The sequence below is a fragment of the Planctomycetia bacterium genome, from assembly GCA_021413845.1.
Lineage (GTDB): Bacteria > Planctomycetota > Planctomycetia > Pirellulales > PNKZ01 > PNKZ01.
Window position 1 is genome coordinate 57,672 of the sequence record JAIOPP010000100.1, and the last position, 57,671, is coordinate 115,342.

The 57,671-nt window shown below is 60.5% G+C and carries 42 protein-coding genes (2 of these 42 cut by a window edge); 18 read left to right on the forward strand and 24 right to left on the reverse strand.

Translation table 11 applies throughout. The features are described from left to right. On the reverse strand, window positions 1–2,915 hold the 5' portion of the coding sequence (locus tag K8U03_18850; GenBank protein ID MCE9606948.1) for a DEAD/DEAH box helicase. Its footprint begins 1,648 nt before the window's first position; 2,915 of the gene's 4,563 nt are visible here — the first part of the coding sequence; its start codon is at window positions 2,913–2,915; the stop codon falls past the left edge of the window. Window positions 2,916–3,259: 344 nt separating this feature from the next. On the opposite strand from K8U03_18850, the gene K8U03_18855 reads away from it, so the two are divergent. Further along, a complete protein-coding gene (locus tag K8U03_18855) occupies window positions 3,260–3,598 on the forward strand; it encodes a small basic protein (GenBank protein MCE9606949.1) in 339 nt (112 codons plus the stop codon). A gap of 171 nt (window positions 3,599–3,769) precedes the next feature. Further along, window positions 3,770–5,044, forward strand: a complete 1,275-nt coding sequence (gene larA / locus K8U03_18860; GenBank protein ID MCE9606950.1) for a nickel-dependent lactate racemase — start codon at window positions 3,770–3,772, stop codon at window positions 5,042–5,044. Window positions 5,045–5,066: 22 nt separating this feature from the next. On the opposite strand, the gene K8U03_18865 is transcribed toward larA, so the two are convergent. Beyond that, the gene (locus K8U03_18865; GenBank protein ID MCE9606951.1) at window positions 5,067–5,552 is read right to left on the reverse strand and encodes a GNAT family N-acetyltransferase; all 486 of its coding nucleotides are present in this window, start codon (window positions 5,550–5,552) and stop codon (window positions 5,067–5,069) included. A gap of 131 nt (window positions 5,553–5,683) precedes the next feature. Next, window positions 5,684–6,892 (reverse strand): hypothetical protein, encoded by a 1,209-nt coding sequence (locus tag K8U03_18870; GenBank protein ID MCE9606952.1) that lies wholly within the window; start codon window positions 6,890–6,892, stop codon window positions 5,684–5,686. A gap of 447 nt (window positions 6,893–7,339) precedes the next feature. Here K8U03_18870 and K8U03_18875 point away from each other — a divergent pair, with 447 nt between their 5' ends. Next, window positions 7,340–8,629, forward strand: a complete 1,290-nt coding sequence (locus tag K8U03_18875) for a Gfo/Idh/MocA family oxidoreductase (GenBank protein ID MCE9606953.1) — start codon at window positions 7,340–7,342, stop codon at window positions 8,627–8,629. A 15-nt stretch (window positions 8,630–8,644) separates the two neighbouring features. Here K8U03_18875 and K8U03_18880 read toward each other — a convergent pair whose 3' ends face one another. Further along, window positions 8,645–11,086: a serine/threonine protein kinase gene (locus K8U03_18880; protein ID MCE9606954.1), complete on the reverse strand. Its 2,442-nt coding sequence runs from the start codon at window positions 11,084–11,086 to the stop codon at window positions 8,645–8,647. Further along, entirely contained in the window at window positions 11,032–11,610 is a 579-nt protein-coding gene (locus K8U03_18885; GenBank protein MCE9606955.1) for a sigma-70 family RNA polymerase sigma factor, read from the reverse strand. The genes K8U03_18880 and K8U03_18885 overlap by 55 nt, the downstream gene beginning before the upstream one ends. 271 nt (window positions 11,611–11,881) lie before the next feature. On the opposite strand from K8U03_18885, the gene K8U03_18890 reads away from it, so the two are divergent. The 4 genes from K8U03_18890 to lpdA all read left to right on the forward strand — a co-directional run bounded on the left by K8U03_18890 (window position 11,882) and on the right by lpdA (window position 19,113). Continuing rightward, window positions 11,882–12,553, forward strand: coding sequence for a LuxR C-terminal-related transcriptional regulator (locus K8U03_18890; protein ID MCE9606956.1), 672 nt, complete (start codon window positions 11,882–11,884; stop codon window positions 12,551–12,553). 792 nt (window positions 12,554–13,345) lie between these two features. Continuing rightward, complete coding sequence (locus K8U03_18895) at window positions 13,346–16,219, forward strand: 2-oxoglutarate dehydrogenase E1 component (protein MCE9606957.1); 2,874 nt, start codon at window positions 13,346–13,348, stop codon at window positions 16,217–16,219. A 148-nt stretch (window positions 16,220–16,367) separates the two neighbouring features. After that, the gene (gene odhB / locus K8U03_18900; GenBank protein ID MCE9606958.1) at window positions 16,368–17,636 is read left to right on the forward strand and encodes a 2-oxoglutarate dehydrogenase complex dihydrolipoyllysine-residue succinyltransferase; all 1,269 of its coding nucleotides are present in this window, start codon (window positions 16,368–16,370) and stop codon (window positions 17,634–17,636) included. A gap of 97 nt (window positions 17,637–17,733) precedes the next feature. Continuing rightward, window positions 17,734–19,113, forward strand: a complete 1,380-nt coding sequence (lpdA, locus tag K8U03_18905) for a dihydrolipoyl dehydrogenase (GenBank protein MCE9606959.1) — start codon at window positions 17,734–17,736, stop codon at window positions 19,111–19,113. 129 nt (window positions 19,114–19,242) lie between these two features. On the opposite strand, the gene K8U03_18910 is transcribed toward lpdA, so the two are convergent. The 3 genes from K8U03_18910 to K8U03_18920 form a co-directional block, all read right to left on the reverse strand. Next, on the reverse strand, window positions 19,243–19,518 hold the full coding sequence (locus K8U03_18910) for a hypothetical protein (GenBank protein ID MCE9606960.1): 276 nt from the start codon (window positions 19,516–19,518) through the stop codon (window positions 19,243–19,245). A 512-nt stretch (window positions 19,519–20,030) separates the two neighbouring features. Continuing rightward, a complete protein-coding gene (locus K8U03_18915; GenBank protein ID MCE9606961.1) occupies window positions 20,031–20,378 on the reverse strand; it encodes a hypothetical protein in 348 nt (115 codons plus the stop codon). A gap of 307 nt (window positions 20,379–20,685) precedes the next feature. Further along, window positions 20,686–20,913 (reverse strand): hypothetical protein, encoded by a 228-nt coding sequence (locus tag K8U03_18920; protein ID MCE9606962.1) that lies wholly within the window; start codon window positions 20,911–20,913, stop codon window positions 20,686–20,688. A gap of 342 nt (window positions 20,914–21,255) precedes the next feature. On the opposite strand from K8U03_18920, the gene K8U03_18925 reads away from it, so the two are divergent. Further along, entirely contained in the window at window positions 21,256–22,407 is a 1,152-nt protein-coding gene (locus K8U03_18925) for a mandelate racemase (GenBank protein MCE9606963.1), read from the forward strand. A 16-nt stretch (window positions 22,408–22,423) separates the two neighbouring features. On the opposite strand, the gene K8U03_18930 is transcribed toward K8U03_18925, so the two are convergent. Together K8U03_18930 and K8U03_18935 are read right to left on the reverse strand one after the other, a co-directional pair. Continuing rightward, a complete protein-coding gene (locus K8U03_18930; protein MCE9606964.1) occupies window positions 22,424–25,282 on the reverse strand; it encodes an MMPL family transporter in 2,859 nt (952 codons plus the stop codon). Between the two features lie 161 nt (window positions 25,283–25,443). Then, on the reverse strand, window positions 25,444–27,480 hold the full coding sequence (locus tag K8U03_18935; protein MCE9606965.1) for a YjhG/YagF family D-xylonate dehydratase: 2,037 nt from the start codon (window positions 27,478–27,480) through the stop codon (window positions 25,444–25,446). Between the two features lie 251 nt (window positions 27,481–27,731). On the opposite strand from K8U03_18935, the gene K8U03_18940 reads away from it, so the two are divergent. Next, window positions 27,732–29,129: an MFS transporter gene (locus K8U03_18940; protein ID MCE9606966.1), complete on the forward strand. Its 1,398-nt coding sequence runs from the start codon at window positions 27,732–27,734 to the stop codon at window positions 29,127–29,129. Window positions 29,130–29,152: 23 nt separating this feature from the next. On the opposite strand, the gene K8U03_18945 is transcribed toward K8U03_18940, so the two are convergent. The 3 genes from K8U03_18945 to K8U03_18955 all read right to left on the reverse strand — a co-directional run bounded on the left by K8U03_18945 (window position 29,153) and on the right by K8U03_18955 (window position 33,101). Next, complete coding sequence (locus K8U03_18945; protein ID MCE9606967.1) at window positions 29,153–30,154, reverse strand: hypothetical protein; 1,002 nt, start codon at window positions 30,152–30,154, stop codon at window positions 29,153–29,155. 61 nt (window positions 30,155–30,215) lie between these two features. Next, window positions 30,216–31,712, reverse strand: coding sequence for a hypothetical protein (locus K8U03_18950; protein ID MCE9606968.1), 1,497 nt, complete (start codon window positions 31,710–31,712; stop codon window positions 30,216–30,218). A 228-nt stretch (window positions 31,713–31,940) separates the two neighbouring features. Further along, window positions 31,941–33,101 (reverse strand): PQQ-dependent sugar dehydrogenase, encoded by a 1,161-nt coding sequence (locus K8U03_18955; GenBank protein MCE9606969.1) that lies wholly within the window; start codon window positions 33,099–33,101, stop codon window positions 31,941–31,943. A gap of 1,042 nt (window positions 33,102–34,143) precedes the next feature. Between K8U03_18955 and K8U03_18960 the strand changes: the two genes are divergently transcribed. Beyond that, window positions 34,144–34,938 carry a chalcone isomerase family protein gene (locus K8U03_18960; GenBank protein MCE9606970.1) on the forward strand — a complete coding sequence of 265 codons (795 nt, stop codon included), beginning with the start codon at window positions 34,144–34,146 and terminating at the stop codon, window positions 34,936–34,938. 68 nt (window positions 34,939–35,006) lie between these two features. Here K8U03_18960 and K8U03_18965 read toward each other — a convergent pair whose 3' ends face one another. Next, on the reverse strand, window positions 35,007–37,169 hold the full coding sequence (locus K8U03_18965) for a hypothetical protein (protein MCE9606971.1): 2,163 nt from the start codon (window positions 37,167–37,169) through the stop codon (window positions 35,007–35,009). 824 nt (window positions 37,170–37,993) lie between these two features. Here K8U03_18965 and K8U03_18970 point away from each other — a divergent pair. The 3 genes from K8U03_18970 (at window position 37,994) to K8U03_18980 (ending at window position 40,711) form a co-directional block, all read left to right on the forward strand. After that, entirely contained in the window at window positions 37,994–38,284 is a 291-nt protein-coding gene (locus K8U03_18970; protein ID MCE9606972.1) for a co-chaperone GroES, read from the forward strand. A 192-nt stretch (window positions 38,285–38,476) separates the two neighbouring features. Further along, entirely contained in the window at window positions 38,477–39,319 is an 843-nt protein-coding gene (locus tag K8U03_18975; GenBank protein ID MCE9606973.1) for a hypothetical protein, read from the forward strand. Window positions 39,320–39,406: 87 nt separating this feature from the next. After that, the gene (locus K8U03_18980) at window positions 39,407–40,711 is read left to right on the forward strand and encodes a PQQ-like beta-propeller repeat protein (protein MCE9606974.1); all 1,305 of its coding nucleotides are present in this window, start codon (window positions 39,407–39,409) and stop codon (window positions 40,709–40,711) included. 28 nt (window positions 40,712–40,739) lie between these two features. On the opposite strand, the gene K8U03_18985 is transcribed toward K8U03_18980, so the two are convergent. The 3 genes from K8U03_18985 to K8U03_18995 all read right to left on the reverse strand — a co-directional run bounded on the left by K8U03_18985 (window position 40,740) and on the right by K8U03_18995 (window position 44,433). Continuing rightward, window positions 40,740–41,381 (reverse strand): thioredoxin family protein, encoded by a 642-nt coding sequence (locus tag K8U03_18985; protein ID MCE9606975.1) that lies wholly within the window; start codon window positions 41,379–41,381, stop codon window positions 40,740–40,742. A 99-nt stretch (window positions 41,382–41,480) separates the two neighbouring features. Further along, window positions 41,481–42,719, reverse strand: a complete 1,239-nt coding sequence (locus tag K8U03_18990; GenBank protein MCE9606976.1) for a metallophosphoesterase — start codon at window positions 42,717–42,719, stop codon at window positions 41,481–41,483. A gap of 100 nt (window positions 42,720–42,819) precedes the next feature. Beyond that, window positions 42,820–44,433, reverse strand: coding sequence for a response regulator (locus K8U03_18995; protein ID MCE9606977.1), 1,614 nt, complete (start codon window positions 44,431–44,433; stop codon window positions 42,820–42,822). A 767-nt stretch (window positions 44,434–45,200) separates the two neighbouring features. On the opposite strand from K8U03_18995, the gene K8U03_19000 reads away from it, so the two are divergent. Beyond that, on the forward strand, window positions 45,201–45,434 hold the full coding sequence (locus tag K8U03_19000) for a hypothetical protein (protein ID MCE9606978.1): 234 nt from the start codon (window positions 45,201–45,203) through the stop codon (window positions 45,432–45,434). A 112-nt stretch (window positions 45,435–45,546) separates the two neighbouring features. Here the strand turns inward: K8U03_19000 and K8U03_19005 are convergent, their stop codons facing one another. Next, complete coding sequence (locus tag K8U03_19005) at window positions 45,547–47,382, reverse strand: hypothetical protein (GenBank protein ID MCE9606979.1); 1,836 nt, start codon at window positions 47,380–47,382, stop codon at window positions 45,547–45,549. A 205-nt stretch (window positions 47,383–47,587) separates the two neighbouring features. Between K8U03_19005 and K8U03_19010 the strand changes: the two genes are divergently transcribed. From K8U03_19010 to K8U03_19020, 3 genes are all read left to right on the forward strand, one after another. Next, the gene (locus tag K8U03_19010; GenBank protein ID MCE9606980.1) at window positions 47,588–48,043 is read left to right on the forward strand and encodes a DUF393 domain-containing protein; all 456 of its coding nucleotides are present in this window, start codon (window positions 47,588–47,590) and stop codon (window positions 48,041–48,043) included. 146 nt (window positions 48,044–48,189) lie between these two features. Beyond that, complete coding sequence (locus K8U03_19015; protein MCE9606981.1) at window positions 48,190–49,611, forward strand: class II fumarate hydratase; 1,422 nt, start codon at window positions 48,190–48,192, stop codon at window positions 49,609–49,611. Between the two features lie 143 nt (window positions 49,612–49,754). Further along, window positions 49,755–50,231 (forward strand): hypothetical protein, encoded by a 477-nt coding sequence (locus K8U03_19020; protein ID MCE9606982.1) that lies wholly within the window; start codon window positions 49,755–49,757, stop codon window positions 50,229–50,231. A gap of 13 nt (window positions 50,232–50,244) precedes the next feature. On the opposite strand, the gene K8U03_19025 is transcribed toward K8U03_19020, so the two are convergent. The 4 genes from K8U03_19025 to rpmI form a co-directional block, all read right to left on the reverse strand. Then, window positions 50,245–52,470 carry a phenylalanine--tRNA ligase subunit beta gene (locus K8U03_19025; GenBank protein ID MCE9606983.1) on the reverse strand — a complete coding sequence of 742 codons (2,226 nt, stop codon included), beginning with the start codon at window positions 52,468–52,470 and terminating at the stop codon, window positions 50,245–50,247. Window positions 52,471–52,506: 36 nt separating this feature from the next. Further along, window positions 52,507–53,538, reverse strand: a complete 1,032-nt coding sequence (pheS, locus tag K8U03_19030; protein ID MCE9606984.1) for a phenylalanine--tRNA ligase subunit alpha — start codon at window positions 53,536–53,538, stop codon at window positions 52,507–52,509. A 159-nt stretch (window positions 53,539–53,697) separates the two neighbouring features. Continuing rightward, window positions 53,698–54,054: a 50S ribosomal protein L20 gene (rplT, locus tag K8U03_19035; GenBank protein MCE9606985.1), complete on the reverse strand. Its 357-nt coding sequence runs from the start codon at window positions 54,052–54,054 to the stop codon at window positions 53,698–53,700. Between the two features lie 307 nt (window positions 54,055–54,361). Further along, on the reverse strand, window positions 54,362–54,565 hold the full coding sequence (gene rpmI, locus K8U03_19040; protein ID MCE9606986.1) for a 50S ribosomal protein L35: 204 nt from the start codon (window positions 54,563–54,565) through the stop codon (window positions 54,362–54,364). A 269-nt stretch (window positions 54,566–54,834) separates the two neighbouring features. On the opposite strand from rpmI, the gene K8U03_19045 reads away from it, so the two are divergent. Beyond that, complete coding sequence (locus K8U03_19045; GenBank protein ID MCE9606987.1) at window positions 54,835–56,094, forward strand: PQQ-binding-like beta-propeller repeat protein; 1,260 nt, start codon at window positions 54,835–54,837, stop codon at window positions 56,092–56,094. 158 nt (window positions 56,095–56,252) lie between these two features. Here the strand turns inward: K8U03_19045 and K8U03_19050 are convergent, their stop codons facing one another. Together K8U03_19050 and K8U03_19055 are read right to left on the reverse strand one after the other, a co-directional pair. Then, window positions 56,253–57,386 carry a Gfo/Idh/MocA family oxidoreductase gene (locus tag K8U03_19050; GenBank protein ID MCE9606988.1) on the reverse strand — a complete coding sequence of 378 codons (1,134 nt, stop codon included), beginning with the start codon at window positions 57,384–57,386 and terminating at the stop codon, window positions 56,253–56,255. Window positions 57,387–57,545: 159 nt separating this feature from the next. Then, on the reverse strand, window positions 57,546–57,671 hold the 3' portion of the coding sequence (locus K8U03_19055) for a DUF2071 domain-containing protein (GenBank protein ID MCE9606989.1). Its footprint extends 630 nt past the window's final position; 126 of the gene's 756 nt are visible here — the last part of the coding sequence; its start codon lies beyond the right edge, outside the window; it ends in the stop codon at window positions 57,546–57,548.

Here is a 57,671-nt window from a genome sequence, read left to right on the forward strand (position 1 = left end):
GGCCATGCATCCGCGCACACTTGCTCGATCGCCGCAGGCTCGAGCCTGCCGAGATCCCGTACGGCATCGATCGTGACACCGCGCCTCGTGGCGACGGCCCGAGCTCGGCGTTCTTCGAGCGGCGCGTCGTCGAGGAATGCGTAGGGATTCGCGTTCACCAGTTCGTGGCTCATCGGCGACGGCTCGCGCGTATCGATCGCGACGAACTCGATCTTGCCGGCGTGGTAATCGTCGAGCGTGCCGAGCCAGCGCTTTAGGTCCATCGCTTCGGTATGGCAATCGTGAATCGTTTGCCGCACGAGGGGATGATCGGGAATGTCGATGTCGCCGTGATGGTTCTCGAAGCAACCGGTCTTCGCAGGAAATACGGCGGCAAGAAAGTCGTCGGCCTTGAAGCGCTGCATGTGCGGCGGGACTTTCTTCCCGGCTTTCATCCGTGCGACGACGAGAGCCCGCGAGGCATTCCAACGCCAGCGCGTTTCGAACATCGGCGCGGCCAGCAACGCCTGAGTCAGCAGATACTCACCGTTCCCGCTATTGAGCATCTTGAAGAGTGCATCGATCGGGAAGCTATGTTGCGGACCGATCGCGAGGACGAAGCCGTCGTCGTCGGCCGAGGCTTGGAGCTCGAAATCGAACGAGCGGCAGAATCGCTTGCGCATCGCGAGCCCCCAGGCGCGTGTTACCCGTGCACCGAGCGGTGCATGGATGACGACTTGCATTCCGCCCGACTCGTCGAAGAACCGCTCGAACAAGATCTTCCAGCGTGTGGGAATGAACCCGACCGCGGCTTTCTGCGCCGCGATATAACGGACGACTTGCTGCAATGCCCACTCTTCCGTCGGGCACTCGCGCTGCAACCATTCCAGCGCCTCGCGCGTGTCGACGTTCGGCGGATCGGAGTCACCGCCGGCGGTCGAGGTTCCTCGTTCCGGAAGCGGCGGCAGCGGCGGCGCGAGCGCTACGGCCGTGCGGTGTTCGTCGTCACGGCTGGGAAACGATTCGGCGTCGTCGTCCCCCTCGAAGAACGAGCGTTGTTGCTTGCTCGAGGGGCCGCGCGCGAGAATCGCGTAGTCTTCACGAAACTGCGAAGCCTCTCGGGTCTTCGTCGCCGCCGGTTCGCCGAGATGCACGCGCTCGCCAAGCGCTTGCCGCAAGAGCGAGACTTCGGTGGAGAGTTCGTCGGTGCGGCCGGGGGCTTCGCCGAGCCAAAACGGGATCGAGGCCGGGGCACCATGCGCATCGTTGACGACGACCTCGCCGCCGCGCACATATTTAATTCGCCAGGAAGTATTGCCGAGTTGAAACACATCGCCGGCGAGGCTTTCGATCGCGAAGTCTTCGTTGACCGAGCCGAGCACCGTGCGGTCTTCCTCCGTCACCACGCGGTAGTCGGCAAGTTCGGGAATCGCGCCGCCGTTCATGAGCGCGGTCAGGCGGGCGTGTCGGCGCGGTCGGACCTTGCCGTTCACGACGTCGCGGAAGATATGCATCCCGTGCTTTTGCGAGACCGACATCCCTTCGTGCAGCAGCTTCACGATCTCGTCGAATTCGCCCCGTCCCAGATCGCGAAACGGCCACGCGCGTCGGCACATCGCAAAGAGCGCGTCTTCGTCCCATTCGTCGCTCGCGACGGTCGCCGTGATTTGTTGTGCGAGGATGTCGAGCGGCTTCTGCGGGATCTCGATCGTGTCGAGTCGTCCGCAGCGCGCGGCCCTGAGCAGCGCCATGCATTCCACGAGCTCGTCGCGCGTGAGCGGAAACAGCCGCCCCTTCGGGACGACGCCGAGCGAGTGTCCCGAGCGGCCGATCCGCTGCAGAAATGTCGCGATCGAGCGGGGCGAGCCGATCTGAATGACCAAGTCGATATAGCCGACGTCGATTCCCATTTCCAAGCTCGCCGTCGCGACGACCGCTTTGAGCTCGCCGTCTTTCAAACGCTGCTCGGCCGAATGGCGCATCTGTCGCGAGAGGCTGCCGTGGTGGCTGGCAACCGCTTCTTCGCCGAGCAACTCCGCCAAATGATGCGTCACGCGCTCCGCGAGCCGGCGCGTGTTGACGAACACGAGCGTGCTGCGGTGCGACTGAATCAAGCCTACGATCCGCTCGTAAACTTCGCCCCATTGTTCGTGCGAGCAAACCGCTTCGAGCTCCGACGGCGGGACTTCGATGCCGAGATCGAGCGTGCGCAAGTGCCCGACATCGACGATCTCGCAGCGCGGCACATTATCGGCATCGACGTTGCCGGCCCCGATCAAGAACCTTGCGATCTCGTCCATCGGGCGTTGCGTGGCCGAGAGGCCGATCCGCGTCGGTGCTTTGCCGCCGTCGGAAGCCAGGCATAAGGCGTCGAGTCGTTCGAGCGTGAGCGTGAGGTGCGAGCCGCGTTTGTCGCGCGCGAGAGCATGGATTTCGTCGACGATCACGGTCTTCACGCTGCGCAGAATCTCGCGGCTCTTCGACGACGTGAGCAACAGATAAAGCGACTCCGGTGTCGTGACCAAAATCTGCGGCGGCCGCTTCACCATCGCTTGTCGTTCGGAAGCCGGCGTGTCGCCGGTGCGAACGGCGACCCGAATCGGCAGCGGATTCAGGCCCTCGGCCTTAGCGGTTTCTTCGATCTCCAGAAGCGGCAGTACGAGGTTGCGACGAATATCGTTGCTCAAGGCTTTGAGCGGCGACACATAGAGCACATCGACCGCGTCGCGTAGATCGCCTGCGAGCGCCGAGCGCAGCAGCCGATCGAGCGGCACCATAAAGGCCGACCTCGTCTTGCCGGAGCCGGTCGGTGCGGCGATGAGCGTATGCCGCCCGGAAGCGATCGCCGGCCAACCGAGCCGCTGCGGATCGGTCGGGGCGCGGAACTTTTCGAGGAACCAACGACGGAGAACGGGATGGAAGTTGTCGAGCGACATCGGTGCGTTCACCCATCTAAGATCGAAGTCGACGAAGCCACGGCGGGAAAAGCGTCAGTGAACTTCTGTATCCCATTCGATCGTTTTTCAATGCTCGCGTGAAGTACCGCGACCGGCCGGCAAGGGTTATCCGCCGAGCGTTGTAGATCGCTATTCGTTTCTGAAACCGCTGCAACCGGCCTAGTTACGGCGAATTCCCCGGCTTGAAGGGTTCGGACGAAGTTCGTAGAATGTTCGTTTCTCGGCAGAAGCGCCTTTCGCGTCAATGAGCCGGTTTTTTATCGCGCCCCAGCACTAGATCGTGTCCGTTGGGGTCGCGTGATCGATTTTCGGAGACTTTGAAGATGACGATGGACAAGAGCTTGCGTATCCGTGCCGGAAGCACGCGGTCGCGCAACGTGTTGACCCGAGCCGAGCGGATCGAGCAAATGAAGGGAGCCGATACCTTCGCTGAAGATTCGACGCGCCCTTACGGGCTGCCGAAGACCCGCGTCGTGAAGCTCTCGATGAAAAAGAAGAAGAAGGTCAAGGAAGCGGAAGAAGACGATCCGAAGGCCGCCAAGGGTGCGAAGCCGGCCGCCGGCGCGAAGCCCGCTGCTGCCGCAGCCAAACCGGCCGCCGGTGCGAAGCCTGCCGCCGCCGCTGCTGCCAAACCGGCCGCAAAGCCTGCCGCTAAGAAGTAATCGCTCGAAAAAATACTCCGAAGTCGTGCCGCCGGCTTGGTCGTGCGGCGCATCGATCGGACGGTGTACGATGGAAGAGCCGCGTTCGGCAGCGGAGCGAATCTACTACGGTTCGCTTTGCCGCCGAGCGCGGCTTTTCGCACGTATCGACAACTCCTGAGGACTCTCGCGATGCGCGTGAAGCTCGAATACGGAAAGACCGGGCTCGAAGTCGAGTTGCCGAGTGAGCGAGTCGTACGCACGCTGGCGTATAAGAACGCCGTGCCGACGGCTGAGCCTGAGCTTGAGTTGGAGCGGGTGCTGCGCGAGCCGATCGGTTCTCGTGCGCTCGGCGAGCTTGCGCGCGGGCGTAAGAGCGCGTGTATTCTCATTTGCGACCGTACGCGACCGGTGCCGAATGAGCTGCTGCTGACCCCGATTTTGCGCGAGCTCGAAGCGGCCGGCATCGCCCGAGAACGGATCACGATTCTCGTCGCGACCGGTTTGCATCGGCCGAATGAAGGAGAAGAGCTCGTCGAGCTTGTCGGCCGGCGAATCGCAGAGACGTATCGTTGCGAGAATCATTTCGGTAAAGATCGGGACTCGCATACCTACCTCGGCGATAGCCCGCACGGCGTCCCCATTTGGATCGATTCGCGCTACATCGACGCCGAACTCAAGATCACGGTCGGCTTGATCGAGCCGCACTTCATGGCCGGCTTCTCGGGCGGCAGGAAGCTCATCTGCCCCGGCATTGCGGCATTGGAAACGATCAAGGCTTGGCATAGTCCTCGGTTTCTCGAACACCCCAACGCGACGAGCGGAGTGCTGGCGGGGAATCCGGTGCATGAAGAAAACACCTGGATCGCAAAGAAGGCCGGGTGCGACTTCATCGTCAACGTCGTGATCGACGCCCTGCGTCGGCCGCTTTGCTTCGTCGCCGGCGATATGATCGAGGCGTTCGAGGCCGGTGTGCGATTCGTGCGCGGCGTGGTCGTCGACACGATGCCGGCCGAAGCGGATATCGTCGTCACGAGCGGGGCGGGCTATCCGCTCGACACGACGTTTTATCAAGCCGTCAAAGGAATGGTCGGCGCGATGTCGGTCGTGCGGCAAGGTGGGACGATCATCATCGCCGCCGGCCTGACGGAAGGGATCGGTAGTCCCGAGTTTTGCGGACTGTTCGACGACAACGGGACGCTCGAAGGTTTCGTCGAGCGGATCGTCACGACCGATTACTTCGTGATGGATCAATGGCAGATGGAAGAACTTGCCAAAGTGCGGCGCAAGGCGAAGGTGAAGATCGTGAGCGATGGCTTGCCGCGCGCGACGCTCGATCGGTTGTTCGTCGAGAGTGCGGAGAGCGTCGAGGCGGCCGTCGCAGCATCGCTCGCGGAGTACGGCGCCGAAGCGACGATCGCCGTGATTCCGAAGGGGCCGTACGTGCTGGCCCAAGTCGGCGCGTAGATGCGCCGCTTGCGAAGCCGCGCTATTCCGGTTTTCCGAAGGTTGCGAGTTCGTCGCCGCTGAGGCGAAACAAGCGCCAGTCGGTCATCTGCTTCGCTCCGAGCCCTTCGTAGAAACGAATCGCCGGCTCGTTCCAATCCAGCGCCGTCCATTCGACCCGACCGCAACGCCGCTCGACGGCGATCTCGGCGATCCGTTTCAGCAAGAGCTTGCCGAGCCCGACTCCGCGTGCCGCCGGGCGAACATACAGATCTTCCAAATACAAGCCAGGACGACCGACGAAGGTCGAGTAGTTGTGAAGGTATAAGGCGAAACCCAGCGGTTCGTCGTCGACGGTGCCGAGCAGGGCTTCGCAATAAGGTCGCGGGCCGAAGAGGGCTGCCCGTAAGTCGGCTTCCACGGCAACGACCGCGTGCCGGAGCCGTTCGTAGTCGGCTAGCTCGCAAATGAGCGTATGCAGCAATGGGATATCGTCGGGAAGAGCCGCACGGACGGCGAGAGCAGGCATCGATCGATTCCGAAGTCGAATAAATAAAAAAGGGCCCTCGACACGGCTGTCGAGGGCCCTTGGATTCTATTGCGCAACTGCGCGATCCGAAAGTCAGGTAGATCGCGAGATGCTTGACGGAAGCGTAGTCGTTAGCGAATGCCCGACGTCGGCGACGCGGACATCATCGAAGCGGAGTGCATCGACAACGGGTTCCGAACGGCCGCGTGAACCGGTGAGGAGTTTGCCCATTCACGTTGCGGTTCGTAGCGACGCGTGAACGGAGTCGTCGTCGGCACGGGGCGGAACTCGTTCGGGAAGAACGTCTCGGCGACGGTCTTCAAGAAGCGGCATTCCATCGAATCGGCGTTTTCGGTAACCACGCGATCGAGCAGTTCACGCATCATCGCTTTGCCGCGCGGCCAACGAACATCGACCACGGTCGAGGCGTCTTCGAGGAGTTGATAGATGCGTGCGCGAGTGAGCCGCATCCGCATCGCTGCTTTGCGAACGCTCAAAGCAGGGCCGTCGAAGCCGAGGCGGCCGCGCAACATCGTGGCCGTTTGCGTTCCGGCATCGACGTCGATTTGCTCGATGATCGGTTCGACCAAGGCTTGACGAAGCAACTCGCTGGACGGCAGCGACTTGGCGCCGATCAGTTCTTGCATCCGCATTTCCAAGCGTTCGATTCGTTCCGGAGTGAGACGCACTTGCACTCGCCCGTCGGTCGGCTGACCGTCGAGCTGCGAATGCAGCTGGCCGAAAATCGTGACGACGCAACGGACTCGCTTCTCGCCGTGCGTTTTCAACTTGCGAATTTCAGCAAGCGTCAGGCCGGCGTAGGTCTCGAGCGGAACGCTCCAAATGACGCGCGGAAGCTCGTGCAACGAAGCGGCGAAGCAACCGAGAGGTTCGTGGCCCAAGCGATGCGTGATGATCGTCGAGCGCCAGGTGGCCCAAGTGACTTCCGAGATATTCGAAGGGTCGCCGATATGGGTGACGGTCGTTGCGGGAGCCCCCACGGCAACCGAGGTGATTTGCGGTGCGACATCCTCCAAGCGTTCTTTCTGCAGCTCTTCGGTATGCAGAGCTCGGTCGAGCAACTTGAGAAGCGAAAGCATTTTCTTTTGGCCGATGCCGGGCACCGCTGCGAGCGAGTCGTAAGGGGTGCGCAGCAAATCGCCGAGGGAGCGATGTAAGAGAGCTCGCGGAAGCCGACGATCGGCCGGGAGAGCCCAATCGTAAAGCGGATGATTCAACTGGGGGGCGTAGCGATCAGTGAGCAGCAGATTGCGAATCTTCTCGAAGCGGGCGGCTAGTTCGAAACGCATTTGCCGAGGGGAAGCTGAATGCTTAATCATGTGCGGGACTCCTGCCCAAAAAACCAGCATCGATCGTCGTGAAACTATGCATCCGCCTGTCGTAAGTCGTTTGGATTCACGATCTTCCAACGACATGGAGACTGTTAGGCAAAGTCTGTGCCAAAAATCACTATGCCCGAATTAAAGATCGGCTTACTTCCCGTTTGGGTTCCATGAGCTTCCTATGCGAGTAGCGATATTCGAGACAGCATGAAATAAGGACTCGAAGATTGGGGTAGTCATTCACGGTCGAAGCGGCGGCATGCTCACGCGGAGAAAATTTGCGCGCGCGTCGTAGGTATCCCGAAGCGACGGAACCGCACATAATCAACCCGCTAACAATCCGCCGGCCCGCGCTGAATGGATCAAACTGCTGAGTTGATCAAGCGTGGCCACCGCTGCTCGTTCATCTGCCCCACCATCCGCCTCAATCACACTTGGGAGGACATGCCGATGTCGCTCGATCGTCGCGAGTTTATGAATCGTTCTTTGGCTGCGGGCATGGTCGCCGGATGCGCGACGTTTACCGGCTACGAAAAGAAAACGCGCGCCGCGAGTCCGAACGAGAAGATCGTGGTCGGTGTGATGGGGCTCGGCCGAGGCAAGCAACTCGTCGACACGTTCTCGCAGAGTCCGAACGCGATCGTCGAGTACGTTTGCGATGTCGATTCGCGCCGCTTGCCGGCCGCCGCCAGCTTGGTGACGAAGAACGGCGGCAATACGCCGCAACAGATCGGCGACTTCCGCAAGATTCTCGACGATAAGAAAGTCGACGCACTCGTCATCGCGGCTCCCGACCATTGGCACGCTCCCACCACGATCTTGGCTTGCAATGCCGGGAAGCATGTCTACTGCGTAAAGCCGGCGAGCCACAACGCACAAGAAGGGGAATGGATGGTGCAAACGGCGCGGAAGCAAAACCGCGTCGTGCAACTCGGGACGCAGCGCCGCAGCATGCCGTCGTATATCGAAGGGATCAAGCGACTGAAGGCCGGGGCGATCGGCAAGCCGCTCTTGGCGCGATCGTTCTATTTCAATCCTCGCCCGAGCATTAAGAAGGGGGCCGATGCCGCGGTGCCCGAGTGGTTGAACTACGACTTGTGGCAAGGCCCGGCGCCGGAGCGCGGTTATCGCGACAACGTCGTTCATTACAACTGGCACTGGCTCTGGCATTGGGGAACGGCCGAGCTCGGCAACAACGGCATTCACATGATCGACATTTGCCGCTGGGGCCTGGGGGTCGACTATGCGCAGCACATCACGACCGGCGGCGGCCGCTATCGCTACGACGATGATCAGCAAACGCCCGACACGAGCATCACGACGTTCGATTTCGGCGGCCAATCGATCTGTTGGGAAGGGCGCAGCTTCTACAAACCGATCGATAACGAGATCAAATACGAAGCGGCGTTCTTCGGCGAAAACGGCTCGATGACGTTCGATCAGACGAAGTACAAAGTCTACGATGCCGACGGCAAGGTGATCGAAGAAGAGAAGTTCACCGGGGGCGACGCACCGCACATCGAGAATTTTCTCGCTTGCGTGCGCGACGGTAAACGCCCGAACGCCGACATCGAAGAAGGGCACAAGAGCACGCTCTTATGCCATCTCGGCAACATGGCCTACCGCACCGGCCAAGCGATCACGCCCGACCCGACGACGCATAAGCCGAACAACGCCGATGCGCAAAAAATGTGGGGCCGAGAGTATCGCGCCGGGTGGGAACCGAAGGTGTAGTGAAGTTTACTATCGCTATGGCAAGCCCGGCACGCTTTTCACCGGGATCGGTGCCAGCGCTGTGAGAACCTTGTCGTCCCAATGCGGCGATAGGTCGCGGATGCGGTCGCGGTTGATTCGCCACCAGGCTGCCGCCGCGGTCTGTTTCCACGGATGGAGCATCACCAGCGATTCAAGCGCCTCGGCGATCGCGCGGGCCGTGCGTGGTCGCTCGTCGGGATCCTTGGCGAGGCATTGCGCGACGATCCGATCGAGTTCCGGCGGGATCGCTTGCCGCGCGACCGACGACGTCAGCGGGGCCGGTTGATGCAAGGTTTGGTTGAAGAGTTCGAGATCGGAATCGCCGGTGAATAGATCGCGGCCCGTGAGGAGCTTGAAAGCCACGACGCCGATCGAATAGACGTCGCCTCGGGCATCGGTCGAATAGGGAGCTTTCAGCCGTTCCGGAGCCATGTAAAGCGGCGTGCCGACGAGGCTGCGCGACGAGCGCGTGGTGTCGCTCGCGCTTTCCGGATCGGATTGCTTGGCGAGGCCGAAGTCGAGCACCTTGACGAAGTCGGCCTCGCCGCCGATCAGGCAGAGCATGAGATTATGCAGCTTCACATCGCGATGAATGAGCCCCAGGTCGTGGGCTTCGGCAAGCGAGGCACAAGCTTGGTAGAGAATGTGCAGCGCTCGAGGGAGCGGCAGATAGCCGTCGACGAGGAGCACTTGCGAGAGCGTGAGGCCGCGCAAGTATTCCATCGCGCAATAAAACTGACCGTTTTCGGTTCGGCCGTAGTCGTAGATCTCGATCGTGTTCGGATGCGAGAGCCTCGCCGCGAGCTTCACTTCGCGCTCGAACCAAGCGAGCGTCTGATCGTTGACGAGATCCGGCCTGATGATCTTCACGGCCGTCGGTCGCTTGAGGAGCGCATGCTGCGCGCGATAGACCCGACCCATGCCCCCTTCGCCGATTTGAATGTCCAAGAGATACGAGCCGATGAGCGGCTGTGCGGCCAAGCGATGTCGCAAGCGCGCGTTCGACCACGACGACCAGACGATCGCGCCGAACGTACCGACCAGGAGAACCATCGCGATCACGACCATGATGCCGGTGTAGTGCAATGCGGAGAGGGCTTCGGAGCGTTCGATCTCGACGCAGAGCCCGAAATCGTCGGCGGCGCGCCAGCGCGAAGCACCGAGCACCGTGACTCCGCGATAGTCGCGATAACTTTCGGACACGACTCCGTCGAGGCCGTTCACGGCGCGCATGATCGCTTGCGGGCGATAGTGGGCGAAATACGGATCGACGCTCTTGTGGCCGCGCGTGAGATCGCCGCAGGGATCACGAAGTGAGAAGTTGAGAACGGTCGCATCTTCCGCTTTCAGCAGACCGAGCCCGATTAGTTGGTCGCGAAACCGGCTCTCGGAAAGCATCCGACCGTTGCGATCGAACGCGTAGGCTTCCCCGGTCGCTTGCGGGCGAAACTTGGCGAGCATCGTGTTGAGGGTGTCGACGAGCGAGGGAAGGCCGACGAACAGGATGCCGGTTACTTCTCCTTCGTCCGTCTTTCGGATCGGTACGAGCACGCCGATCAACGGCTTGCCGAGTGAAAACCAATCCTTACCGGCCAACTGCTCACATTGATGCGGCATCAGCAGCAGGCTTTCGCCGGCGAGGACCCGCGGAAATGATTCTGCAAAGATCTTAGGCGGGATCGGCTTCGTTGCCGTCACCGGAGCGGTGGTGAAAAGGGATCGCGCTTGCCGATCCCAAAGGACGAACTCGGCATCGGATCCGGCTCGCTTGCGGAGCGTTTGGACGATCCGTTCGTCGGCGTCGGTGTTGAGCGGCGAGGGATCGGCGGTCGCCGGGTTCGTCGCCGGTGCAACGACCCGATCTTCGGCCAAAAGCGGTTTGAGCTGCGCTTGAACGTCGGGTTCGGCAACCCAGGCTTGCGCTTGATGACGTCGGCTGTCGATCCAGTTCGTGACTGAGGTATCGGCCGCGTTGAGCAGCGTGTCGAGCTCCGCTACGGAAGAGCGTTCGATGACGTCGGCGATATGTCCGCGCAGCCAAAACGTCATGCCGACGAGCACGACGATAGCGACCGCCGCCCCTAACGCGAGCTGCCCCGAGAGCCCAAGCCGGAGAGCCCAGCGATAAAAAGCGCGACTCACGGTGCCGAGCGACGAGTGGGAGCGCGAGGGCTTGGAGTCGTTGAAGATCCGATCGACGACGCTCCTGCGGCGGGCCGGAATGATCGTCGCCTCGGAATGATGAGCGAGCAACAGTTCGATCTCGCGGCGTAGCGCTTGGTCGTCGCCGCAAGCTTCGCGCACGAAGCGACTTCGCTCCGCTTCGTCGCGATTGCACGCTTCGAAAAAGACCTCCTTGATCTTCCGTTGCCGTTCTTCGCTCACGTCGCTTCCTCCGCCAGTTCCTTGCGGAGCCACGCGCGGATCATCGTCCATTCCGATTCGACGGTTCGCTTGGAAACTTTCAGCACCGTCGCCACTTCCTCGACGGTCAGACCGCCGAAGAACCGCAACTCGACGATCTTCGCTTGCCGCGCGTCGATGACCGCCAGTTTCTCCAGCGCATCCTCGACCCTGAGCACATCTTCATCATGGCTGATCACCAAAGTGTCGGGATGCAGCGGCTCTCGCTTGCGGTCTCCGCCGCGCTTCCGCCGATTCTTCGCGCGCGCATGATCGACGAGCAATTGCCGCATGATTTTCGCCGCGGTCGCGAAGAAGTGAGCCCGCTGCTCGAAGTTGACGTTCTCATGCTCGACGAGCGCGAGGTACGCCTTATGGACTAAGGCCGTCGGTTGCAGGGTATGGGCTCGGCGTTCGTGCCGAAACTGTCGGCGCGCCATGTCGCGCAACTCGTCGTAGACGAGCGCGAACAACTGATCGGCGGCATGCGTGTCGCCCCGATTCAGTCGTTGCAGTGCTTGCGTGATTTCCGCTTTCGATTCGTCGGCCACGCGCAATCTCCTCGGCTCAAGCGCTTACCCATCCAAGTTTTAGAATCAGCGAGTTGTCCCATCAAAGAGGCGCGATTAGATCGTCATTCTATTTAATTGTCGCGAATTCGGCTGGTTTTCCGCTCCCGACTGCGGGTTTCCCTCGTCGCCGACGCAGTGATTCATAGGGGGCAAGGAAATACGCCCCGAATTGTAACACGGCAGTAGGGGGTGTACCTCCGGAATTGCGAATGCCGTGATGAACCTATTTGAGCCCTTTATTGCGAGTTGATTCGATATGCAATCTTTACTCATTTGTCGAACCCACGGCTTAGACCGAGCTACGGCTGCCGAGGTGGTTGCCGTTGCCGAGAAAGCCGGGGTCTCCCACTTCGGATCATCCTTGGATTCGAGCGCCGAGTTCTTCGGCCCCGACTTCGACCCGCTTCAAGCCGGCTGTGTGGTGGCGCGCCTCGACGCCGATGCCAAGCAGCCGAGCGAGCTATTAGACCGCCTCACGGAGCAACACTCGCCGCTGACGGTCGTTTATCTGCTTGAGAAACCTGTTACCAAGACGATCGTCGACGCCGTGCGAAAAGGGGCCGACGATGTGCTCGATTGGCCCTCGGAACGGGAACGGCTCGCTGCTTCGATCGAACACGCCCTCGCGGCGTCAGTCGACAAGCAACGTCGCCTGAACGACGCGATGAATGCCCAGCGTCGCTTGGCAGAACTTACTGCCGGTGAGCGCGACGTGCTCCAACTGATGCTCAGCGGAAAGGTCAATAAAAGCATTGCGAGCCGCTTAGGTATTGCTTTGCGCACGGTCGAGGCCCGGCGAAAGCGGGTTTTCACGAAGATGGGAACCCGGAGCTTGGCTGAAATCGCCGCGGTGCTGCACGTCGCGGGGCTGTTGTTTGCCTCGGGTATGGTGACACTGACGGGCATTCCTTCTCCGATGGCCCATTAGTTTCAGGTTTGGAAGCCTGTTTTCGCGATGTTTGATTTGCACACGTATTTGAGGCTGGAATTTTAAGTAATTCCAGCCTCAAAGCGTTTCCTAATCGGGACAAAACGGCTTGGGAAACCGCTTATATCGGTTAGGTTTTATCGAACGGTAATTGCCTATTTTCCCACAAAAATCGTACTTTCTATTACTTCGTCGAAATATCCTCTCCCGCAATCCGGCCACATCTTATTACACTAGGAGAGAAGTGTGGCGGTAGAGCTTGCGCACGCCGTAGGGATTCTCATGGGTTCCACGTCGTACGCGGCCTTTTCGTCACGAATTGCGTATTCGGCAAACGGGCCCGAACTTACCAAGTCTTGATCCGTATTGGACGAAGAGGAGCAATGCTGGCGGCGCGCCTAGGCGATTGTCTTTTGAAAACAATCCAGTAACGCCGGCAGAATTCCGCCTGTGAGTCGCATAGGATTCTGGTCGTGACGGTCCCGCTGTTGTGCTTCCGAAACCGAATTGGTATCCGTACCCACGAAAGATTGACGCACCAAAATCAGCCTCAGCCGAGAGAGCCGGCAAGCCCGACCCGCCCGTAAGCCTCCCTGCGACCCGAGATCGAGCCGACTCCGTTCGGTTCATCCAGGTCGTCACCCAACGATACCGAACCGCCGTCGAACCGTTTTCGCTTTCAAATTTCACGCTCCCAGACGAGTATTCCGGCCTGACACGTTAGAAGCCTTCCCCGCCGTTCACGACCGCGCAAGCTGCTTCGCAGGCCTTTCAAGATGAATTGGAATTAACATGGCCCTGTTCACCGACGAAGCGGAATCTCCCGCTTCCGACGAGTCGCAACACGATTTCAACAGCGCAAGCGCCGGCTTCGTCGAGGCGCTCTATGCGGATTACCTGAACGACCCGAATTCCGTTTCGCGTGATTGGCAACGGTTCTTCTCGCAGATCGCGCCGCATGAATGGCCGCAGCCGCAACTCGGCCCGTCGTTCGAGGTACGCAGCGTATTCAATCCGCCGTCCGACGACTCCGGCGCGCATGGCGCTGCGTCCAACGGTGCCACGCTCGAGGGCCAGGTCACGGCCCGCCCCGGCGTCGATATGGCCGTGCTGCAAGACCGCGTCGACCAAATGGTTCGGGCCTTCCGCGTGCGCGGCCACATGGTCTCTACGCTCGATCCGCTCGGCCTGCCGCGCCCACCGCAACCCGAGCTCGAGCCCGAATACTACGGCTTTACCGAAAGCCAGCTCGATATGTCGCTGTCGACCCGCACGATCAAGGGGCCGAAAAAGCGGACGCTCCGCGAGATCGTCGGTTGCATGCGCAACACGTATTGCCGCCAGATCGGTGTGCAGTTCATGCACATCGATAACTATCGGGTCCGCCAGTGGTTGCAAGACCGCATGGAAGGGACCGAAAACCGCTTAGAGATGCACCGCAAAGAGCAGCTTCGGATTCTTACGAAACTCACCGATGCCGTAATCTTCGAAGATTTCCTTGCCAAGAGCTTTCTCGGAGCCAAGAGCTTTTCGCTCGAAGGAGCCGAAAGCCTCATTCCGCTATTGGATATGGCGATCGAACGTTCGGCCGAGCATGGGGTGCAAGAAGTCGTGCTCGGCATGGCGCATCGCGGCCGCTTGAACGTGTTGGCGAACATCATGGGCAAGAGCCCGCGCCGGATCTTCCGCGAATTCGCCGACGTCGATCCGGAACTCCACCTCGGCCAAGGAGATGTGAAGTACCACCTCGGTCATAGCGCCGATTGGATCACGAGCACCAACCGCAAGGTTCACTTATCGCTCTGCTTCAATCCGAGCCATCTCGAATTCGTCGGCCCGGTCGTGCAAGGTCGGCTCCGCGCGAAACAAGACCGCATCAACGACACGCAGCGCGAACGAGGTCTTGCGATCGTGATCCACGGCGACGCCGCATTCGCCGGCCAAGGGATCGTGCAGGAGATGCTCAACATGAGCGAACTTGCCCCGTACTCGATCGGCGGCACGCTCCACATCATCATCAACAACCAGATCGGCTTCACGACTCCGCCGGAAGAGTCGCGCTCGTGTGCCTACTGCACCGACGTGGCGAAGATGCTTCAGAGCCCGTTGTTCCATGTCAACGGCGAAGATCCGGAAGCGGTGGCGCAGGTCGTGCAACTCGCGATCGACTTCCGTCGCGAGTTCAAACGCGACGTCGTGATCGATATGTATTGCTACCGTCGTCGCGGGCACAACGAAGCCGACGAGCCTTCGTTCACGCAACCGCTGTGGTACAAGACGATCGAGCGCACGAAGAACGTCCGCGAAGGGTATCTCGAATATTTACTCAAGATGGACGGTATCTCGCGCGTCGAAGCCGATGCGATCGCGGCCCGACGTCGCGAGCAATTGGAAAAAGATCTGCTCGTCGCGCGCAGTCCGGAAAATAAGCCTCGCCGCGAACCGTGGACCGGTTCTTGGTCGGGCTATGCCGGCGGTGCGGAAACCACGGCCGATGAAGTGAACACCGGCGTCGCCAAGGAAAAGCTGGCGTCGTATTTGGAAAGCCTGGCGACGGTGCCGGCCGACTTTAACGTTCATCCGAAGCTGACCCGATTCTTGGAAGCGCGCCGCGAGATGGCGACCGGCGCGAAGCCGCTCGATTGGTCGGCTTGCGAAGCGCTCGCGCTGGCGACTCTTTCGATCGAAGGCTATCGCATTCGCATGACGGGCCAAGACTCGGAGCGCGGTACGTTCAGCCATCGCCACTCCGTATTGCACGACTATGAGAACGGTCGTCGCTACATGGGGCTTGCGAACCTCTCCCCATCCCAATCGCCGATCGAGATCTGCAACAGCCCTCTCTCGGAAACCGGCGTGCTCGGATACGAATACGGCTATAGCCTGGATTGGCCGCATGGCCTCGTCATTTGGGAAGCGCAGTTCGGCGACTTCGTCAACGGCGCGCAAGTCATCATCGACCAGTTCATCGTCAGCGCCGAAGACAAATGGCGCCGCTTGAGCGGTCTCGTCATGCTGCTGCCTCACGGCTTCGAAGGGCAAGGGCCCGAGCATTCCAGCGCTCGGCTCGAACGCTTCCTGCAGCAAGCGGCCGAAGACAACATGCAGATCTGCAACGCCACGACTCCGGCGCAGTATTTCCACCTGCTCCGCCGCCAAGGGCTGCGGAAGTGGCGCAAGCCGCTGATTATCATGTCGCCGAAGAGCTTGCTGCGCAACGCCAGCGCCTCTTCGACGCTGGAAGAATGTGAAACCGGTTCGTTTCAACGGATCATTCCGGACTCGAACCCGAACCGCGAAAAAGTCGATCGCGTCCTCCTCTGCTCCGGCAAGATCTACTACGATCTGGAAGCGAAGCGGAAGGAGCTCGGCCGCGAAGACGTCGCGATTCTCCGCGTGGAGCAGCTTTATCCCTTGCCCACCGAAGCTCTGCGAACCGAGCTCGGGCGCTACCCGGATGCGGCCAATGTCTACTGGGTGCAAGAAGAACCGGAAAACATGGGGGCCTGGCGATTCATGCGGGTCCATTTCGGCGAAAAGCTTTTCAATCGGATGCGATTCAGCGGTATTTGCCGTGCCGCGTCGGGTAGCCCGGCGACCGGGTCGATGGGAAGCCACAAAATCGAACAGGCCGAGCTTCTAGCCCAAGCGTTCGACGGACGTTAAAACCAAGTAAGTATCAGCGATCGGCGAGCGTTCGATAGCGAGCGCTCGCCTCGCTTTTTTTACCTCGGCGATTTACGATATCCGGTTCGGTTTCGCTTTCTCGCTTCCACAAATACATCTCGCTCACTCGCGGCATTTGAAATCTATCATGGCTATCGAATTACGAGTTCCGTCGATCGGAGAATCGATCACCGAAGTCTTCATCGGCGAGTGGCGCAAACAAGAAGGTGCGCATGCCGCTTCGGGCGAAAACCTCGTCGAGCTCGAATCGGACAAAGCGACCTTAGAACTTCCGGCTCCCGAAGCCGGCGTCGTCGCGAAGATCTTGAAGAAGAAAGGGGAGACGGCCGCGGTCGGCGAAGTGATCGGATACTTCGAGCCCGCCGCAGCCGGCGCCGCCAACGGCGAAGGCCCGAAGACCGATGGCGCCAAGCCTGCGGTTGCCGAAGCGCCGAGCGCCAAGCCGGCCGCTGCTTCTGTCGGCGGCCCCGGCGATGGTGCGCGAGTGATGCCTGCCGCCGCGCGTGAACTTGCCGAGCGAGGTTTACAAGCCACGGCTGTTGCTCCATCGGGCCCGGGCGGCCGACTGTTGAAGGAAGACGTCGTGCGACATGCCGAAGCGCCGCGCCCGGCGGCGCCGACCGCCGTAGCGACGAAACCCGTTCCGGCCCGTCCGGCGTCGTTGCCGATTCCGGTCGGTCTTTCCGGTTCGGCCACGCGGCAAGAAGAGGCGGTGCCGATGAGCCCGATCCGCCGGCGCATTGCGCAGCGATTAGTTGAAGCTCAGCAAAACGCCGCGCTGCTGACCACGTTCAACGAAGTCGACATGTCGGGCGTGATGAGCCTGCGATCCGACCACAAGGATATGTTTCAGCAGAAGCACGGCATCAAGCTCGGCTTCATGTCGTTCTTCGTCAAAGCGACGATCGATGCTTTGAAGATGGTGCCGCAAGTGAATGCCGAAATCCGCGGCAACGACATCATCTACCATAACTACTACGACATCGGCATCGCGGTGAGCGGCGGCAAGGGCCTGGTCGTGCCGGTGCTGCGCAACGCCGAACGCATGAGCTTCGCCGAAGTCGAAGGCTCGATCGAGCACTTCGGTAAGTTGGCGCGCGACAACAAGCTGACCTTGGAGCAATTGCAAGGCGGGACGTTCACGATCTCGAACGGCGGCGTGTTCGGCTCGCTGTTGTCGACGCCGATCGTCAACCCGCCGCAAAGCGGAATTCTCGGCCTGCATGCGATCCAAGAGCGTCCGATTGCCAAAGACGGCCAAGTCATCATTCGCCCGATGATGTACATGGCCTTCACCTACGACCACCGGATCATCGACGGCCGTGAAGCGGTGACGTTCCTCCGCCGCATCAAGGAAACGATCGAGAATCCATCACGTATGCTGCTGGAAATCTAATTAAAGGCAAAAGTCAGAAGGCAAAATGCAAAACGGCTGAGATCGCTTGGCGAATCTCACGTTTTGCATTTTGCCTTTTGCATTCTGAGTTACATCTATGAATCACGATCTCGTCGTTATCGGTGCCGGGCCCGGCGGTTATGTTGCGGCGATTCGCGCCGCGCAACTCGGCTTGAACGTAGCCTGCGTCGAAAAGGAAGCGGCGCTCGGCGGCGTTTGCTTGCGCATCGGTTGCATCCCGAGCAAGGCATTGCTGGAGTCGAGCCACCTCTATCACATGACGAAGCACGAACTGTCGCTGCACGGCATCAACGCCGAGGGTGCGACGTTCGACTTGGCCGCGATGCTCAAGCGCAAAGACAAGATCGTCTCGGAGTTGACCAAGGGGGTCGAGTTCCTCTTCAAGAAAAATAAGATCACCCGCTATCGCGGCACCGCGAAATTCGATGGACCGGGACGCATCGTCGTCGAAGGCGAGAAACGGGAAGAGCTGACCGCGAAGAACGTCATCATCGCCTCCGGCAGCAAGCCTTTCATTCTGCCGGGCATCGAGATGGACGGCGCGAACATCGGCACCAGCACCGAAGCCCTCTCGTACGATAAAGTTCCCGAGCATCTCGTGATCATCGGCGGCGGCGTCATCGGGCTCGAACTCGGCAGCGTCTGGAAGCGGCTCGGCGCGAAGGTCACGGTGCTGGAGTATCTCGATCGGCTCATGGCCGGCTTCGACACGGAACTCGCCGCCGACGCGAAAAAGATCTTCGAAAAGCAAGGGCTCGAGGTCCGCTTGAAAACTCGCGTCACCGGCGCGAAGTTCGACGGCAAGCAATGCGTCGTCACATGCGACGGAGCGGAGCCGATCACCTGCGACAAAGTGCTCGTCTGCGTCGGTCGTGTGCCGTGGACCGATGAATTGAACCTCGCTTCGATCGGGCTCGAGCTCGACTCGAAGAAGCGCATCCCGGTCGACGCGCACTTGCGAACCAAAGTCGAAGGGGTGTATGCGATCGGCGATTGCATCGCCGGGCCGATGCTCGCACACAAAGCGGAAGAAGAAGGGGTCGCGGCGGCCGAGTTTATCGTGCGCGGTTACGGCCATGTGAACTACGATGCGATCCCCAGCGTCGTCTATACGGAGCCCGAGATCGCCTCGGTCGGGAAGTCGGAAGACGACCTCAAGGTCGCGGGCGTGGAATATAAGAAGGGGCAGTTTCCGTTCAGCATCAACGGCCGCGCGAAAGCCCTTGCTCAGACCGACGGCTATGTGAAGATCCTCGCCGATGCGAAGACCGACCGGGTGCTCGGCATTCACATTCTCGGGCCGCGCGCCGGCGACCTCATTGCCGAAGCGGCGACGGCGATCGAATTCGGGGCGAGTGCGGAAGACATCGCACGCACGAGCCACGCCCATCCGACCTTAGCGGAAGTTATCAAGGAAGCGGCCTTCGCCGTCGACGGACGCGCGATTCACCGCTAGGGCAGTGGTCGGTTGTCAGTGGTCAGTGGTCAGTTGAAAAAAGACAAAAGTCAGCAGACGACGATCGGAAGTCCGGGGTCGCGATGAAGTCGCAACTGACCACTGGCCACTGACAACCGACCACCTTCTTTACGCGGCCATCTTTCTCATTTGCGGAGCTGCGCGATCGTGTAGGCTCACCGTGGCGAGCATCGCACCATCGGCGGCATAGAACTGCACCAACCCGATCTCGATCATCCACATCGCGAGCATGCCGCCGGCGCGATAGGAGCGACCCCGATATTTGCCGTCGCGAATGAGAATCGTTTCGGCACACGCTTCGGCGTCTTGGGTCTGGGCGCCGAAATGGGTGAAGTGCTCGACGACTAGCTGCCGGATCAACGTCGGCGTGGGAGTGGGAAGCATTTGGCGACGTCCTGTCGTTTTGGGCCATCCTGGCACGGTCGAGCACCGCTGTCGTTGATTAGCATCGGGTGTTCGTCGCTAATTTCTTTGTGCGGTCGGTGTGCCCGGCTCAGGCGATACTTCCCTCCCAGATTCTCAGTAGATGGCGTACCTTCGCCGCTCGCTGGTTGACATTAGCGCGATTGAGCGTAAGATAACGATTAGTGTTCAATTGATCACTATCCTGTCTCCAGTGCGAGGTGTGGCATGGTTGCTCGTTTCACCGGTCGCAATGAAGGTTTTGAGGTGGATGCCGCGAGGCCGAGAGACTCTTCTCAGATTACCGCGACCAGAATCGGCGATCTCTTGCCCGAGATTCTGCGTCGCTACGGCTTGGAAAGCTCGGCAGTTGCGACCGCCGCCGCCGCGGCTGGTCGTCGTCCGGAAACGAACCGACCCGGCATCGCTGGGGAGCGACGTCGGGTCGGGTGATCGTTTGTTTGCTAAAAACCGTATTACGCGCCCTGAAGGGCTTAGCGCAGCCGGTCGAGGATGTCGAGCAAGGCTCGAGCTCGCTCTACCCCGCCGATCTTTTCGGCCAAGATGCGGGCTTGAAGCAACTCCTCGGCGGTGGCCGAGGCGCCGGCCGACGAACCGGTTCCTTTGCGAGCCGATTTGCCGCCGCCATGTTCCTTGAGTTTCGTCCGGATGTTGCTGATCTGGGCCGGAGCGACGCTCACGTTGTGCGCTTCGCACTCGGCTTGAATATCTTTAGCGGCTGCGTCGATGCCGAGTTTTTTCAAAGCATCCCGGATGAGTTGTGCCTTATTAACGGCTTCGGCTGCGCCGGACTTCTTCGTCAATGTTGCGCCTTTGGTCATTTAACATCGCCCTGCGGAAAGAGTTCCTAGCCGGTCGTCGAGCGACGAACCGTGCAGCGGGCGATCGTTGGAAGCCTGGATCGGATACTCGCGGCATCGGCTCTGGATGCCCACGAAAACAGGTCGCGGTCGTCTCGCTGTGTATGTAAAGCCAAGTTACATACATTCACGACGCCTACAACCCCCACTCGCTGATGGCTGGTCCCGTTTTCCGTCGGGGGGTCGAATCGTGTTAACGTTAATTAACGATAGACGGCTGATGAGCCTTCAAGGGTGGTTCGCAACTCTTAGGCGGACCCAGCTTCGCTTAGAAGAAGACGACGCGCGTCCGTCCGGTGCGGCCCGTCGAAAACACGATCCGACTCGCGCGAATGACGGGGCAGTTTTCTTCGATGTCGTCGAGGCCTGCTTCCGCCGTCTCGAGTTCGGCACGCTCGGCCTTCATCTTCGAGTCGTTGAGCTGAGCTGTCGAGGTGTGCGCGCGGTCATGGCGTCGTTCGATCTGCGTCTGATTAGGAAGCGTAATGACGGTCATTGTGTCGCACTCCGAAGGACTATAGGCTGCCCGAACTATCGACATAAGCGTTACGAAACGTGAGCGAATCTCCGGCAAATTCAGCACAGTCGTTGCTGCCGGCAACTTCGGAAGCCCACCCTTGACATGGCAAGCCCCTGATCGAGGTCTTAGGTTGCAGATCAGGTGCCGGACGGCGGTGATCACTACATCATCCCTCTGTTAAACTCATAAGCATTCTGGAGTTGTGCTTTTTCGCGAGCGTATTCCGCTTCGCTACGACCATGTGCCGGCGTCGTCGGTTCGACGACAATCGGCGAGACACGTCCGAGCTTCCATTCGCTAGCATTCCGCAAATCGGCCATGCCACGCATCGCTCGCATCGAGACATTTCCGATCACATATCCGACGGTCGGCTCGTTTAAGTTCTTCGCGGCGCCGCGCGGGCTTCCCGCCGGCAGACGAACCGTGGTCGTGAAACTCACTGACGATGAAGGGCTCATCGGTTGGGGACAAGCGGTGCCGTCCCCTCGTTGGAGCTATGAAACGCCGGAAACGGTTCGTTCGACGATCGATCTCTATCTCGCGCCGGAGTTGGTCGGGCTCGACCTTGCCGCTGCATCTGAGATCGAGCTGACGATGCAGCGGGCCATCGCCCCCGGCTTTTCCACCGGCCAGCCGATCGCCAAAGCAGCGATCGATCTGGCCCTCTGGGATCTGCGCGCACGTCGCGCGCATTGTTCCGTTGCGTCGCTGCTGATGGAAAGTGAGCGACCGGCGAGTCTTTCGATAGCGCCGCAGCCGATCACGCTGAGTTGGACGCTGAACCCTACCGATCTTGCCGACGCCGAGCGCTCGATTGCCGCTGCTCAGGCGCTCGGTTATCGCAATTTCAATCTCAAGGTCGCGCCCGACATCGAGTTCGACGTTGCACTTTGCCGTACCGTGCGAAGGCTTGCTCCCGACGCTTTCATCTGGGCCGATGCGAACGCCGGCTACGACGTTGCCTCGGCTCTGGCGATCGCGCCGCAACTGGCCGATCTCGGGATCGCCGCCCTCGAACAACCCCTGCCGGCGAACCGTCTCAATGGATATCGGCAACTGCGCGCTCAACGAGCCTTGCCGATCTTGATGGACGAATCGATCGTCTCGACGACCGATTTCGACGAGTTCCATCGTCTCGGCTTGCTCGACGGAGTGGCCGTGAAAATAGCGCGCATGGGAGGGCTTACCGAAGCGTGGCGACTGGTCCGACGCTTGCGCGAGACGGGCTCGCTGTTCTACGCGAGCGGCTTAACCGATCCCGATCTTTCGTTGGCCGCTTCGCTCCAGCTATTCGCATGCGGCGGGCTCGCGCTTCCGGCAGCGCTGAACGGCCCGCAATTTCTGAGCGGTTCGATCTTGCGCCAACCGCTCGTCGCCTCAGGCGATCAGTTGTACGCGCCGGCGGGCCTCGGTCTCGGCGTCGAAGTCGACGAGGACCGGCTGCGGGAGTTGAGCGAACTGCCTCATTGATGCGTACAGCGCGCGTTTATGCTTCGCTGCGCACGCGCGGCGATCGTAGTTCGGTCGGTTCGTGAAAGTGCGGCGCATGCAAATGAGGGGCATTTCCCGGATGCGGGCGTTCGTCGCGATGGTGAGGGCGCAGACCGCCGTCGTCGCTCGCTTGAACACCCTCGTCGGCGGCGTTCTCTTCATCAACTTCCGGCCGATTGCGAGTCATCCAAGTAAGCAGGGCCGGCAGCATGATCATCGAGGTAAACAAGCAACAGCTGACGCCGATCGTCAGCACCCGGCCGAGGCTTTGCAGACCTTGATGACTGGCGATCATGAGCGCGCCGAAACCGACGACGGTCGTCAGCGAATCGACGAGCACCGCAACGGCCGTCGACGGCGACATGCGGTAAGGACCGCGCTGGTCGAGGTAATCGTGAACGATATGCACTCCGTAGTCGACGCCGATGCCGAGCATGAGCGGCAGCGCGATCATGTTCGCCGGATTCAGCGGCAAATTCAGAATCCCCAAGATGCCGAAGGTCTGAAACACCCCGATCCCGAGCGGCAACGCGGCGAGCATCGCATAGGGAACGCTGCGAAAGTCGAACCAGAGCACGGCCAAGATAACGGCCAGCGCCAAGAGCGCGGAATGCTCGTAGCTCCCCTTCATTTCGAGCGACGCCTCGTAGGCTTGCAGCGGATTGCCGGTCGCTTTCGGATCGACCGAGCGAACGTCGCGCACGAAGGTCGCGAGCGCATCCATGTTCCAAATGTCGCCGCGACCGTAGATCTTCAGCAAGTGCCGATTGTTATGGCCGACGAACCGATGCACCAAACTTTCGGGCAAGTCCGCGAGTTTCGGCGGTTCCGGATCGGCCATCGAACGCAAGGCGTGTAGCCGACTGAGCAAGTCGCCGGCCATTTGTTGTTGGAATTGAGACAGCAAAGCCGAGCAATCGGGAGCCGGCAGGCGGCGGAGCGCATCGCGGATTTGCTCGAGCCTGCGAGCCGGGCCGAGTTGATGTCGGTCGGTGAGTGCTTGTTGCGCGTAAGCGAGCGTTTGCCCGAGCTCTTCCGGTCGCTCGACCGGGATCAACGGCGGACGTTCCGGAAGCGTCGCGAGCTTCGTTTGAATGCGCTCAATGATCGGCTGTTTCTTTTCATGATCGATCGGCAACAAAGAAACGATTTCCTCCGTCCGTTCGACGGAGTTGAGCTTTAAGAGTTGCTCCTTACGGGCCAGCAACTCTTCGCGGCTATCGGCCATCGACACGGCGAACCACATGCTCTGGCTGCATTCGCTCAGCAATTTCTTTTCGAGCTCGACGCTTTCCAATCCGTCGGCTTGCATGTTGAGCAGGTTGTGGTCGTACCAGAGCTTCGAAATGCCCGCCCCGAGCACGAGCGTGAACACGGTCGTCGCGAAGAGGAGCTTGCGAGGGTTTTTCATCAACGGTGCGATCCATTCATGCACCGGCAACGGTGTCGGCATGTTGAAGCCGATGCCGCTTCGATCGACGAGTTGAATGCAGGCCGGCAAGATGAAGAGCTCGGCGAGCGCGCAAAGCAGAATACCGCCGCCGGCGATGATGCCGAGTTCGGCAACACCGGTAAAGTTCGTTAGACCGGCGGCAAAGAACGAAATGGCGGTCGTAATCGCACCGGTCGCGATCGCGGGTCCGACGCCGTTCATCGTCTTGAGCAAGGCTTCATGCGGCGAGCGCATGTGGTCTCGCAACTTCACGTAGCGCGCGACGAAATGGATGCCGTAGTCGATGCCGATGCCGATCAACGTCGCTGCGAACGAGACGCTGAGAATGTTCAAATGTCCGACCGCGAACGTGATGTAGCCGAAAGTCCAAGCCATGCCGATCAGCAACACGAGGTTCGCCAACAAAGCATGCCGAATCCCGCCGAAACCGGCAATAAACAGGGCCGCCACGCCCGCGAGCGAAATGATGCTGGCCCAGGTCATCGACGATTGGCTGGTTGCCATCTCGTCGAACTCCATGACCGGAATCCCAGTGAGCCCGAGTTTGACCTCGGGATGGCGCAACTGTAACTGCGCGAGTAAGACGCGTAACGCTTTGACCGCTTCGGCGCCACGCGCGAAGCCGTCGTCGGCATGGCCCGAGAGACGCAAGAGGACGAAGCCGAGACGGCCTTCCTTCGTTAACAGGTATTCGGAATTGAGTTCGCTGAGGGTCGCAAACGACGACGGCATCTCGGGCCAAGGGGATTGATAAGTCCCTTTCTTGCCGAGCGACGTGTAAAGGCTGTCGCTGAGGCGCGCGAGTTGTTGTTCGCTCGTGGCGACCAATGCCGAGGTCGGGGCCGGCCCTTGTGCCTTGGCCGTTTCGCCTTCGTGCTGCATGCGCATGGTCATGCCTTGCACCATGCTGCCGACGGAGAGCCGAGACCATTGCCCATGCACGACCGCACCGGCTTCGTCTAAGAATTTCTCGACGCCGAGCAGTTCATCGGGCGGAAGATAATGGAGCCCTTTGGAGCGAATTTTTTCGAGATTCACGCCATGCAGCACCGCATGAAAGTATTTGTTGTCGCTGCCGAGCGCCGTGGCGAGTTCTTGCAAGACGGGAACGACACGCGCGCGGTTTTCCCCTTCGACGACGACGACTGCATCGTCTTCTTCGCCGAACTCTTTGATGTAGTCGTTCCAAAGCCGACCGTACTCGTTCTTAGGATTCACCAAGTCGTGACGGCTGGTCTTATAGCCGAGATGCATCCAAGAGTAGACGCCGGCCGCTCCGCTGAGCACTAAGGCAAGCACGACGATAGCGACGGGATAACGAAGCGTGATCGCGACGAGCCCGGTCATGAGGCGCGCGGCGATCGAATGCTCGTCGGCAGCCGGCTTCCGTTCCGCTGTCATAGGTTTCTTCTGCGCATGAGGAGACTGGCGGCGACCATCCTTGGCTGCGGCTCGGCGGAGGATTCTAAGACAAGCGGCGGTGAATCACCAAGACGTATTCGATGCGCATGCCGGCGGGCCGACGCTATCGTTCGCGACGTTCCCGGCCGCCGCTTTCGCGACTACTTCTTGAGCGCCGCGAGAATGCTATCGACGTCATAGACGCAGCCTCCCCAAGTGCCGCCGCCGGCTGCTTGCAGTGCTGCCCAAAGACGCGAGTCGTCCGGAAGGTCGGCGTCGGGATGAAGATCGGCCGGCAGCGATCGGAGAGAAAGAATCGCGGCCCCTTCTTCGGGCGTGAAACGGACGGCCGTCCCGGTTGCATCGGCCGCTTCGCCGATAAAGTCGACGCTGCCGATAAGATTAGTGCGATCGACGATGATTTGAATGAGATCGCCGTCGCGAAGCTTGCCGATCGGTCCACCTGCCAGCGCTTCGGGCCCGACATGGCCGATGCAAGCGCCGGTGCTCACGCCGGAGAAGCGAGCATCGGTTACCACGGCGACTTCACGACCGAACGGCAAATGCTTGAGCGCCGAGGTGATCTGATAAATCTCTTCCATACCGGAGCCCATCGGCCCGCGCCCGCAAAGCACAAGCACGTCGCCTGCCTTGATCGGCTGCACCGGCTTCGCGCCGGGAACCGCGATTCCCTTAATCGCCGCGACGGCGTCTTTCTCGCGCGTGAAAACACGTGCCGGCCCCGTCTTGCGATAGACGCCATCGGCATCGACGACCCGGGCATCGATCGCGGTCGCTTTGATAACCGAGCCTTCAGGGGCAAGATTGCCGCGAGGGAAACAGACCGTGCTGGTGAGACCTCGCTCACGCGCTCGGGCCGGGCTCATAATGACGTTATCGGGTTCGATCCCGTCGCGATCGCGCAAGAGCTGCCGCAGACGAGTGCGGCGCGGCGACGTCTCCCACCACTCGAGAACTTTTGCGAGCGTCTCGCCCGTCGCGGTCAGCACATCGAGATTTAAGAGGCCGAGGTCGCGGAGGTGAAGCATGATCTCCGGCACACCGCCGGCGAGAAAGACTTGTACCGTCGGATGACCGACCGGACCGTTCGGGAGCGCATCGACGATGCGCGGCACGCGGCGATTCACATCGTTCCAGTCCTCGACCGTCGGACGACGAAGTTTCGCGGCGTGTGCGATCGCCGGTATGTGCAGCAGCAGATTCGTACTGCCGCCGCAGGCCGCATGGACGACCATCGCGTTGTGAATCGCGGCGTCGGTGAGAATGTCTTTGAGAGTAAGGCCACGCTCGGCGAGGCTGAAGAGCGCTTTCGCGCTGCGCCGGGCCGCGTCGAGCCAGATCGGTTGACCACTGGGAGCGAGCGCGGCATGCGGCAAAGTCATGCCGAGCGCTTCGGCCACGACCTGCGCCGTGGCCGCGGTGCCGAGAAATTGGCAGCCGCCGCCGGGCGACGCGCACGCACGACAACCTAGCTCGGCCGCTTCTTCCAGCGAGATCTCGCCATGCGCGTAGCGCGCGCCGATCGATTGCACTTTGCCGGCGTCTTCGCCTTCGGTCGGCGGCAGCGTCACGCCGCCGGGCACAAGCACCGACGGCAACGACGACGCACCGGCCAGCGCCATCATCATCGCGGGCATTCCCTTATCGCACGTCGCCACGCCGAGCACGCCGCGGCGCGTCGGGAGCGAGCGAATGAGCCGGCGCAACACGATGGCCGCATCGTTGCGATACGGCAGGCTATCGAACATGCCCGTGGTCCCTTGCGAGCGACCATCGCAAGGATCGGACACGGCGGCGGCGAAGGGCACTCCGCCGGCCCGTTTGAGTTCGCGCGCGGCGGCTTGCACGAGCAGCCCGACTTCCCAATGGCCGGTGTGATAGCCGAGCGCGATGGGGGAACCATCTTCGGCGCGAACGCCTCCTTGCGTACTGAGCAAAAGAAACTGCGGCCCGAGCATTTCAAGCACGGGCCAGCCCATCCCGGCGTTTTGCGAAAGCCCGAACAGATCGCCGCTCGGGGCATTGAGCAGCATGTCGGCGGAGAGAGGCAAAGAGCCTCGCGGGCCTGCGGCATTGGTCTCGACGTCGAGCAGGTCCGGAGTCGCAGCATCGGCCGGCGAACTCGAAGGAGGCGTATCGAGGATTTCGTTCAGGGCATATTTCGGCATCGCGGGCATTCCCAATGCGACAAATTTAAGAAGCGTCGACAGTATAACACGGATGATCGCTAGAGCCTCACGCGGCTCGCGCGTCCGGCTCTTGACTCGCGCCGGGCCACGTGTTCAGATTGGCGGATTCTTATGAGCCGGGCCCAGGCTGTTCGGATGGGCCGTTACGCACGACGCGTCCCACCTTCCGCTTGTCGCATCTCTCCGCTCCCTCCGGCACCGACCCCTCGCACGCGACGCTCGCACGTCGCCTTCGCACCATGAGCAATTCGCCCGTCACCGCAGCGTATCGACCTTGGTACAAGGAACTCACCGGTTACCACTGGTTCGTGTTTATAGTGGCGGCGCTCGGCTGGTTGTTCGACACGATGGATCAGCAGTTGTTCAACCTTGCGCGGCGACCGGCGATGGTCGAGTTGCTGCCGAAGTTGGATGATGCTAAAGCATTTAACGCGATGGTCGCAGACTATGCCGGGTATGCCACGGCCATCTTTCTCCTCGGCTGGGCGACGGGCGGTCTTATTTTCGGTGTCTTGGGCGATCGGTACGGCCGTGCGCGGGTAATGATGTGGACGATTCTTGCCTATTCGCTTTGCACCGGTCTGAGTGCATTCTCGGTAGGCTTTTGGGACTTCGCCTTCTATCGCTTTCTTACCGGCCTCGGCGTCGGTGGAGAATTCGCCGTCGGTGTGTCGCTCGTGGCGGAGGTAATGCCGGAACGCTCGCGATCGTTTGCGCTTGGTTGGCTTCAAGCCCTCTCGGCAGTCGGCAACATCATGGCGGCGTTGATCAGCATGTCGCTCGGTGAAATGGAACAACGCGGGATCGTCGGCACGTGGGTCGTCGGTGGCTTTACACTGACGGCCTGGCGCTTAATGTTTCTCGTCGGCACCGTACCGGCGCTGTTGGCGTTGGTCATTCGGAGCAAACTGCGCGAGCCCGAACGTTGGCAGCAAGCCGCGAAAGATGGGTCTGTAAAGAAAGTTGCCGGGTTCTACGGAGAACTCTTCGGGGACCCGCGTTGGCGCAAGAATGCGCTCGTCGGAATGTGCTTGGCGTTTTCAGGCGTCGTCGGTCTCTGGGGCATCGGCTTTTTCAGCTTCGATCTGATCGACGTCGTATTCCGTAAACACTTCGCCGGTTCCGATCTCACGCCGGCAGAGATCAACGGAAAGATCGGCTACTGGAAGGGTATTACGTCGGTAGTGCAAAACATCGGCGGATTTTTCGGAATTTACGTCTTCAGCCGCGTTACGCATGTGATAGGTCGTAAGCCGGCGTTTGCGATTTCATTCGTCTTAGCGATGGTCAGCACTGCCTTTACCTTCTGGTATCTCGACGAATTCTCCGAAGTGTTCTGGATGGTTCCGATGATGGGCTTCTGTCAGTTGATGCTCTTCGGCGGATATGCGATCTACTTCCCGGAACTGTTCCCAACCCGTTTGCGTAGTACGGGCATCTCGTTCTGCTACAACGTCGGCCGCTTCGTTGCGGCGATCGGTCCGTTTACATTCGGCTATCTCACAAGCAAAGTGTTCGTGGGCCTCGAACATGAGCCGATGCGTTACGCAGGTGTAGCGATGTGCGGAATCTTCCTGCTTGGGTTCGCGGTGTTGCCGTTTGCGCCGGAGACGAAGGGGAAGCCGCTGCCGGAATAAGGGGCCGGTTTGAATCACGGCCGTTAAGCGGCGGCTGCGCGGCAGACTCGCCGCGCCATTTCCGCGGCGTGGAACGGGAGCCAATCGAGCTTCGTGTACACACCGTGGCCGGCTAGGTGTTCGCTGATGCCGCCGCTGGGAGAACCGTAATCGACGAGCAGCGTCTCGCCGGCGTCGGGCACGCGAAGGCCGACGCGCAGACGGTCCGTCAGGTTGAGCGAGGTATATTCTTCCGGCTGCAAGAGCGTGTTCAGCCGGCGATCGGCGAGCCATGCCCGTAGCGCCAATGGAAACGGCGGCACGTTCGTTCCCGCGATGCCGAACTGTTGCACGTAATCGCCGGCCGAAGCTCGAGCGATGTCGTCGATCGTGCCGGGAAACGTCGTGAAGTAAGGATCGATGTCGGGCAGCGGCTTGTGGTTGATGAAGTGGATGAGCTTGTCGTAGCCTTGCACATCCCACCCGTAGCGGATCGGCGTGCCGAACGTGGCGATATCGAGCGGGTTCTTGATGATCGGCCGCGCAGCGCTGCGCAACCGCTGCTCGACCGCTTGCCAAATCGGAATGTCGACGATGTTGACCCAAGGGATTCGGTAGTGGCATTCCGCCGCACGAAAGAAGGAGTCGACGGTTGCTTCGTCGCCGGCGACGAGGTTGGTGAGCAGCGCGAGAATGTTGCCGGCGTGACTATGTCCCCAAAGCAGAATGCGGCGCTCGGGAGCGATGTCGAGCGTGGCGAGTTCGTCGATCAGGCGCACGGCGGCATCGGCTCGTCCCAGATGGTGGTTCTCGCCCGACCAAGGAAAGATGCGCACCGGAATCGTCGGGCCACCGTCGGCGTTGAGCGCCTCTTCGAACTCGCGGGCATATTCGATCGTGTAGTTGCCGTTGTCTTTCATCACGGCATCGACGAGCACCTTGGCGATCTTGCCGAGGCCGCGACGTACGGCAGGAAAGAACCGACCGAGCTCGGTCAATACGCCCGCCGCATCGTTGCCCGCGAAGGTTCCGTGCAATAGATACACGGCACCGTAGCCGGCGGCTCGAAGTTGTCGAGCGGCCGACGCTAAGGCTTCGCGGTGTTCGTTACTTCCGGCGGACGGGGGCGCCGGCGGACTTGCCAGGACCGGTTGCGAAGTGAGGGGCGCGCCCCTGTAGAGCTGATGACGAAACCGATTGGCCGCGAACAGCGGTGTCGGCGGGGTCGAGTCGGCGGACGATGTTTTCCGTGGTACTAATGCCCAAAGTCCCTGTCCAAGTTTCATAGGGCCGGCCTTTCCGCTCATCGCCTTGGAAGAAAGCCAGATACGTCATCACGTCGGACGGTAGGAATTCGTGTTCGCTCGGAGCCAGCACCGTTTGCCGATGCACGCGCCGCCATGTGCCGGAGTTGAAATAGTTTTGGTTGAGGACGTAACCCTCGGCGTAGCTCGCGTCGAGGGCCACGTTCTCGGCATAGTGCGTGTGTCCATATACGATATGCTTCGCGCGACGGTTGCGAAAGTCTTGTTCGGCCAACGCATGGGTCGCGTAGGAGTCGTTCGACTGGCCGCGCAAGCCGTTCACGTAAAGCAGCAGATCGGCGGCCCATTTCGTCGAGATGCGCTTGCTGAACTTCAAGAGCCGTTGCAAGTTGTCGACGACATCGTTCGGGTTCCAGGTGTCGCGCTCGCGCACGTAGGAAAGATCGAGGAAGTCGTCGGCCAGGCGGTCCCAAATGAGCTTCACGCGCTTGCGCAGTTCGGGAAACGCGCAGGTTCGTTCGAGGATGCCGTCGACCCAAACAGGCACGAGCAGCAACGGCCGGACGTTGTCGATTTCCCGCAGGCCTGCGAACGTGGCGTCGGGCAAGTCGCCCCCCATCTCGGCTTCGACTTGTGCGGGGAATCGGTTCAGAAGCTCGATGACGATCGAGTCGCCGAGGCTGCTCGTGTTGCGATCTCCTTCGAAGTTGAACGGATCGTAGATGTCGCCGTGGCGACCGAACATCTTATGCGCGCGCATCGCGGCGAGAATCGTTTCGCTCTCGTTCGGATCGTGCGGAAACGGTTGATCGGCCCGATTCGAGAGGCCCATGTGGCGCACGATCGATTGGCGGAGCAGATCGTAGCTCGGGCCGGGCAAGCGAAAGAACCAGTCGTGGTTGCCGACCATGTAATGAATGTTCACTTTTACCGGCTGCTCTTCGCGAGTGAACGCAGGTCTGCCGAGCGCATCTGCCGGCGCAAGACGAATCACGTTCTCGGTGGCGAGGCGGCGCAAGACGGTGAGCGAAGCTTCGTTATGCTTGAGAATGCCGGCCGTAATCTGAGTGACCATCTCGATGTATTCGGGCTTCGACGAATCGCTCCACGGGCGAACGTCTTTGCTTTTAAGCCAACGCGTGGAACGAATGACGTCGAGCACGTCGCCGAGTAGCACGACGTCGAGCTGTTCGATCGGTCGATAGGAGCCGTCGGCTCGTTGCGATGCGGCGCAGGCAAGATCTTGCAGACGCTCGGCAAAGACGTCGAACGCCCCGGCCGAAATCGTGGCGCCGCTGGTGCCGTCGGTGAGGTGAAGATCGCTGATGACGACGAGCATGGCAACTTCCCTGTTGCAGTTCGGAGGGCGTTCGAGCGGACATGCCGACGAGCGCGAGCTTGCTACTCATCCGAAACTATCGACCTGGTCGACTTGAGGAGTTGAGAAGATTTTCCGATCGTAGCGAACATAAGGCCGCCGGCGCAGCAAGCGGGCGTCTGCCGCGAGCAGGAAAGCTCACGGCAGACGCCCGATGAAGAACAGCAAGTCTCAGTTACCGCGGCGGAATTACTTCGCCGGCGAGAACCGGAAGAATTTATTGCCGGTCGTCGTGAAGTAGATCTCGCCGGCTTCGTCTTCGCCGAATGAGACAACCGGCAAAACGTTGCCTTTGATTTCTTGGTTTGCCAGCACCTTCTGCTTCGTAGCATCGTAGGCGAGGGCCCACACGGTTCCGCGAACGTAGTCGGCGTAGATATACTTTCCTTGCAGTGCCGGCACTTTCGAGCCGCGATAGACGGAGCCGCCGGTGATCGAGCGACCGAGATCGTGGTGGTATTCCCAAATCGGCTCGATGTATTCCGGCTTCGGTTGCGAACCCTCAGGTCGGAACTGGTGCATCCCTTCGCGCTTGTTCCAGCCGTAGTTGCCGCCGCGAACGATGATGTCGATCTCTTCCCAAATGTCTTGGCCCACGTCGGCGGCCCACAGCGCACCGGTTTTGCGATCGAACGCGAGCCGCCAAATGTTGCGGATCCCGTAAGCCCAGATTTCGCCTCGGGCATCTTTCCGGCCGACAAACGGATTATCTTTCGGTACCGCGTAGCCGAGCCCTTCGTCTTGATGATCGACATCCAATCGCAAGATCGAGCCGTTCAGCGTTGCGAGATTTTGGCCGTTCTTTTCCGGATCGTTGAACAAGCCCCCGTCGCCCAGAGCGATGTAAAGCATGCCGTCGGGCCCGAAGGCGATCGTGCCGCCGTTGTGGTTCCAGAACGGCTGCGGGATGCGGATGACTTCTTTTTCGGTCGCAGGGTCGGCAGTCGCCGCACCGGCCGACGCAGCATGGAAGCGGGAAACGACCGAGGTGTGCGCCGGCGCGTCTTTCTTCGTGTAGAACACGAAGAACTGCCCGTTGTCTTTAAACTTCGGATGGAATGCGAAGCCGAGGAAGCCTTCCTCGTTTTCGGTATCTTTGTAAGTCACGTGCTTTTGGAAATCGAACCAGAGCTTCGGTTCCGCGGCATCGTCGGCCTTGTCGATCACATAGATGTTGCCGAGTTGCGAAGCGACGAAAAGCCGGCCGCTGCCGTCGCCGGCGTGCGTGATGACGATTGGGCGTTGGATCTCGTCTTCGAGCTTCGGGAAGGCCGGCTCGATCGCCACTCCGGCCAACGGCGAAGCGTCGACATCGGTCGGTGCGCCGGAAACGATCGAAACGCCGACCATCTTGCCGGCCGTCAGGTCGGGGATCAGGAGTTGGCCGCTTTTCGGGTTGAGTGTGAGATCGGCCGGGCCGGTGAGGGTCGGGCCATGTTTCACGGCCGGGCCTTTGCCGCCGCGAAGGATCGAGAGCGTCCCCTTGCCGACTTGCGTGACGTAGATGTTGTTATCGAAATCGCGCGCAATGCCGTCGCCGGTTTCCAACCCGTCGGCGATCAACTCCAGCGCGCCATCTTTCAAGCTCAATCGGTTGAGTTCGCCGCTGCCGTAGTCGAGCACCAAGAGATGGTCCGGGCCGTCCATCAAGAGCCCATTGGGAGTCTTGATCTTCGGATTTTTGGAATCGACGACGGTCGACACTTTGCCGTCGGCCGCGATCTTATAGATGGCCCCTCCGGCCCCCTTCAGGTCTCCCGAATCGGAGACGTAGAGATTACCGGCGGCATCCGCTTCGATGTCGTTTAAGAACAGCGGCGGCACGGGAAACGCGTCGGCGGCGGCGAAGACTTCTTTGCCCCCTTTCGTGCCGATGCGTAAGACCTTCTTGTTGTCGGTGACGAACAGTTGTTCGCCGATGTAAACCATCCCCTTCGGGTCGTCGAGACCGTCGGCGAGGGTCTTCTTGTCGGCGCCGCTGATGATCGTGATCTTGCCGTCACCGTCTTTGCCGAACTCGCCGATCTCGGACACTGCGATGGTGAACGTCGGGAATGTCTTCGCATAGCTGACGCCGACTGCGATCGACTCCGGGTTCTTTAATTCCGCCGCCAGTGGCGTGACGACCGGTTCCGTAGCTTGCACGACGGCTGCCGGCGGCAAGCTGCCGATGAACGCCGCGACGAATATCCGACTTAATGAAAATTTCATGGTTGAGTTCTCGAGAGACTAGGGCGATGCAAAGCGCGGTGTCGGGGATCGGAACCGCCGACACGGAAACGAGATAATACGTCGTCGCGCGGTGAGTTGCTAGCGGTTTCAGCGCCGGATCGTGTCGGAACGGGAATGATTTGCTTGTCTTTCCCCTGCTGACTTCTAGACTGAAACTCGCATGCTGTTTTGGGTTGCCAACGATCTTGTCGAAGGGTTGCCGATGTTTTCTATGTGGGTAAAGCGGACCGTCATTGCGGTGGCTGTGTTGGGTGGCTTGGCAGTAACCGGAGCGATCGTCGTATCCGGATCGGTGCGGGGCTTCATCGAAGGCTTTCGACCTGGGCCGGAAGTCGGCGACACGGCGTTAACAGCTTCGGAACTGATTCCGGCCCTCGAAACGAAGCCGCCGGCGGGCGTTGCGCCCGTTGCCGCGGAGCAGGTCGCCCAGGCCGCGATCGAACACGAGGGGATTTTCCCGGTCGTGGTTCGGGCCGAGGTCGGCGGTAAGCCGGCCGAGATGCGATTGACCGGCCAAGCGATTCGCAAAGCGTTCGGAATCAAATTCTATAAGATCGGCAGCTATTGTTGCGAAACGATCTCCCCGACGAATGTCGATGCACTTGCCGCCGCCGACGTGCCGAAGCAACTGCTGCTGGTCATGGAACGGGATGTTTCAGAGGCGGTATTGTCGCGCAGTTTTCGCGAGACGTTCGAGAAGAATGATCCCGACAAGAAGTTCGTGAAAGAGATTCAAACGATGCTCGATTACATGACGAGCAGCCCTTTGAAAAAGGGAGAGCATGTCCTGATCACGCACTTGCCTCAGACCGGTGTTTCGGTTCGCGGGCGCAATCAAGATCCGATTACGGTCGACAACCCCGCGTTTGCGGAAGTCGTGTGGAACGTCTACATGGGCCCAAAGGGAGTGAGCGACGAGCTACGAACGGGGCTAGGAACAAGGCTGAAAAAATAGACGTCGTATCGTAGCGTCACCAGCCCCCTCCTTCGCTTGCGTTTTCGGCGACAAACCTCTGCCGCCTCTCACGGCCGTCGGCGAATCTTCACGCCGCCGCTTTCAAACACGACGGGCCATGAGCTTCGCACGATCTCCGGTGCCGGGCGGCCGGCATCTTCCACGACGTATTCGACCGGCACTTCCTTCAATACGAAGTCGATCGTCTCGTCGTCCGGCTCGGTATAGAACTTCTTTCGCCCACGGCTGCGCCGATACACCTCTTCGGGCGCGATGAAACCGTTGGAAAATGTGTAGTCTTCGCGCCCTTCGTAGTACATCGTTCGCCCGGCAAGGTTCGAGCCGAGCGTGAAGTGGCGTTTGTAGATGAATGAAACGGCATCGCTGCGCGCGGCATCGCGAATCTCGCAATCGCTCCAAGGATGTAGGATCACGCTGCCGTACGGAATGTTTTCTCGCATATATGCCAAGGCTTGCATCTGCTCCGGCGTTACTTCGAGATACGTGGTTGCCGGGGCAAGATGTTCGGCCGTAACGGTGACGAGCCAATAACCGGCGACGGCGAGCAGAGCCCAAGTGGAGCGTTGTTTCCACGCCGCGCGATGGGTAACGCAGTCTAATAGCACGCCGGACCCGAGCGTGGCAAGGAGCCAAGAGCCGAATTCCGTCGGACGATAAAGGTTCGGCGAACTCCACCATTGCCCACCGGCCGTAATGCCGACATCGACGACCCACGGGACCGTAAACCCGATCAGCGCTGCGGCTGCGATGATCTGCTCGCTCGCGCGTAACGTCCCTTTGCGGCGACGTTCAACGAGATGTGCGACGCCGAGAATCGCAATATGCACGAAACGGCAAAAGACATACACGACGAGCCCAATCGTGTAGACGACCTGTGCCGTAACCCGTTGATACCACGCCACGGGAGCCGGCGGGATCGCCATGTCGGAACTGGGCGGCGAGGTTTCTTTCTTCGAGGGCTTCCGTTTCCAGTGATCGAGATTCGCGAGCACATGGCCGACGGTGTCGTCGTCGGCCAGGCGCGATTGCCAAGTGTTGCGATAAGAATCGCCGAACACGTTGTCGACGACGATGCGCGGCGGAGCGATCGGACGCTCGCCCAGGTAGAGAAGTTGCAGCGAACCGAAGGCGACGATCCCCATCAGCGCGGGAACGACAAGGCGACTCGCCGGCAATCGCATTCGCTTCGAGGTTCGTCGTCGCGTGAGATCGGCGACGAAGCCGACACCTCCCCAGAGACCGATCGCGCCGAGCATGAGAAAAGCATGAAATGCCTCGAAGCAGGGCATCGTGCCGATAAGCACGATCGATAACGCCACCCAGCATTTGCGTCCGGAGGCTAGAAAGCGGTCGAGCGCGAGTAGCCCCAGCAGAGTCGCGGCCGGTGTGATGTCGAGCGGCTTGAGTGCTGGTGTGACGCTGGTGAGCCCATAGATCAAAAGAGCGATACAACCGGCCGCATACGACTTCAACACCCTGCGCGCGAAGGCGAGGATCGCAAGCCCGTTGATGACGATGCCGAGCGTCGGCACGTAGAACCAGAACCCCGAAAGGTAAGGGATGCCGGCTTCGGAACCTAAACCGTTGAGCTTTGCGGAAAAGAGGTGGGGAAAGTAATGGCTCGGGAACTTGTGGCCTGCGAAACGGAGACAGTCGGGAGGCACATCGTGGATGAGTGCCGCACACGACATCATATTCGTCGTCTTATCGGTGAACGCCGCACCATAGAGCCGGAGTCGCGAGCCGTCGAAATCGAAGAGAGGAACCGTGCGCACGAGGTAGTAGCACACGAGCATAGCGATAATGACATAGCCTGCCGCTTCCCATGAACTGTGCAAACGGGGAAGACGCAAATAGCTCTGAAAGTTCTTCGCCGTCCGACCTTCGCGAATCTTCGCTCGATCCCTAGCCATCAGGATGAGGAGGGCGCTCGCGATGAAAACCAACTCGAACGTGAAAGCGAGCGAAGCAGGCTCTCCTGCCGACTGCGCAGCCAGTGCGCCCCAAGAAACGAAGCAGTTAAAGAGCACCCCAAGTAGCCCAACCGTGGCCCAACGCTCGGCGCGGCATCCGCTTCGCAAGCGAAACAGCTTCGTCAGCAGCCAGCCGGGCAAGGCGACGTCGAGCAGGCATTGCACCGCGAACTCGAGTGAGTAGCCCCAATTCCAATGAGGCACGAGCGCAGCGAGATCGAGCGAGGCTGGTTCCATGACATCCGTGCGAGCGGCGGAACGATCGGGATCGGCCCGAAAGGTAACACGCCGGCCGCACCGCGAGCAATCGGACTCGAGTAGGCGCAAAAAAAGCCGGCTTCTCGGCGGGAATCGAGAAGCCGGCCGTGTTGCAATCGGGAACCGTCCGACGTTTAACCCGTCGGGCAACTCACCATGTCGAACTCATGAAGCGGAGGCGAACGGTGGAAACAAAGTCGAACTCACGCGGCCCTGATTACGCGGAAGTAGCAATCCTTTGCGTTACGAACACCTATCTGCGTCACGGAACATCGTGGCCGGCCGTTGCGAAGTCGACTGCGAATCAAGAACCGCTGCGTACTCTCCTACATGTGCTGTCGTCTGAACTCCGAAGCCTGCGACCGTTGCGGATCGCCGGCTTCGGCTGAAAAAGCGATTCTCTCGTCGCGCAAAACTTGGCAGCGCGGTAGCCCTATTGCCTGCGGAAAAGGAACGAAAATAGATGTGATTTCACCGAGCGGCGATGCTTTTTCAAGCGGCCCTGCTCGGTGCTTTGGAAGATATCAGGCTTTCGATCGATTGCAAGAAATTGCCGGCTGGAATTCGCCTAACAGTCAACGGTCATCCAGTATGCGCCATCGGCAGTCCCGCTAGACGCGACCCAAGACGAACGATCGCTCTGATTCCTATCGGAACATGTACCAGGCGTTTAGCTCGACGAAGTTGTGCGACAAGCGGTCGCCCGGTTGCTTAGCTCGCTTCGCTCGGCCACAATAACTCGCTCGGCGAAACTGGCGCTCGAAGATAGTTTGCCGAATTCCCACCGGAGCGATGCACCCCTGATGAAACTCGTCCCTTTAAACGATTACGTTGTCATTCGTCCGCAAGCGGCCGAAGTCGAAACCGCCGGCGGCATCGTCTTGCCCGACTCGGCGCAAGAGCAGTCTTTCCAGGGACGCGTGCTAGCGGTCGGCGATGGGCTCCGGTTCGACGGCTCGCAGAATCGAAGCGCCTGCCAAGTGCAAGAAGGGGATCGGATCCTCTATTCTCGCTACGCTGGTTCGCCGGTCACGGTCAATGGAGAAGAGCTCATCATCATGAGCGAGCGACAAATTCTCGCGATCTTGCGATAAATCGCCTCTTTCCGCTGAATCGGCGATGTTCCTACCGTCGCCTCTCCGTTGAATTCTGCCCCCTCGTAGACCGATGCTTTCGACACTGCTCCCGAGTACAATACCGGGCGTCGTTCGTTTCGGGTGCCGGGGCACGCATCGGGCCGCCGCTGGAATTCCGACGAACCGTTTCATCTCCGAAAGGTTGCGGAAATGCGGTTCGTCCGCAAAGACGGCGGCGTCTATCAGGCCGAAAGCAACCATGTGAACTACGAAACGTGCATCACGATCATGGCGTTCGTCGAAGCCAACAAAGACGGCCGCTATACGAAGCTGATCAAAGGGGCCGAGAAGTACGTCAAAGAGTTGCAATGGGATGAGAGTGAAGGAAAGGACAAGAGCTCGACCGAATACGGCGGCGCCGGCTACGGCCGTAGCAAACGGCCCGACCTCTCGAACACCACCTTCTTGATCGACGCGCTGAAGGCTGCCGGAGCGGGCCCTGACGACGAAGCGTTGAAGAAGGCGCTCGTATTCGTCTCGCGCTGCCAGAATCTCGAAACGGAATACAACACGACGGAATTCAGCGCTAAGAATCCCGACGGCGGCTTTTACTACACGCCGGCAGCCGGCGGATCGAGCCAAGCCGGAAAGACCGAGCAAGGGGGCCTGCGCAGCTATGCGTCGATGACCTATGCCGGGCTCAAGAGCATGATCTTCGCGGGGCTCGGCTCGAACGACCCGCGTGTGAAAGCGGCGACCGAATGGCTGCAAAAGAACTACGCCTTAGATACGAATCCGGGCATGGGGCAAGCGGGGCTGTTCTACTACTACCACACCTTCGCCAAGACGCTCGACGCACTCGGGAAGGAGACGTTTACCGATTCCGCGGGTATGGCGCATGCATGGCGCATCGATCTGGCAAAGGTCTTGGTCGAACGGCAAAACGCCGACGGATCTTGGACGAATAAAGAAGCGCGGTGGATGGAAGGGGATCCGAACCTGGTGACCGGCTACGCCTTGCTGGCGATGGCCTACCTTCATCCGGCGAAGTAGCGAAAGCGAGCGGAGCCACGGAGCGCATGGCGTTCGGCCATGCGCTCCTTTTTTTGTCACGACATTTCAGCGAGACGGAGTTCGACGATGAGAAACGTGAGCAAGTATGTCGTGTTGTGCCTTTCGACGCTCGCCTGCACGGCCCGCGCCGACGACTGGCCGCAATGGCGTGGTCCGACGCGCGACGACGTATGGCGCGAAACGGGGCTCATCGAGAAGTTTGCCGGCGAGCAAGTACCGATTCGCTGGCGCGTTCCGGTCGGTTCAGGCTATAGCGGTCCCTCGGTCTATCAAGGCCGCGTTTACCTTACGGATCGAATCGTCGAACCGGCGCAAATCGAACGAGTTCATTGCTTCGATGAAGCGAGCGGTAAGACGATCTGGAGCTACACCTACGATTGCCCCTATGCGAAAGTCGGCTATCAAGCGGGGCCGCGCGCGAGCGTCGGCTGCGACGAGGGGCGGGTCTATGCGCTCGGAACGATGGGGCATTTGCATTGCTTCGACGCCGCGAAGGGAACGGTCCTTTGGAAGCATGAACTGGCGCCGGAATACAAGATCGACATGCCGATCTGGGGCATCACGGCCTCGCCGCTCGTCGAAGGAGATCTGATTATCGTGCAGGTCGGCGGGGAGCATGCCTGCCTCGTGGCGTTCGATAAGCGGACCGGCGTCGAGAAGTGGAAATCGGTCGACGACCGCGCCTCTTATGCCGCGCCGATCATCGTCGAACAGGCCGGCAAGCGAGTGGTCGTTTGCATGACCGGCGACAACGTGGTCGGGCTCGATCCCGCGACGGGTGGCGTCTATTGGACGGTGCCGTTTCCGCCGAAGAACATGCCGATCGGCGTGTCGACGCCGGTCGTGAGCGGCGATCGGGTCTTCATGACCTCGTTTTACGACGGCTCGTTGCTTTTAAAGCTCAACGCGGAAACGCCGACCGCCGAAAAGCTTTGGCTCCGCGTCGGGGCGAACGAAAAGAAAACCGATGCATTGCAGTCGATCATTGCTACGCCCCTCTTCCTCGGCGACTACGTCTACGGCGTCGATAGCTACGGGCAACTCCGTTGCTTGGAAGCGAAGACCGGAGATCGCGTGTGGGAAAACATCACGGCCGTTCCGCCGGGCCGCTGGAGCACGATTCACTTGACACAGAACGTCGATGGCCGGACGTGGATGTTCAACGAACGCGGCGAATTGATCATCGCGAAGCTTTCGCCGGCGGGATACGAAGAGCTGAGCCGCGCCAAGCTGCTCGCGCCGACCAGCGATCAACTTCCGCAACGAGGGGGCGTCTGCTGGTCGCATCCGGCTTACGCGAATAAGCGCGTGTTTGCCCGAAGCGATTTGGAACTCGTTTGCGGCGAGCTGGCTGCCGAGCCGGCGAAATAGAGCCGCTGCGAAGTTTTATGTCGCCAGCTTACTTCTTCTTCCGCCGTTCCCGTTCGTAGCGAATCATGCAGCCGATCGCAACGGTCTCGGCCGTCTTGGGCTTCTCGCCTTTGAGGACGGAGTCGAGCGCCGTTTCCAAGTAGCGGTTTTTGACGAGCGTGGCGCTGCTGTGATCGTCGAGCCCGCCCATATAGGCGATCTTGCGATTCTTATCGAGCACGAAGAACTCGGGCGTGAAGGTCGCGCCGAAATCCTTGGCGATCTTCTGCGTGTCGTCGTAGAGATAAACGAATGGGAATTTCTTCGCTTCGGCCCGCTTCTTCATCGAAGCGAGGTCGTCGGCGGGAATCTTATTCACGTTCACCGCCACGATCGCGACCTTCGCTTTCGCATCGGAATACTTCTTTGCCAAGGCCACGATTCGGTCCTCGTAGTCCGTTGCCACGTCGCAGCTGTTGCACGTGAAGCAGACGACGACGACGTCCTGGTCTTTCAGATCGGCCAGCGAATGCTTCTTGCCGTCGATGCCCGGCAGGTCTTTCCACTCCGGCGACTTATCGCCGACGTTGAGCACGGGATTATACGCACCGGCGCGTGCGACCTCATTCAACGAGGCGCCTACAAAGCAGAAGACGATCGCGAACACGAAGACGAAACGAAGACGCGACATACGGAAGATTCCGAAGCGGAAGGGGGGAGGCGAGGGCGTAAGTGCGGCGGGGTCTTTATTCTAAGTGACGCCGCCAGGAATTCCAAATGCTCGTCGCGGCTATTGCGAAGTCCGGCTCACGGGCCTTTCCAGCACGAGAATCGTCGCCTCCGGTTTGCAGAAAAGCCGGAGCGGAAGTTTGCTGGATAGGCCCCGGCCGACGTGCAGGATCGTCGGCGGTTCGTGGAACGTGCCCGATGCGTAGCGCGTGCCGTAGCTGCTGGGAGCCAAGATCGGGCCTAGCGGCGGAAACTGGATCTGCCCGCCGTGTACATGGCCGGCGACCATGAGATCGAACCCATGAAGCCGAGCCCAAGGGAGTTGATCGGGGGAGTGCGAGAGGAGGATGCGAAACTCGCGGCCGTTGTTGCGCGGCGGGCAGTCGTCCATCGGAGCGGCCGGCTTGAGCCACGGCATGGCCGTCCCTGCGAGGACGACATCGATCCCGCGAATGGAAACGGTCGTGCGGCGGATTCCGACGTCGATGAGCCCGGCGGCGATGAGCCGACGGCGCGTCTCTTCGTGATCGACTCGAATATCGTGATTGCCGAAAATGAAATAGACGCCATGACGCGCGCGGAGCTTGCCGAGCGTCGTCGGGATCCAGTCCCAGCAAGACTCGGTCTCCAGTAGGTCGCCGGTGAGGAGCACTAAGTCGGGCTCGGCTTCGTTGACCAAGTCGATCGCTCGTTCGTAGTAGCGGCGGTCGATGATACCGGTCAGATGCACATCGGTGAGATGCGCGATCTTCAAGCCGGCCAGCTGAGCGGGAAGGCGCGGAGGCGCGATCCGTTTCGTCTGCACGGCGAGTTGCAGCACCTCGTTGAGCGGCAGCGTGGACATGAGCCGACCATAGAGGCTGTGCGTCGTCGGAGGAACGAGCGCGGGGCGCAGGTCGTGTACGACCGTGTCGTCGGATAAGAGCACGTCCGGGTCGGTGCGCTGAATTCGGCGCAAGAGCCACGGCAAGAAACCGAAAAAGACGTTGATCGCGCACAGGTCGACGTAGATGCGCAGCTCAAACGGAAGCGGCACGTTCCAGCGTCCGAGTAGCGCCGTCACGTGCGCGAGCGAATTACCCGGCGTGGCAAGAGTCGGAGATAAATCTAAACCGCGGGCGACGATCCATAGCACCGCAGCGACGCTTCCCGCCGCAAGGCAAGAGTTGATCACGAAGCCGAGAGCTTTGATCAGCCTTCGCGGCCAGGCTTGGGCATGGATATTGTTGCCGAGCCAGAGAAGCCAACTGATGTGTCCCGGTATCGAACCGAGCACCAGGAGCACGTAGGGATCGTTCATGCGACGTGCCGCCGTGCGCGATCCGCGCGGAAACGCGGATCGTGGAAGGAACGAGAACGCTCACCGAGCGCGCGGCGAAAATGAAAGCGACCGCCGCCCATTATTTCACGATGAACTTCTCGACGGTGTCGAGAAGCTGATCTAGGCGGAACGGCTTGTAGAGAACCGCTTGCAGACCGGCTTGCCGAGCCTTGACGATCGAATGGCCCGGATCCCAGCCGAAGCCCGACATCAAGACGAGCGGGACGGGATTCACCAAATCGAGCAGCTTGAGCATGACGTCGTAGCCGGTCATGTCGGGCAGGCGAACGTCGGCGATGATGACGTCGTAGTGAGTTCCCTTCGCCATGTTGCGGACCATGCAGACGGCCTCGGCACCGTCGTGGGCGGTCTCGACGATGCAACCGTAGCGCTCGAGCAAATGATGTGCGGCAGTGCGAACCGATTCGTCGGCATCGGCCACGAGGATTTGCTTGCCGCGGAGTTTCGGTCGATCGGGACCCATCGTCCCTTGCGGCAGCGCTTGGCTCGGGGCCATCTTCTGACCGACCTTCTGGATCACTTGCTTGATGTCGCGCGCGTTGCGGAGGATGCGCTGCAGCCGTTCGGCGACATCCGGCTCGTGGCCGATATAACGCTCCATGATGTTCACGGCGTCGTTCAGGATGTCGTCGACCGGCAGGGCCACGGCACTATGAATCGCTTCGACGCTCATCGCCGCCGCCCCGGCGCGCTCGACGACCAGCAACTCCAGCGTGTTCAAAGCGACGGCCACATCGCGGGCGAAGATCTCGAGAAACTGTTGATCGCTGTCGCCGAAGGCGTGCGGATCGGGACTTTCGACGTTGAACGTGCCGATCACTTCTTCGTGCAGCATGAGCGGCACGGTGAGCGAGCTCCGGCCGCCGTGCGCCCCTTCGATATAGAGCGGGTCGCTCGTGGTGTCTTCGCAGATATAGCTCTTACGAGTTGCGGCAACGAAGCCGGTCACGCCGTTGCCGCGCGGTTCGGCGAAGAGCATTCGTTGCGAGGCTTCCGACGACATGCCGACGGCGAGCAGCGGCTCGAGCTTACCGGTCTTGGCGTCGAGAAGGCGAATCTCGATGATGTCGAAATTCAGCAGTTGGCGAGCGTAGAAGAGAATGTTTTCCTTGAGCAGTTCGATTCGCTCGTCGATCGTCATCCGGAAAAGTTCTTCCGGAGAGAGATTGGCGAGTTCGACGCCGGCCTTGTGGATCGCGGCGAGTTTCTGCTGCTGCACTACTTCGAGCGTGACGTCGCGCAGCGTGACGATCAGGTGTCGCGAAGAGCCGTCGCCCAGGGGGGCGGCGTGAACGCGAAAGAAGTCTTCGCCGGAGTGAAGCGTCGAGCTACTCGGCCGGCCGGAAGCGCGGGCCGTGTTGAAGGGGCACATGTCCGGTCCGAGAATTTCCGGACCTTTCAAGGCAGCGTAGAAACCCTGCCCTACGAGCGATTCGTTCTTCGTCCATTCGCAAAGACGTTGATTGCACCAAACGATTTTGTTCTCGGCATCGAGCACGACGACTCCGTCGGGCATCGAACGCAACATCTGCTCGTATTGGGCCGTTTCGCTCACAGTCCGCTTTCCCACTGACGAGACTGCCGGCAACCCGACGGCGGGCGGCATGAGCGGAGGCGAAGCAGGCGATAGAGCCGAGCCCGCAACGGCCACGGTTGCCGAAGGCGCCGCCATCGCCGGGAAACCGGCATCGGTCGGCTGCTGTAGAGGGCATTCGGCTTTGGGGTCATCGGCATCACTGCGAACGGCACTACCAGCACCCGTTTCACTCACCGGCTTGGAAAGCTTCGCGTTCGAACTCGTCGCTTCGGATCGACGCGGCGGGCTATCGGCTACCGCCGATGCGCTGCCGGCATTCGCTTCTCCGACTATCGAGCTCTTAGTCTTGGCGCTCAAAGCATCGTCTCCGAAGGGCATGAACGGCCCGCGACACGTTGCTCGTCTGAGTGACGAACCTATGTCGCCTCGTCATTCCCTGTCATCCCGATCGTATAAGGAATTATACGACGCACGATTACGCGGAACAACGAAAATGCACAGCCTCTAACAGCATCGACGTTTCTTACGCCACACTTTGGAAACCTCATGGAATGGGCAGAGTTTTCCGGTCGTGGCGGCTCGAACGGCGCTGCTCGCCGGTTCAAACGTTACACAACTTGGAATGGTTTCCGCAACCGGGTTTCTCTTTCCGCGCGACGCACGATTCGACATTGACGACCGAAACTTAGCATTGAAAAAGAGGAGCCGTTGCCGCTCGCCGGTCGCCGCGAACATACAACCGAGTCGACCGTTACGAGTCGTATTTGCCGGCATCTGTCGATGATCGGGGCTCTCAATGTCGACAAGATAAAAGAGTCGGACTCGATCGAACTCCGCTGGACCGTGCTATTTGCAACGGTGCGGCCGGCTTGCGTTCCACGAAACCGTCGGAGACCGTAGAAATGTGGCGTTCGCTCTTCGTGGCCGTAGGATTGTACGCAGTCCTTTTGGGGGTGGAGTGCTTGCTGATCGACAAAGCAGTGCTCGCGCGGCGCGAAAGCGCAGCTCCCGGAATGGAGCAAAAAATCGGTCGCAATCGGGAGTATTCCCCGCCCGATTGGGCCCCTTGGAGCCTCATGTCGACCGGCGCCGTGACGGTGCTGTATTCCTTCACGCTGCCGAAACGGGGCGGCTGAGTCGACTGCCGGCACTACCGGAATGCAACGGCTCGCCTAGTCGGTTCGATGTACTCGTCGAGCGAGACACTTATCGACCTCGCGTAGAACACGGTTTCTTAGAACTCGTCGCTTAGTCCGCTTTGCGAAGCGCGTTGAAGTATTGCTTCTTCTGTTCGCGGCGTGAACGATCGAGCGCTTGGCTTTCTAGCGTCTGCGCTTCTCGACCTGCCGAGACCGCTTGTTCTTGGTTGCGAATCGCTTCGAGCGCTTTGCCTTTGGCGTTGGGACCGTCGGTCGGGCCGATGATGCGAAACGCGCCGGTGCCGATTTGCTGCTTCACGCGCGAGTCGAATGCCGCCGTTTGACCTGGGGCTTCGCCATCGAGGCCGTTGCCGACCCCTTGGCCCGGCTGATTTCCTCCTTGGTTTCCTGCACCTGGTCCTTTTTGTCCCTGACCTTGTCCGGCCATGCCTTGCCCTGGTTGCCCCTGACCCGGTTGTCCTTGGCCCGGTTGTGCTTGGTTGCCGCCGTTTTGTCCGGGCGCGCCGCCTGGTTTCTTTCCTTCTCCCGCCCCCGGTTCTTGGCCTTGTGACATGCCCGACTTACATTCGGCGAGATCTTGCAAGCCGCGGTCGAGCAGTTGGCTCTCGCTCGCTTGCTTCGCGAGTTGATCGAGCTGCTTTTGCAAGTCGTTCAACGCTTGCGAGGCTTCGTTTCCCTTGCCGCTTTGCATCCCTTGCGATGCTTGCTCGAGCGCCTCTTGCAGGCCCGCGAGCGATTGCTGTTGCGCGGCCATTTGCGAAAGCTTCTCTGCCAATGCCGAGGCGTCGAGTGCGCCCGGTTGCGATCCGGCACTCGCCGACGGTTCGGAACCTTTGCCGTCTTTCTTTTGCCCTGCTCCGTTCTTTCCTTCGCTCGAGCTTTCCGCTTGCTTCTGTTTCGCGGCGAGTTGTTGCTCGGCTTCTTTACGACGTTCTTCTTGCGCCTGGGCCAGTTGTTCCATTTGCTTTTGCAATCGATCCAACTGCTCGGCCATTTGCTGCTTCTGCGCAGGATCGAGCTTGCCCGACTCTAGTTCTTTGCGCAATTGCTCGACTTGTTCCGCGGCGCCGCGGAAATTTCCTTCTTGGATCGCGTTCGTCAACTTCTCCGACGCACCAGGATTCTTCGACCGTAGCCGACTCAATTGCTTCTTGAGTTCTTCGGCTCCCGACACTTGTTCGCGTCGCTCTTGAATTTGCTTCGCGAGGTCGTTGAGCTTGACGAGCGATTCTTTTTGATCGACCTCGGCCGCTCCCTTGATCTTGCGGGCCTCGTCTTGCAATTTCTCCAGTAGCTTTTGCGCTTCGACGAGCTTGAGCTTCTCCGCTTCCAGCTTTTTGTCTTCTAGTTTTTTCTCCAACGTTGCCGCCGTCTCTTTCATTTGCGCCTGCACTTGCTTCGCGGCGGCAGCCGCCGGTGCCACCGGAGGAACGGCCGGCGAAAGCGATAGCGCGACGACAACAGCAGTCGCCAGCGGCACCAGAGGCCACGCCAGCCGGCGCGACGAAACAAGCGGGAACGAGGCGCGTACGTCGAGGTTGGCGATGGCGCGCTCGGCATCGGCTTCGACTGCCCGCCGCGCGGCACCATCGGCCGCGACGTCGGAGCCTGCGATCGACCGCAGCGCCAGCGCCGTGGAGACTCGTTCGTCGAGTCGGCAGCGTCGGTCAAGTTCGACGGCCGCCGCCAGTTCATCGTGGCTCGTCGCTCGTCCGGCGATCAAGGTCGCAAGCAGCGCAATAATCGCGGCGATGCCCAGCACGATCGGCCATGAGATTCCGAGCGGAAAGTATTTGTCGACGACGATGACACTCGCCGCGATTCCGAACGCGAGCGTGGCGATCCAAGGAAAGAGCGCGACGACCCGTTCGAGAAAGAGTCGGCGTCTCGCGATCGACAATTGCTTGGCAAGAGATGCATTCATCGCATTACGGTCCTTGGTCGTCACCGAAGCCGAAAGATCGACTTCGTATTAGTTTACCGTTTTAGCTTGCCTAGGCCATAAAATACGAAAGAAGATCGGTCTGACCCGAAGCTTGCGGACGACGTATACTAATAGAGAGGAAGAAACTCACGGTTGTCGCCGTGAGCCTCCTTCCCTACGACGCGAGTTGGAAGAGGTTGGTTCCATGGCAGTCATGCAAACACCGGGGCAGACAGCAACGGGCCAACTCCCGTCTCCGGCCGATCATCCGCAGGCCGACGTCTTGATCTACGACGGCGACTGCAAATTCTGCACGGCCAGCGTTCATAAGCTCCATCAAGCCGATCGTCGCAGACGGCTGACGTTTATTTCCTTGCACGATCCCGAGGTGCAGGCCCGTTGGCCGGACCTGAAGCACGAAGATCTGATGCGGTATATGTATGTCTGCACGGCCGATGGTCGGAAGTTTCACGGAGCCGAGGCGTTTAAGTATCTCAGTACGCGATTGCCGCTGCTCTATTGGATGGCACCGGCCCTCTACTTCCCGGGCCTGATGCCGCTCTGGCAAGCCTGCTATCGCGCGTTCGCGAAACGCCGATATCGCTGGGGACGGATCGAGAGTTGCGAAAACGGCACCTGCAAGATCCCGGCCCGAAAGTAGCTCGTGTTTCCTTCGGCTGCGAGGCCCTCGTCGACGCGCCGTTTCTGCGTATAATCGGCGACGGCGTTCTTCCGGTTTCTCACTGCTCAGTAGGCCCGATTGTCATCGGGTCCGAGTGGTTTATTTAGATCATCGTGATTCGAAACATGACTCAATTTCGCATTGAAAAAGATTCGATGGGGGACGTGAAAGTTCCCGCTCAGGCCTACTACGGCGCGCAAACGCAACGAGCCGTCGAGAACTTTCCGATCTCCGGTAAGCCGCTCCCGAAACAATTGATCCACGCAATGGGCCTCGTCAAGCTCGCGTGCGGCATCGCAAATCGCGATCTCGGCAAGCTTACCGGCACCGGGAAGAATCCGCTGAACGATGCGCAGGTCAAGGCGATGCTCGCCGCTTGCCGCGAAGTCTCCGAAGGAAAGTACGACGGCGAGTTTCCGATCGACGTCTATCAGACCGGCTCGGGCACTTCGAGCAATATGAATGCCAACGAAGTGATCGCGAACCGTGCGATCGAAATGATGGGGGGAGATCGACTCGTGGCCGCGAAGCCGATTCACCCCAACGATCACGTCAACATGGGCCAGAGCACGAACTGCACGTTTCCGACGGCGATTCATGTCGCCGTGGCGATGGCGATCGTGAAGGAATTGATTCCCGCTTTGGGGCGTCTCGGCGATGTGCTGACGAAGAAAGCCGCGGCCTGGGACAAGATCATCAAGATCGGCCGGACTCACTTGGCCGATGCCACGCCGCTGCGGCTGGGTCAGGAAATCGGCGGCTTTGCCCGACAGATCGAGCAATCGATTCATCGGGCCCGCCGCGCTGCCGATGCCGTGCTGGAACTCCCGGTCGGCGGCACCGCCGTCGGAACGGGCATCAATACCCATCCCGAGTTCGCGGCGCGCACGAGCGCCGCGCTGGCGCAGGAAACCGGCATCCCGTTTATCGAAGCGGTCAACCACTTCGAAGCGAATGCCCAACGCGACGGCCTCGTCGAATGCCACGGTCAACTCAAGACGGTCGCCGTGACGCTGTTCAACGTCGCCAACAACATTCGCTGGCTTGGCTCCGGCCCTCGTTGCGGTTTCTATGAGCTGATTCTTCCCGATCGCCAGCCGGGCAGCTCGATCATGCCGGGCAAGGTGAACCCTGTGATGTGCGAGAGCATGATGCAGGTGACGGCGAAAGTCATGGGGAACGATCAGACGATCTCGCTGAGCGGTGCGACCGGCGGTCAGTTCCAACTCAATATCATGATGCCCGTCATGGGCGACACGACGCTCGAAAGCATCTCGCTCTTGTCGCATTGCACGAACGCGTTCGTCGAGTTCTGCGCGGAAGAGATGGAGGCAAATGAAGCACAGTGCAACGCCAGTATCGAGAAGAGCCTGTCGATGGTTACCAGCTTGAACCCCTACATCGGCTACGAGAAAGCCTCGAAGCTCGCGAAGGATGCGTTTAAGAGCGGCAAAACGATTCGCGAACTCTGCACGGAACAAAACATCCTGCCGCCGGATCAGCTGGAAAAAGCCCTTGATCCTTGGGCGATGACGGAACCGGGGTAGGCAAAATGCAGAAGTAGAAATGCAAAATGCAAAACTTCGGAGGCGTTTTGCGCTTTCGTGGTTTAGCATAAGGGCCTTCCGCTGCGAGTGCGTTGCGGTCGACCTGCTGCGCTTGGCCCCTTTCTCTAATTTGAGACTTTGCCATGAAGAACATCGTGTCGCTCGTCGCCGGTTCGCTTGCGTTCGCGCTTTGCTTGCTGGTTGCCGGTTCCGCGTCGGCGCAAGGCGATGCGGAGGTCGAAGCCAAGTTCGTCGCTACGCTCAAGAACGCGACGCTCAAAGGTTCTTGGGCGCCGGTCGCCGGCGGGAAGCTGGGGGCCGAGAAGGGAAACGACTCTTATCGCATCGCACGCGCCGAGAAGAGTTCGGCCGGCCAATGGTCGATCGTCTCGCTCTATAACGTCGGCGGGCGACAGGTCGAGTTCCCGATCTCCGCTTCCGTGAAGTTCGCCGGCGACACCGCCGTGCTGATTCTCGACGATGTTCGCGCCGGTCCTGGCGCCGCCAACTGGTCGGCTCGGGTCATGTTCCACAACGACGTTTACGCCGGCCGGTGGTGGGCGACGGCTGATCCCGAACACGGCGGCACGATCAACGGCACGATCACGCGAGCGCCGTAAGCGGCAACTCGCGTCAGCTGCGTAACGACGCCCCGAACGCTTTCGCGCACGCATCGACGATCCGCGTTCGCAGTTCGTCGGCTTCGGTGTTCGTCAGCGTCCGCTCGCGCGAGCGGAGCAGCAGCGTAATGACGAGGCTTTTCTTTCCTGCGCCGAGTTTCTTCTCGTCGCGAAACGGCTCGCCTTTGAGGTCGAGCGTCGCGAGCAGGTCGCCGCCGCAGCTACGCACGGTCGCCGCAATGTCGTTCCAGCGGACTTGCTCGTCGACCACGAGATTGATATCGCGCTCGATCGCCGGATAGTCGGGCGTCGGCACGTAGCGCGGCACCAGTACGGCAGCCTTGATAAGTGCCGCGATCTTCAACTCGGCCACCACGGTCTTCCCGCGCAGATCGAACTTCTTTTGTCCCGTCGCACCGACCTCGCCGAGCACTCCGAACGGCTCGCCGTCGAGCAACAGTTCGCAAGCCCGATCGGTTGCGAAGAGGGATTGCGAGGTCGGCCGGACGTCGACCTGAGCCGCCGGAGCGAGTGCGGAAACCACGGCTTCGATGGTTCCTTTCAAGGCGAAGAAGGCGTTCGCTTTTTCGCCGCTGCTCGTGAGCGCGAGCATGAGTTCTTCCTGCGGCAGCGCCCCGGCGCGCGGCAGGTACACCTTCGCGGTTTCGAACAGTTCGATCGTGCGGTTCCCGACCGCTTCGTTGTCGCGGCGAGCCTTGAGCAGGCTCGGTACGAGGCTTCGGCGCAGCTTATCGGCCCGTTCGAGAATCGGCATTTGCAGCGCAAGCGGAGCGGCATCGGTCCAGGGGGAGAACGACGTCGAAAGCGAGTCGTCGACGACGCTGATCGTGAGCGCTTCGTCGAAGCCGCAAGCGGTGAGCACATGACGAATCTTGTTGAGTACCCGATCTTCGTCGGTGCGTGCCGAAGGGGCCATCGGTACGCCGACGTCTTCGGGAATCTTGTCGTAGCCGTAGATGCGGGCCGCTTCTTCGATCAGGTCGATCTCGCGCGAAAGATCGCGCCGCCAAGAGGGAGGGACGACGGTGATGCTCTGCATTCCACCGCTTGCATCGCTCGGCAACTCGGCGAAGACTTCGTTCTTCGCTTCCGTCATGGTACGAATCGCTGCGAGGTCTTTCCTCGCGAACGCTTCGTCCATTTGTCGCATCTCGCTGGGGGTCAGCTTCGCCGTATGTTCCACGACGACTCCGCCTGCTGCGTCCCTCGCCAGGCGAACGTCGATGCCGGCGCTACCGAGCCGCGGTTGCAAGCCGAGCGACGTCAAAATCCGCAGGACTTCACTGCCGGGGATGTTGATGCCGACGATCCGCTTCAACTGCGCGAGGCGTAGCGTGATCGGCTCGCGCGGCTTCGGCTTCTCGCCCACGTCGAGCGACCCGACCGCCAGTTCGCCGCCGCAGATTTCCAAGATGAGTTCGCAGCAGCGACGACTGGCCCACTCGATTCCTTCCGGATCGACGCCGCGCTCGAAACGGTACGACGAATCGCTCCGGAGCGCAAGCTTGCGGGCCGCGGTGCGAATCGAAAGGGGATCGAAATCGGCCGACTCGATCAAGAGGTCGGTCGTCGTCGACGAGACCTCGGAATCGACGCCCCCCATGATCCCGGCGATCGCGACGGGCCGCTCGGCGTCGGCGATGACCGTCATGCCGGGTTCCAGCACGTACTGCTTATGATTGATCGCTGCGAACTTCTCGCCGCTTACCGCCTCACGCACGATGATCTTCTTGCCGCGCAGCTTCGCGAGATCGAACGCGTGCAACGGTTGACCGCATTCCATCAACACGTAGTTCGTAATGTCGACGGCGTTGTTGACCGTCGGCTGCCCGATCGCCGCGAGACGTTTTTGCAGCCACGCGGGACTTGGGCCGACTTTCACTCCACGAATCACGCGGGCAATGTAACGCGGGCAGCGCAGCGGGGCGTCGACTTGCAATTGAGCGAGCGTATCCACGGCAGGGCCCGATTCCTGCGGCGCCGCCTTGGGAAGAGCGAGCGGTGAGCCGAAGATCACGGCGGCTTCGCGCGCTAGACCGATGTGGCCGAGGCAGTCGGGCCGATTGCTCGTGATTTCCAGATCGACGGCGTAGTCGCCGGCGGCGGCGGTCGTGCTTTCGTGATTGAAGCCGGCCATCATCATGCGCAACGCGAACTCGTCGACCGAGAGGCCGACAAGCGGAACGTACTGGCGCAGCCATTCGTAGGAAATAATCATGGGCGGGGCTTTCGCTCGTCGCTAGAACTGTTCGAGCTAGAATTGTTCGAGGAAGCGGACGTCGTTCTTGTAGAACTCGCGGATGTCGGTCACTTGATGCCGGCGGGCGCAGACGCGTTCGACGCCGAGCCCGAAGGCGAAGCCGGTGACCTCGTCGGGATCGTAGCCGACGGCGCGGAGCACGTTCGGGTCGACCATGCCCGCGCCTCCCATTTCGATCCACCGCTCGTTCCACTGCATGTCGACTTCGACGCTTGGTTCGGTGAACGGGAAGAACGACGGCCGGAAGCGAATGTGAACGTCGCCGCCGAAATAGCTGCGCGCGAATAGCCGTAGCGTGCTCTTCAGGTCCGCCATCGTCACATTGCGATCGATCAGCAAGCCTTCGATCTGATGGAACATCGGGTAGTGGGTCGCATCGGCCGTATCGGGCCGATAGACACGGCCGAGCGAGATGATGCGCACCGGCGGCGGCGTCGACTCCATGACACGAATCTGGACGGTGCTCGTTTGGCTGCGCAGCAACATCGGCGCGTCGGCCTCGCCGGCGAGCTTCTTGGCCGTCGCTAAGTAAAAATTCTCCAGCGGATCGCGAGCCGGATGCGCCGCGGGGATGTTGAGCGCTTCGAAGTTGTGGCGCTCGTCTTCGATCTCCGGACCATGCGCGACGGTGAAGCCGAGCCGACCCATGATCTCCTTGAGTTCTTCGACCGTCTGCGTAAGCGGGTGCAGGTGTCCGAGTCGCGGGCGAAGGCCGGGCTGCGAACTGTCGAAGGCCGGGCCGGCGGCGACGGGAGCGGCGATTGTGGAGCCGATCCGTTCTTGAGCTGCGGCGAAGGCCGTATCGATCGCCGTTTTCGTATCGTTGAACTTCTTGCCGGCGGCGGGCTTGTCGTCTTTGCCGACGGTGCCGAGCCCCTTTTGGGCATCTTTCAGGCGACCGCTTTTCGCACCCAAGAATTCCACGCGGGCCGCTTCGAGCGTGGCGGCATCCGTGGCCGCGCCGAACGCTGCGAGAGCCGCTTGGGTGAGTGCGTCGAGTTCGGCGACGAACGAGGCGAGCGACATGCGGAGTCTCTCAGGCGGAAATCTAAGAGGGAATAAATCGGACTTCGAGGAAGGTGGCTCGGCAGAATACCGAGACACCGGCTACCAAGAAAAACGGCGGCGAAACGCTGAGCGTCTCGCCGCCGGATCTTAATTATCAGTCTCTCTGGCGGCGACGAGTTAGACGCCCAAGGCGCCCTTAGCCAACGCAAACACGGCGTCGAAGCCGGCCGGGTCGTGAATCGCCATCTCGCTCAAGGTCTTGCGATCGAGTTCGACCTTCGACTTTAACAAGCCGTTGATGAACTGGCTGTAGCGCAAGCCGCGCTGGCGGCAAGCGGCGTTCAAGCGAATGATCCACAACGAGCGGAGATTGCGGCGCTTCGTCTTGCGATCGCGGAAGGCGTAGACGCCGGCCTTGATCAGGGTTTCCTTCGCGGTGCGGAACATCTTACGACGACCGCCGACGAATCCCTTCACCTTCTTACGCAATCGCTTCTTCGCTTGGGTGCGGGCCGCACCTTTCATCGTACGCATAGCACATCGTTCCTTTACGTCACTAGCACAAGCCCAAGGCCTCGTCGAAAAGTTCGACGACGTTTTTACCAGCCCGACTTGCATTGGCCTGATCTTGCGATCGGCGTCGGCAACGAGCGACATGGCACTCGCGGCCCGCCCACGAACAAGTTCGCGGGACTCAACACGCATTCTCAATCACATTCGCTTCGCAACGCTTTGACAAGCTGCGAAGTTACCCCCGGCCTTACGGCACGGGGCTCGCCTCAGAGGCCGAGCGTCGGGAGCATGTTACTGACCCCTGACCACCGACCCCTGATCACTGTCCTTAGTATCCGTTGCCGCAAAGCAAGCGGGCCACGCGCTTCGATTCGCTCACGGTCGTGGCCGAGGTGCCGCGGAGCTTCCGCTTACGCTTCGACGACATCCGGCTCGCCAAGTGGCTCGTGCCGGCACCGCGGTGCATGGCCTTGCCGGTTGCCGAGAGACGGAAGCGCTTCTTCGTCCCTTTATGGGTCTTCATCTTAGGCATACATCACCAATCCGTTCGTTCGATCGTATGAGAAGGGGGGTAGGTAGCCGGGAAAGCCCCTCATTATAAAGCGGCTTGCGTCCTGTGGAAGTCCATTCGGCGGAAACCTGGAAAGGACTTTAACCTCCCGAACGAAGGGGTATTGAGGCGGGAGGGGGCTTTCGCGAGGCCGCGAGCGGGGAGAAATGCTTGTTTTCGCTGCGGCATAGGTGCATATTGCGGCTTCCGCCCCCGCTTCCCACCCCCAATCGCCCGCGAGCACGATCGCCATGCATTCTTCTCTTTGGACCGAAGCCGGCACGCTGCTGCAAAGCTTCGTCGTGCTTATCGCATCGGTCTTGCCGACCGCTCCCGGTGTGCCCGGCGCGCATTGGCCGCGCTGGCGTGGACCGCTCGAAGACGGCCATTCGCAGGAAACCGACATCCCGACGAAATGGAGCAATGCCGATGTCGTTTGGAAAACGCCGCTGCCCGGAAGCGGTCAGTCGTCGCCGATCGTTTGGGGCGATCGTATTTTTCTGACGTCGGCATTGGAAGACGGCAAGCAGCGGGTGGTGTACGCAGTCGATCGCAAGACCGGCAAGATCCTCTGGCAGCACACCGCTTGGACGGGCGAACCGGAAAAGCTCCATGCTTGGAACAGTTGGGCGTCGTCGACTTGCGCGACCGATGGAGAGGTGGTCGTGGCTTTCTTCGGGCGGGGCGGGCTACATGGCTACGGTGTCGATGGAAAACATTTGTGGAGTCGCGATCTCGGGAAGTTCGAGAGCCCATGGGGAGTGGCGGCTTGCCCGGTGATCCTCGGCGATCTCGTGATTCAGAATTGCGATGCCGAGGCCGATGCGTCTCTGTCGGCATTCGATAAGCGAACCGGCAAAACGGTGTGGACGACGAAGCGGCCGAACAATCGAGGTTGGAGCACGCCGATATTGGTGCAAGCCGAAAAACGGCGCGAGCTGGTGCTCAACGGCCACGACGGCGTCCGCGGCTATGATCCCGCGACGGGCAAGGAGCTTTGGTTCTGCAAGAGCTTCAACGGCCGGGGCGAGCCGACCGTGACCGCGGCCGGCGATCTACTTTACGTTTCCAACGGGCTCGCCGGCGACTTCTATGCGATCAAGCCGGGGGGCGACGGCGACGTAACGAAGACGCACATGGCTTGGCACGTGCCGCGCAAAGGAGGTCGCGATATTCCGTCGCCGATCGTGGTCGGGAAGTTCATCGTCATGGTCGACACGGGAGGCATCGCCACCTGCTACGATGCCGCGGACGGACATGAGTATTGGAAGGAACGCCTCGCGACCGGTCCGAAGTTCACGGCCTCGCCGATCGCGGTGGGAGGGCTGGTGTATTTTCTCAACGAAGCAGGGACGACGATCGTCGTCGAACCGGCCGCGACGTTGAAGATCGTGCAGGAGAACATCTTGACCGGCGGCGAAGACGAAATCTTCCGCGCGACATTGGCTCCGTGCGAAGGTCGGTTGTTCGTCCGCTCGACGAATATGCTGTACTGCATCGGGAAGAAGTAGCGGCGTCTCCCCAAGCATTCCGGTTCGAGGCGAGCGGCCGGTGTGAACCGGCCGTTAAACAGCTGAATTAGGACCGATTCGGCTGCCACGTAAAAGCAGAAACGGGGACATTACTGTCCCCGTTCGCCTCGGCATCGAGTTGATCTCGCACACGTCGATCAGACGTTCGTCCATTGGCCGCTCTTGGCGCTGTTCAAAACGGCATCGCAGACTTTTTGCGTTTCGAGCGCGTCGCGGAACGTGGGGCCGGCGGCTTTACCGGTGCTGAGTCCTTGCAGAAAGTCGGCGACGGTATGCAGAAACGTCGTTTCGTAGCCGATCTGCAGGCCCGGCACCCACCACTTCGCCATGTAAGGATGATCGCTGTCGGTCACGTGAATACTGCGCCAACCGCGAAGGTTGCCCGCATCACGATGGTCGAAGTATTGCAGACGGTGTAAGTCGTGGAGGTCCCATTTAATCGAAGCGTGTTCACCGTTGATTTCGAGCGTGTTCAGCGCTTTATGGCCCCGAGCATAACGGGTGCTCTCGAAGAGCGCGAGCGAGCCGTTCTCGAAGCGGCCCAGGAACGCGCAGGCATCGTCGATGCCGACTTTCTCGACCTTGCCGGTCAGCGTGTGCTTCCGTTCTTTGATGAAGGTCTCAGTCATGGCCGAGACGTTTTGGAAGCTGCCGTTGAGCCAGATCGCCGTGTCGATGCAGTGTGCCAACAGATCTCCGGTCACACCGGAACCGGCCGCCGCGGCGTCGAGACGCCATAGCCCCGCGCCTCCTTGAGGAAGGTCGGCCGAGATCGTCCAGTCTTGGAGAAATTGAGCGCGATAGTGGAATATCTTGCCGAGCTTTCCTTCGTCGATCAGTTGTTTCGCAAACGTCACGGCCGGGACGCGGCGATAGTTGTACCAGACGATATTCGCCACGCCGGCCTTCTCGACCGCGGCGCACATTTCTTCCCCTTCGGCGACGTTCATCGCCAACGGCTTCTCGCAGAGAATCGCTTTGCCGGCCTTCGCGGCGGCGATCGAGATCTCTTTGTGTAGATTGTTCGGCGTGCAGACGTCGATGGCGTCGATGTCTTTGCGTTCGAGCAGCTTCTTCCAATCGGTCTCGACGCTTTCGTATCCCCATTGCGCCGCGAACGCTTCCGCTTTCGATTTGTCGCGCGCACAGACCGCCTTGAGGACCGGCTTGTACGGCAGGTCGAAATAGTGATTCACATTGGCATAGGCGCTCGAATGGGCTCGGCCCATGAAGCCGTAGCCGATCATGCCGATGTTGTACGGTTTGGACATGACGATTGGTCGCTCCGAGAAGTTGTCTGTAGAGTTGAATGCGATGAGGACGGCATGCGCGTCGGGGAAAGTCGAGCATTTTAACCGAAGGAACTCGACCGCGAAACCAGCCGGCAGGGCGAGGTTTCACGTTCTAACCTGCCCGGCTAAACGGCCTCGCTAAATTGCGGCGACCGCCGCCGCGGTTTGCGGAACGCAGCACAGGTCTTCCTGCTCATGCCAAGCGTGTTGGATATTGCGCATCAGCAAGGCATGGTCGAACGTGATCGAGCCGGGCTGGAAGAT

Excerpts from the sequence above, each read along its gene's own strand:
- K8U03_18985 (MCE9606975.1), bottom strand. The coding sequence starts at position 41,381 with ATGTCGCGTCTTCGTTTCGTCTTCGTGTTCGCGATCGTCTTCTGCTTT.
- K8U03_18880 (MCE9606954.1), bottom strand. The coding sequence starts at position 11,086 with ATGGACGATGATCCGCGCGTGGCTCCGCAAGGAACTGGCGGAGGAAGC.
- K8U03_19010 (MCE9606980.1), top strand. The coding sequence starts at position 47,588 with ATGGCAGTCATGCAAACACCGGGGCAGACAGCAACGGGCCAACTCCCG.
- K8U03_19015 (MCE9606981.1), top strand. The coding sequence starts at position 48,190 with ATGACTCAATTTCGCATTGAAAAAGATTCGATGGGGGACGTGAAAGTT.
- larA (MCE9606950.1), top strand. The coding sequence starts at position 3,770 with ATGCGCGTGAAGCTCGAATACGGAAAGACCGGGCTCGAAGTCGAGTTG.
- K8U03_18975 (MCE9606973.1), top strand. The coding sequence starts at position 38,477 with ATGCGGTTCGTCCGCAAAGACGGCGGCGTCTATCAGGCCGAAAGCAAC.
- K8U03_19025 (MCE9606983.1), bottom strand. The coding sequence starts at position 52,470 with ATGATTATTTCCTACGAATGGCTGCGCCAGTACGTTCCGCTTGTCGGC.
- K8U03_18870 (MCE9606952.1), bottom strand. The coding sequence starts at position 6,892 with ATGATTAAGCATTCAGCTTCCCCTCGGCAAATGCGTTTCGAACTAGCC.
- K8U03_18890 (MCE9606956.1), top strand. The coding sequence starts at position 11,882 with ATGCAATCTTTACTCATTTGTCGAACCCACGGCTTAGACCGAGCTACG.
- K8U03_18875 (MCE9606953.1), top strand. The coding sequence starts at position 7,340 with ATGCCGATGTCGCTCGATCGTCGCGAGTTTATGAATCGTTCTTTGGCT.
- rplT (MCE9606985.1), bottom strand. The coding sequence starts at position 54,054 with ATGCGTACGATGAAAGGTGCGGCCCGCACCCAAGCGAAGAAGCGATTG.
- K8U03_18910 (MCE9606960.1), bottom strand. The coding sequence starts at position 19,518 with ATGCTTCCCACTCCCACGCCGACGTTGATCCGGCAGCTAGTCGTCGAG.
- K8U03_18930 (MCE9606964.1), bottom strand. The coding sequence starts at position 25,282 with ATGACAGCGGAACGGAAGCCGGCTGCCGACGAGCATTCGATCGCCGCG.
- K8U03_18995 (MCE9606977.1), bottom strand. The coding sequence starts at position 44,433 with ATGGCGGCGCCTTCGGCAACCGTGGCCGTTGCGGGCTCGGCTCTATCG.
- K8U03_18980 (MCE9606974.1), top strand. The coding sequence starts at position 39,407 with ATGAGAAACGTGAGCAAGTATGTCGTGTTGTGCCTTTCGACGCTCGCC.
- K8U03_18865 (MCE9606951.1), bottom strand. The coding sequence starts at position 5,552 with ATGCCTGCTCTCGCCGTCCGTGCGGCTCTTCCCGACGATATCCCATTG.
- K8U03_19050 (MCE9606988.1), bottom strand. The coding sequence starts at position 57,386 with ATGTCCAAACCGTACAACATCGGCATGATCGGCTACGGCTTCATGGGC.
- K8U03_19020 (MCE9606982.1), top strand. The coding sequence starts at position 49,755 with ATGAAGAACATCGTGTCGCTCGTCGCCGGTTCGCTTGCGTTCGCGCTT.
- K8U03_18950 (MCE9606968.1), bottom strand. The coding sequence starts at position 31,712 with ATGCTCGTCGTCATCAGCGATCTTCACCTCACCGACGGCACCAGCGGC.
- K8U03_19000 (MCE9606978.1), top strand. The coding sequence starts at position 45,201 with ATGTGGCGTTCGCTCTTCGTGGCCGTAGGATTGTACGCAGTCCTTTTG.
- K8U03_18920 (MCE9606962.1), bottom strand. The coding sequence starts at position 20,913 with ATGACCGTCATTACGCTTCCTAATCAGACGCAGATCGAACGACGCCAT.
- K8U03_18940 (MCE9606966.1), top strand. The coding sequence starts at position 27,732 with ATGAGCAATTCGCCCGTCACCGCAGCGTATCGACCTTGGTACAAGGAA.
- odhB (MCE9606958.1), top strand. The coding sequence starts at position 16,368 with ATGGCTATCGAATTACGAGTTCCGTCGATCGGAGAATCGATCACCGAA.
- K8U03_18855 (MCE9606949.1), top strand. The coding sequence starts at position 3,260 with ATGACGATGGACAAGAGCTTGCGTATCCGTGCCGGAAGCACGCGGTCG.
- pheS (MCE9606984.1), bottom strand. The coding sequence starts at position 53,538 with ATGTCGCTCGCCTCGTTCGTCGCCGAACTCGACGCACTCACCCAAGCG.
- K8U03_18960 (MCE9606970.1), top strand. The coding sequence starts at position 34,144 with ATGCTGTTTTGGGTTGCCAACGATCTTGTCGAAGGGTTGCCGATGTTT.
- K8U03_19005 (MCE9606979.1), bottom strand. The coding sequence starts at position 47,382 with ATGAATGCATCTCTTGCCAAGCAATTGTCGATCGCGAGACGCCGACTC.
- K8U03_18970 (MCE9606972.1), top strand. The coding sequence starts at position 37,994 with ATGAAACTCGTCCCTTTAAACGATTACGTTGTCATTCGTCCGCAAGCG.
- rpmI (MCE9606986.1), bottom strand. The coding sequence starts at position 54,565 with ATGCCTAAGATGAAGACCCATAAAGGGACGAAGAAGCGCTTCCGTCTC.
- K8U03_18915 (MCE9606961.1), bottom strand. The coding sequence starts at position 20,378 with ATGACCAAAGGCGCAACATTGACGAAGAAGTCCGGCGCAGCCGAAGCC.
- K8U03_18955 (MCE9606969.1), bottom strand. The coding sequence starts at position 33,101 with ATGGTCGGCGTTTCGATCGTTTCCGGCGCACCGACCGATGTCGACGCT.
- K8U03_18990 (MCE9606976.1), bottom strand. The coding sequence starts at position 42,719 with ATGAACGATCCCTACGTGCTCCTGGTGCTCGGTTCGATACCGGGACAC.
- K8U03_18935 (MCE9606965.1), bottom strand. The coding sequence starts at position 27,480 with ATGCCCGCGATGCCGAAATATGCCCTGAACGAAATCCTCGATACGCCT.
- K8U03_18895 (MCE9606957.1), top strand. The coding sequence starts at position 13,346 with ATGGCCCTGTTCACCGACGAAGCGGAATCTCCCGCTTCCGACGAGTCG.
- lpdA (MCE9606959.1), top strand. The coding sequence starts at position 17,734 with ATGAATCACGATCTCGTCGTTATCGGTGCCGGGCCCGGCGGTTATGTT.
- K8U03_18925 (MCE9606963.1), top strand. The coding sequence starts at position 21,256 with ATGCCACGCATCGCTCGCATCGAGACATTTCCGATCACATATCCGACG.
- K8U03_19045 (MCE9606987.1), top strand. The coding sequence starts at position 54,835 with ATGCATTCTTCTCTTTGGACCGAAGCCGGCACGCTGCTGCAAAGCTTC.
- K8U03_18965 (MCE9606971.1), bottom strand. The coding sequence starts at position 37,169 with ATGGAACCAGCCTCGCTCGATCTCGCTGCGCTCGTGCCTCATTGGAAT.